Here is a 57,671-nt window from a genome sequence, read left to right as displayed (position 1 = left end):
CACGATCTTCATGCCGAAGGCGGACATCCGCTGGGCGACCAGCACGCCGATCCGGCCGAGGCCGACCACGCCGAGCACCTTCTCGGAGAGCTCGACGCCGGTGTACTTGTTGCGCTTCCACTCGCCGGCCTTGAGCGCGGTGCTGGCGGGCGCGATGTTGCGGGCCGAGGCGATCAGCAGGCCGCAGGCCAGCTCGGCGGCGGTGACGATGTTGGAGGTCGGCGCGTTCACGACCATCACGCCGGCCTTGGTGGAGGCGGCCACGTCCACGTTGTCCAGGCCGACGCCCGCACGGGCGACCACCTTGAGCTTCTTCGCGGCGGCCAGCGCCTCCGCGTCCACCTTGGTGGCGGAGCGGATCAGGATCGCGTCCACGTCGGCGATCGCGGTCAGCAGCTCGGTGCGGTCCGCACCGTTGCAGTGCCGGATCTCGAAGTCGGGACCCAGTGCGTCGACGGTGGCGGGCGACAGCTCTTCGGCGATCAGAACTACGGATTTGCTCACGACAGTGTGTCCTTAACTGTCCGGTTCCCCGCGCGCACGAAGGTGGCGTGGAAAGCGGGGGAAGGTGGCATGCCGCGTAGATAGACGCACGACGCTGTGGGCCTGACGCGCACTCGGAAGTGTATCGACGGGCGACAGGAGCGGCTGCTCCCGTCCGGCGAAATCACCCGGACGGGAACAGCCGTCTTGTACAAGCCGATCAGGCGCTCTGGTCGACCCAGCTCATCAGGCCGCGGAGCTTCTTGCCCGTGGTCTCCAGCAGGTGGTCGGCGTCGGCGTTCTTGTACTCGTTGTACTTCGGCAGACCGGCCTTGTACTCGGCGATCCAGGTGTTGGCGAAGGTGCCGTCCTGGATCTCGGTCAGGACCTGCTTCATCGCGGCCTTGGTGTCGGCCGTGATGATGCGCGGGCCGGTCACGTAGTCGCCCCACTCGGCGGTCTCCGAGATGGACCAGCGCATCTTCTCCAGGCCGCCCTCGTACATGAGGTCGACGATGAGCTTCAGCTCGTGCAGGCACTCGAAGTAGGCGATCTCCGGCTGGTAGCCGGCCTCGACCAGGGTCTCGAAACCGGCCTTGACCAGGGCGGCGGTGCCACCGCAGAGGACGGCCTGCTCACCGAACAGGTCGGTCTCGGTCTCCTCGGTGAAGGTGGTCTTGATCGCGCCGGCCTTGGTGGCGCCGATGCCCTTGGCGTACGAGAGCGCCAGGTCGAAGGCCTTGCCGGTGGCGTCCTGCTCGACGGCCACGATGGCGGGGACGCCGCGGCCCTCCTGGTACTGGCGGCGGACCAGGTGGCCCGGGCCCTTGGGGGCGACCATGCAGACGTCGACGTCGGCCGGGGGCTTGATGAAGCCGAAGCGGATGTTCAGGCCGTGGCCGAAGAACAGGGCGTCGCCCGCCTTCAGGTTCGGCGCGATGTCGGCCTCGTAGACGTCGGACTGGATCGGGTCCGGCACCAGGATCATGATGACGTCGGCCTCGGCGGCGGCCTCGGCGGCGGTGACGACGCGCAGGCCCTCCTCCTCGGCCTTGGCACGGGAGGACGAGCCCTCCTTGAGGCCGACCCGGACGTCCACGCCCGAGTCACGCAGCGACAGCGCGTGGGCGTGGCCCTGGCTGCCGTAGCCGATGACCGCGACCTTGCGGCCCTGGATGATGGACAGGTCAGCGTCGTCTTCGTAGAACAGCTCGGCCACGGGGGCACATCTCCTTGCGTGGTGGTGATGCCGGTGCGTACCTACCGTACGTGGACCCGGCGGTGGTGTGGGGCAGTGCTTCAGGGTGTGAGACAGGTCCTGGTCAGGGACTTGTTCAGGCGCTGCGGTCGAGGGCGCGCAGCGAGCGGTCGGTGATGGACCGGGCACCGCGCCCGATCGCCACCAGGCCGGACTGGACCAGCTCCTTGATGCCGTACGGCTCCAGCATCCGGAGCATCGCCTCCAGCTTGTCCGAGCTGCCGGTGGCCTCGATGGTCACCGCGTCGGGCGACACGTCGACGGTCTTGGCCCGGAACAGCTGGACGATCTCGACGATCTGCGAGCGCGACTCGGCGTCGGCCCGGACCTTGACCAGGACCAACTCGCGCTGGATCGCGGCGGACTGGTCGAGTTCGACGATCTTTATCACGTTGACCAGCTTGTTCAGCTGCTTGGTGACCTGCTCCAGCGGGAGGTCCTCCACGTTGACCACGATGGTCATCCGGGAGATGTCCGGGTGCTCGGTCGGGCCGACGGCCAACGAGTCGATGTTGAAGCCCCGACGGGAGAACAGCGCGGCGATGCGGGCGAGCACGCCGGGCTTGTTCTCGACCAGGACGGAGAGGGTGTGCTTGGACATAGTCATGACTCTCTATCGGTCTGTCTGGGGCTTCAGTCGAGGTCGTCGCCGAAGTCCGGGCGCACGTCCCGGGCGGCGAGGATCTCGTCGTTGCTGGTGCCTGCGGCCACCATCGGCCAGACCATGGCGTCCTGGTGGACGATGAAGTCGATCACGACCGGGCGGTCGTTGATCTCCATCGCCTGCTTGATCACCGCGTCCAGGTCCTCCGGGCGCTCGCAGCGCAGGCCGACGCAGCCCATCGCCTCGGAGAGCAGCACGAAGTCCGGGATCCGGGTGCCCTGGGCCGGGGCGGCGATGCCGTCGTGCTCGGGGCCGGCGTGCAGCACGGTGTTGGAGTAGCGCTGGTTGTAGAACAGGGTCTGCCACTGGCGGACCATGCCCAGCGAACCGTTGTTGATGACCGCGACCTTGATCGGGATGTTGTTCAGCGCGCAGGTGACCAGTTCCTGATTGGTCATCTGGAAGCAGCCGTCACCGTCGATCGCCCAGACCGCGAGGTCGGGCCGGCCCGCCTTGGCGCCCATCGCGGCCGGGACGGCGTAGCCCATGGTGCCCGCGCCGCCGGAGTTCAGCCAGGTGGCCGGCTTCTCGTAGTTGATGAACTGCGAGGCCCACATCTGGTGCTGGCCGACGCCCGCCGCGTAGATCGCGTCCGAGCCGACCAGCTGCCCGATCCGCTCGATCACCTGCTGCGGCGCCAACCCGCCGTCGGGAGCGGTCTCGTAGCCGAGCGGGTAGGTCTTCTTCCACTCGTTCAGCTTGACCCACCAGTCGGCGTAGTCGCCCTTGTGGCCGGCGTCGAACTCGGCCTGGACGGCGACGATCAGGTCCGCCAGCACCTCGCGGGCGTCACCGACGATCGGCACATCGGCCGGGCGGTTCTTGCCGATCTCGGCCGGGTCGATGTCGGCGTGCACGACCTTGGCGTACGGGGCGAAGCTGTCCAGCTTGCCGGTCACCCGGTCGTCGAAGCGGGCGCCGAGGGTGAACAGCAGGTCGGCCTTCTGCAGCGCGGTGACGGCCGGGACGGAGCCGTGCATGCCGGGCATGCCCAGGTGCTGCGGGTGGCTGTCCGGGAAGACGCCGAGCGCCATCAGGGTGGTGACCACCGGGGCGCCTGTCAGCTCGGCCAGGATCCGCAGCTCGGCGCTGGCCTGCGCCTTGAGCACGCCGCCGCCGACGTAGAGCACCGGCTTCTTCGCGGCGACCAGCATCTTCGCGGCCTCGCGGATCTGCTTGGCGTGCGGCTTGGTGACCGGGCGGTAGCCGGGCAGCGAGGTCTCCACCGGCCAGCGGAAGGTGGTGGTGGCCTGCAGCGCGTCCTTGGCGATGTCGACCAGGACCGGGCCGGGGCGGCCGGTGGCGGCGATGTGGAACGCCTCGGCGATCACCCGGGGGATCTCGGCCGGGTCGGTGACCAGGAAGTTGTGCTTGGTGATCGGCATCGTGATGCCGCAGATGTCCGCCTCCTGGAAGGCGTCGGTGCCGATCGCCTTGGAGGCGACCTGGCCGGTGATCGCCACCATCGCGACCGAGTCCATGTACGCGTCGGCGATCGGGGTGACCAGGTTGGTCGCGCCCGGGCCCGAGGTCGCCATGCAGACGCCCACCTTGCCGGTGGCCTGGGCGTATCCGGTGGCCGCGTGCCCCGCGCCCTGCTCGTGCCGGACCAGGATGTGCCGGACCTTCTGCGAGTCCATCAGCGGGTCGTAGGCCGGGAGGATGGCGCCGCCCGGGATACCGAAGACGGTGTCCGCGCCCACCGCCTCGAGCGAGCGGATGAGCGACTGCGCACCGGTCATCGTCTCGACGACGACGCTGGGCGCAGGAGCGTGGGTGGCCGGGGTGTCCCCGCGGCGGGGGGCGGCGTGCTCGGTCATCTGCCTGTCTCTTCTCGGGTTCTGCCGTCCCCGCCAGGTTGAGGGTCCTGGGGGCGGGGGTCGGTCGCCGGTCCTACCTCAATCGTCCACCCGGACGGGTTGTCACCGGGTCGAGCGGCCGATTCGGCTGGGGTCTTGCGTCTGTCCAACAGTTCCAGTGCAACAAAAAACCCCTCGTGCCAAGGGCATGCGAGGGGTGGCGCGTCGGTCTCTTCGTGCGGGTCGTGATGGCCCGCTCAGCCGACGCGCCCGCCAAGTACGAGAATTCGGGTGCGCATGGCACCGACCTTCCTCCCCGGCCGTGGGGCGTGTCAAGCAGGTGGGACGGCTGTCTCGGTATGCGGACCTCCATTCGGCCCCCACAACGGACCGTGCGCGTGCAGGTGTTCGGCCAGGTCGGGGCCGGTCTGGTGGTGCACCACCCGGCTGCCGCCGGGCTCGGCCCGGCCACCCGATCGGGCGTCTGCCGCCAGGTACGCCCGCCGGGCGGAGAGTCCGCCCGGCTGCTTCGGCAGCGGGTAGACCCGGCGCAGCAGGGCGCGGCGCAGCCGGTGCTCGTCCAGCGGCTGGGCGAAGGCGAGGCCCTGCGCCTGACGGCAGCCCAGCTCCTGCAGGGCGACCACCTGGCGGGGCTGGTCCACCCCCTCCGCCGCGGTCACCAGGCCCAGGTCGCGGGCCAGTCGGAGGGCGTGCCCGGCCAGCGCCCGGGTCAGCCGGGACTCGGCCACGTCCTGGACCAGGCTGCGGTCCAGCTTGAGCGCGTCGAACGGGAGCCGGGCCAGCGTGCCCAGCGAGCCGCCGCCCGCGCCGAAGCCCGCCACGGCGGTGGAGACGCCGTGCCGGCGGAGTGCGGCGAGCCGGCGCCCGAGCTCGTCGGCGTGCTCGTCCGGCCCGGTCCGGGCCAGCTCGATCACCAGCAGCTCGGCGGGCAGGCCGGTCTCCCGGAGCACCGCGACCACCGCCTCGTACATGCCGGGGGCGCACAGCCGGTGGGCCGACAGCCGGATCGAGACCGGGACGGGCACCAGCCGGGGGCCGCCCCGGAGGGCGGCCGCGGTGACCGTCTCCTGGAGCATCCAGCGGGCGAACCTGGTGGCCGCGTCGCCGTGGTCGGCGGTGCGCAGGAACTCCGCCGGGGTGAGCAGCAGCCCCTGCGCGGAACGCCACCGGGCCTGCGCCTCGACGCCGGTGACCGCACCGGTGGCCAGGTCGACCACGGGCTGGTGCAGCAGGGTGAAGGTGCCCTCCCGGACGGCCACCCGGAGCCGCTCCTCCAGCTCGGTGCGGCGCTCCAACTCGGCCCGCATCGCCGGGTGGTAGAGCACCACCCGGCCCTTGCCCTCGGACTTGGCCCGGTACATCGCCAGGTCGGCGTTGCGCATCAGCTCGTCCGCGGCGCCGGGCGGGTCGGTGCCGGGGTCGGGCTCGCAGGGGCCGAAGGCGATCCCGATGCTGGCGGCCACGCCGAGCTCGGCCCCGCCGATCCAGTACGGCTCGGAGAGCGCCGAGCGCAGCCGCTCGGCCAGCTCGTGCACCTGGGCCCGGCCGAGCCGGCCCCGGACCAGCGCGGCGAACTCGTCGCCGCCGAACCGGGCCACGGTGTCCCCGGACCGGACCGCGTGCTGGAGCCGGCGGGCCGCCTGCACCAGCAGCTCGTCGCCGACCTGGTGGCCCGCGCTGTCGTTGACGGCCTTGAAGCCGTCCAGGTCGAGGAAGAGCACCGCGACCGTGGCCTGCTCGCCCCCGCCCCCCTCGGGCGGGGTGAGCGAGGCGCGCAGCCGCTGGGTGAAGAGCGCCCGGTTGGGCAGGTCGGTGAGCGGGTCGTGGAACGCGTTGTGCTGCAACTGCGCCTGCAGTATGACCCGTTCGGTGACGTCGCGGCTGTTCAGGATCAGCCCGTCCCGGTACCGGTTGACGGTGGACTCGACGTGCAGCCACTCCTCGTTGCCCGAGCGGACCCGGCACTCCACCCGGGCCGAGGGCTCGGTGCCGCCGCCCTGCCGGCCCGGCCCGTCGGCCATCAGCCGCCGCACCTCGCCCAGCACCCGGTCGACGTCCTCGGGGTGCACCAGGTTGAGCAGGTTGCCGCCGACCAGCTCCTCCGGGTCCCGGCCGTAGACGCCGATCGCGGCCGGGCTGACGTAGGAGAGCACCCCGCTGCTGCCCGCGATCATGATCACGTCGCTGGAGCCCTGCACCAGCGAGCGGAAGTGCGCCTCCTTCTGCGCGAGTTCCTGGGCCAGCGACAGGTTGTCGAGCAGTATCACGCCCTGCCGGACGATCAGTGCCAGCCCGACGGTGCAGGCCGAGGCCACCACCACCCGGTCCAGCGCGTGCCCGCCGAGGGCGTTGTAGAGGATGCCCGCGGTGCAGACCGCCGCCGCGACGTAGGGGGTGAGGGCACTGAAGGTGGTGGAGACCCGGCGGCGGGGGGTGCCGCCGACCGAGGGGTGCTCCCGGCTGGGCCCGGACTGCCGGCGCGCGGCCCAGGGGGCCCAGGCGAGCAGCACGCTGCCGGCGAACCAGCCCGCGTCCAGCAGCTCGCCGGAGTGGTAACTGCTGCGCAGCGAGGGCGAGGTGAAGAGCGCGTCGCAGACCACCGTGACGGCCAGGCCGACCATCGCGGTGTGCACGGCGGCCCGGTTGCCGTCCCGGCTCCGGAAGCGCAGGCCGACCACCAGGCTGACCAGCAGGATGTCCAGCACTGGGTAGGCGAGACCGAGCGCCAGCCGGAGCGGGTCGTCGCCCTCCCCCGCCGCGACCCGGCCGAGCGCCAGGCTCCAGCTGAGCGTGAACAGCGAGCCCGCCACCAGCCAGCCGTCCAGCAGCAGGCAGAGCCAGCCGGCCGCCGTCCGGGGCCGCTGGGCCAGCACGGTCAGGCCGATGATGGCGAGCGGGGCGAAGAGCAGGAAGGCGTACTCGGCGGCCGAGTCCCGGGGCAGCTCGGTCTCGAGCACCACCTCGTACCAGCCCCAGGTGCCGTTGCCGAACGCCACCATCGAGGACGAGAGGCCGAACAGCAGCCAGGCCGGGCGGGCCGGGCCGCCGGTCGTGCAGGCGTGCAGCAGGCAGGAGAGCGCGGCCGCCAGCGCGGCCCCGGCGAGCCCGAAGTCGCCCATGAACAGCGCGAGTTCCGGCGAACCCCAGCCGACGGCGGCGCCCAGGGCGTACCCGAGGCAGAGCAGCACCAGCAGCAGGCCGGGGAGCCGGCTCGGGTGGAAGTTCACTCGACCTCTCCCCCACGCCGTGCCGGTGTTCCCTCTCGGGACCTTACACCACTTCCGTCACTCAATGACACGCACACTCAACTTAGAGTAATGGCCTCCGGGTGCCGTTGTGCCCCACTCTCGGCGGGATCGCCCCGGTTGGCCGCGGCGCACGACGGGGGCGCACGGGGCGCTGCCCGGCCGCGCGGGGCCCACCGGACCCTGGGAGCAGGGCAGTTGGAGCCGGTCAGGCGCCCAGCAGGTGCAGCCGGTGGGCCAGGGCCGCGGCCTCGCCCCGGCTGCCGACCGAGAGCTTGGCCAGGATGTTGGAGACGTGCACGCTGGCGGTCTTCGGGGAGATGTAGAGCTCCTCCGCGATCTGCCGGTTGGTCCGCCCCTCGGCCAACCGGTGCAGCACGTCCCGCTCGCGCGGGGTGAGGCCGAACTGGTCGGCGGGCTCGGTCGGTTGGGCCGCCCGGACCGGCCGGGCGGCCAGCGAGAGCCCGGCCCTGGCGGTCAACTGCCCGATGTCCTGGCGGAGGTAGAGCCCTGCGGTGGTGAGCGCCTCGACCTCGCGGAGCGGCTCGACCGCGGCCTCCCGCCGACCGGCCGCCAGCAGCGACTCAGCCTGCCGGTAGAGCGCCTGCCCGAGCGGGCAGCCGAGCCCGGTGCCCCGGAGCTGCCCGACCACCCCGGCCCACTGCTCGGAGGTGTCCACCCCGTCCGCCCGGGCCAGCTCGGCCGCCAGCAGCGCCGCCCAGCCCTGGTGCAGCGGCGTACGGGGCCGCAGCCGCGCGGCCACCTCGGCGATCCGGCGGAGCACCACCGGCCGCCCCAGGTCGGCCGCCGCAGAGCCGCGCGAGTCGGCCTCCCCGGCCGCACCCTCGACCAGCACCGGCAGCAGCCCGTACAGGCAGCCGTCCGAGAGGGTCTGGTCGGCCGGGCGGGCGTCCAGCCGGTCGAGTACGGCGAGCAGCTCGGCCCTGGCCTCCAGCGGGCGCCCGGCCCGCAGTGCGACCCGCATGCCCAGCCGGGCCATCGGCAGGTCGTGCTGCGCCTGCCTGACCTGCCGGCCGGCCGTCCTGGCCCGCTCCAGGGCGGCCTCGGCTCCGGCCAAGTCACCCTGGTCGAGCAGGAGTTCGGAGCGCAGCCGGTCCAGGAAGGGGTGGAAGGCCCGGGCCGCCGGATCGCCCTCCAGGTCGGCCAGCAGCTGCTCGGCCTCGCCGGGACGGCCGAGCGCGAGCAGGCACTCCACCAGGTTTCCGGTCAGCAGCGCACCGATGTTGGCGAGCAGCCCGTTGCCCCCGGCCACCGCGAGCCCCTCCCGGACCAGCGCCTCGGCCTCGGCCGGCCGGCCGAGTGAGAGCAGCAGGCTGGAGAGGTTGTTGAGCCCCCGGCACAGCACGTCCACCGGCCCGGTGCGGCGGCTCTGTCCGACCGCCTCGGTGAGCAGCGCGACCCCGGCCTCCGGATCGCCGAAGTACGCGGTCAGGTTGCCCAGCGTCATCCGGGCGTGCTGCTCGACCGCGTCGGCCCCGACCTCGCGGGCGATCGCGGCGGCGCGCTCGGCCAGCTCCCGGTCCGCCAGGGTCGGATCGCCGAGCATCGCGTGGCCGGCGGCCAGCGCGAGCACCTCGGCCTGCACCGGGGACGGCGGCAGGCCCGCCACCAGCCGCAGCGCCTGCTCGATCTCCTCGTCGCTGCCGCTGCGCCGCAGGTGGCCGAGCATCTGCGAGCGCTGGATCCGGAACCAGGCGGCGCGCTCCGGCTCGGTCTCCTCGTCCAGCAGCTTGAAGGCCCGCTTGGCCAGGCTGAGGCCGCGGTCCCGGTCGCCCGAGCGACGGGCCGCCAGCACCGCCTCGGCCATCACGTCGACCAGGTGCAGCAGCCGGCAGCCGCCCCCGTCGTGCCCGCACGGCGGGTAGGTGCCGGCCCAGTCGGCGGGCCGCAGGTTCTCCCGCCCGACCTCCTCGGACACTTCGTCCCAGAGCTCCAGCGCCCGCTCCAGCATCCCCAGCTGCTCGGCGAAGGCGTTCCGCCGCCGGGCCACCCGGGCGGCCTCCAGCGCGGTCGGCAGCGCCCGGCCCGGATCGTGCGCGTGGTACCAGTAGTTGGCCAGCCGGGCGGGCAGGCCGTTGCCGCAGACCAGCGCGCCGTTCTGCTCCAGCGCGGTGGCGTACCTGCGGTTGATCCGGTGCCGCTCGCCGGGCAGCAGGTCGTCCGAGATCGCCTCCCGGACCAATGCGTGCCGGAACCGGTAGCCCTCGCCGTCGCTGTCCCGCCGGAGCACGTTGACCCCGACGGCGTTGCGCAGGGCGTCGATCAGGACGTCCTCGCCCTCGTCGAGCACCGCCTCCAGCAGGCCGTGCTCGACCAGGGAGCCGCCCTCGGCGGCGATTCTGAGCACCCGTTGGGTCTGGTCCGGCAGGGCCTCGACCCGGACCAGCAGCAGGTCCCGGAGCGAGTCGGTGAGCCCGGTGTCGCAGCCGTCCTGGTGCGCGGCGGCCAGCTCCTCGACGAAGAACGGGTTGCCCTCGGAGCGGCGGTGGATCCGGTCCACCAGCTCCCGGGCGGGCGCCCCGGCGCCCAGGATGCCGGCCAGCTGGGCCGCCACCTCGCCCCGGCCGAAGCGGCGCAGCTCCAGCCGCTGCACGGTCCGCAGCCGGTCCAGCTCGGCCAGGAACGGCCGCAGCGGGTGCCGGCGGTGCAGGTCGTCGGTGCGGTAGGTGGCGACGATCAGGACCCGGGCCCGGTGCAGGGTGCGGATCAGGTAGGCGAGCAGCTCCCGGGTGGACCGGTCGGACCAGTGCAGGTCCTCGATCGCCAGCACGATGGTCTGCTCGGCGCTGAGCCGCTCGAACAGCCGGGCGGTGTGCTCGAACAGCTGGGCCCGGCCGAACTCGTCGTTGGGCTCGGCGTCGTCGGCGCCGAACTCCGGCAGCAGCCGGGTGAGATGGCCCTCCATCCCGACCGCGGCCCGCTCCAGCTCGGCGCCCAGGCCGCGGTGCAGTCGGCGCAGCGCGGTGGCCAGCGGTGCGTACGGCAGGCCCTCGGCGCCGACCTCCAGGCAGCTGCCGACGGTGGTCACCGCGCCGCTCGCGCAGGCGGTGGCCAGGAACTCCTCGATCACCCGGGTCTTGCCCACCCCGGCCTCACCGCCGACCAGGACCGCCTGCGGCTGGCCGGCGTCGGCCCGGCGGAGGGCGGCTTCGAGGGCGGTGATCTCGGTGCCGCGTCCGACGAAGACCGGGCTCACCGATATCTGCTCCATGGCGCTGAGCATGCCACAGGCCGCCGACACCGTCCGAGCGGATATCTCGCTGTTCGGACGGGCGGCGGCCGGGGTGTGACGGTCTGTCGGTATTCGTACCGTCAGCTCGTCACCGGTCAGCATTCGCGCAGCTGCGGGCGGGGACTCAGCGCCCCGACCCGGCGGTTTCGCAGCGCTCTCAGCAGGCCGCTCCGGGGGGTGTGGCCGGCTGACGCGGCCAGCGCCTCGCGGACCAGCGCGTCGTGCCGGGCCAGCCGCTGCAGCTCCTGGGCGCGGGACTGGATGAGCTCGTACTCCAACATGGGTGGTGCTCCTTCTCGCCGGACCGTCCCGGCCGCCGTTCGGCCGGTCCTTCGTCCTGCTAAGAGCTTCCTCCGCTGAGGAGGGCCGCCACATCGGGAGCATGCCGCATGTTCCGGGCCGTCAGGTCCTTAGAAGGTCCTCGGACGCGGACCGCCCGCCCCGTGAGTACGGGGCGGGCGGTCGTCGGCCGGGGCCTGAGGGTCTAGGTATGCCTAGGCCTCGACCCCGAGCTTCGCCAGGATCATGTCCTTCACCTTGGCGGCGTCGGCCTGGCCGCGGGTGGTCTTCATGACCGCCCCGACCAGTGCGCCGACCGCGGCCACCTTGCCGTCGCGGATCTTGTCGGCGATCGCGCCGTTCTCGGCGATCGCCTGGTCGACCGCCGCGCCGAGCGCGGAGTCGTCCGAGACCACGGCCAGGCCGCGGGCTTCGACCACGGCGTCCGGCTCGCCCTCGCCGGCCAGCACGGCCGCGACGACCTGCTTGGCCAGCTTGTCGTTGAGCTTGCCCTCCGCGACCAGTGCGGCGATCCGGGCGACCTGGGCCGGGGTGATCGGCTGCTCGCTCAGCTCGGTGCCGGTCTCGTTGGCGTTGCGCGCCACCTCGCCCATCCACCACTTGCGGGCCTGCTCGGCGGTGGCGCCGGCCGCGACGGTGTCCAGGATCGGCTGGACCGCACCGGCGTTGAGCACCGACTGCATGTCCTTGTCCGACAGGCCCCACTCGCCCTGCAGCCGGGCGCGGCGCACCCGGGGCAGCTCGGGCAGGCCGGCCCGCAGCTCCTCGACCCAGTCGCGCGCGGGCGCGATCGGGACCAGGTCGGGCTCCGGGAAGTACCGGTAGTCCTCGGCGTTGTCCTTGATCCGGCCGGCCGTGGTGGAGCCGTCCTCCTCGTGGAAGTGCCGGGTCTCCTGGACGATGGTGCCGCCGTCGGTGAGCACGGTGGCGTGCCGGCGGATCTCGAACCTCGCGGCCCGCTCCACGCTGCGCAGCGAGTTGACGTTCTTGGTCTCCGAGCGGGTGCCGAACTTCTCCCGGCCGTGCGGACGCAGCGACAGGTTGACGTCGCAGCGCATCTGGCCCTTGTCCATCCGGGCCTCGGAGACCTCGAGCGCCTTGATCAGCTCGCGCAGCTCGGCCACGTACGCCTTCGCCACCTCGGGAGCGCGGTCGCCCGCGCCCTCGATCGGCTTGGTGACGATCTCGATCAGCGGGATGCCGGCCCGGTTGTAGTCCAGCAGCGAGTGCGAGGCGCCGTGGATGCGGCCGGTCGCGCCGCCGATGTGGGAGGACTTGCCGGTGTCCTCCTCCATGTGGGCGCGCTCGATCTCGACCCGGAAGGTCGAGCCGTCCTCCAACTGCACGTCGAGGTAGCCGTTGAAGGCGATCGGCTCGTCGTACTGCGAGGTCTGGAAGTTCTTCGGCATGTCCGGGTAGAAGTAGTTCTTCCGGGCGAACCGGCACCACTCGGCGATCTCGCAGTTCAGCGCGAGGCCGATCTTGATCGCCGACTCCACGCCGATCGCGTTGACCACCGGCAGCGAGCCCGGCAGGCCGAGGCAGGTCGGGCAGGTCTGCGAGTTGGGCTCGGCGCCCAGCTCGGTCGAACAGCCGCAGAACATCTTGGTCTTGGTACCCAGCTCGACATGGACCTCAAGGCCCATCACCGGGTCGAACGAGGCAAGTGCGTCCTCGTACGAGACCAGGCTAATGACGCTCACAGCGTCCCCTTCATTTGAGTCTTGGAGGTCCGTCAGCCCAGCAGCACGTCGTCGTCCCCGAGCCGCTTGAGCTCACGGACGAGGAGCGCGGTGCCGGTGATCAGCGCGGCGGCGCCGACCAGGGCGTTGATCAGCTTGAGGGTGTCGTTCTCGCCCCGGGCCTTCTTGACGTCCTTGACGATCGCGACCGCGCCGAAGGCGCTCGTCCCGATGGACAGCCAGAGACCGGGCTTGGACTTCTTGAACCCCTTGGCCTTCGCGATGCTGCTCACAGTGCCGGTGCCTCCTCCAGCAGGGGGTGTCCCCACTTGTCGTTGAGTGCGGCCTCGACGGCGCCGCCCACGCGGTACAGGCGGTCGTCCGCCATCGCGGGGGCGATGATCTGCAGGCCGACCGGGAGATTGTCCTCCGGCGCGAGCCCGCAGGGCAGCGACATGGCCGCGTTGCCCGCGAGGTTCGACGGAATCGTGCACAGGTCGGCCAGGTACATCGCCATCGGGTCGTCGGCGCGCTCGCCGATCGGGAAGGCGGTGGTCGGCGTGGTCGGCGAGATCAGCACGTCGACACCGGCGAAGGCGGCGTCGAAGTCGCGCGAGATCAGGGTGCGGACCTTCTGGGCCGAGCCGTAGTAGGCGTCGTAGTAGCCCGAGGAGAGGGCGTAGGTGCCGAGGATGATCCGGCGCTTGACCTCGTCGCCGAAGCCGGCCTCGCGGGTGAGCGCGGTGACCTCCTCCGCCGAGCGGCTGCCGTCGTCGCCGACCCGCAGGCCGTAGCGCATCGCGTCGAAGCGGGCCAGGTTGGAGCTGGCCTCGCTGGGCGCGATCAGGTAGTAGGCGGGCAGCGCCAGGGTGAACGACGGGCAGGAGACCTCGACCACCTCGGCACCGAGCTCGCGGAGCAGCTCGACCGACTCGTTGAAGCGCTGCATCACGCCGGCCTGGTAGCCCTCGCCGGCGAACTCCTTGACCACGCCGATCCGCATGCCGCGGACGTCGCGCAGCTTCGCCGCCGCGACCACGGCCGGGACCGGCGCGTCGATCGAGGTGGAGTCCAGCGGGTCGTGGCCGGCGATCGCCTCGTGCAGCAGCGCCGCGTCCAGCACCGTACGGGCGCAGGGGCCGCCCTGGTCCAGCGAGGAGGAGAACGCGATCAGGCCGTAGCGGGAGACCGAGCCGTAGGTCGGCTTGACGCCGACCGTGCCGGTGACGGCACCGGGCTGACGGATCGAGCCGCCGGTGTCGGTGCCGATCGCCAGCGGGGCCTGGTACGCGGCCAGCGCCGCCGCCGAGCCGCCGCCGGAGCCGCCGGGGATCCGGGACAGGTCCCAGGGGTTGCCGGTCGGACCGTAGGCGGAGTTCTCGGTGGAGGAGCCCATCGCGAACTCGTCCATGTTGGTCTTGCCCAGGATGACCACGCCCGCGTCCTTCAGACGGGTCGTCAGGGTGGCGTCGTACGGCGGGACCCAGCCTTCGAGGATCTTGGAGCCGCAGGTGGTGGGCACGCCCTTGGTGGTGAAGACGTCCTTCAGCGCGAGCGGGACGCCGGCCAGCGGGCCGAGCTCCTCGCCCTTCGCGCGCTTGGCGTCCACCGCGCGGGCGGCGTTCAGCGCACCCTCGGTGTCCACGTGCAGGAAGGCGTTGACCTTCTTGTCCACGGCGTCGATCCGGTCCAGGTGCGCCTGGGCGACCTCGACGGCGGAGACCTCGCCGGAGGCGATGGCGGCGGCGGTCTCGGCGGCCGTCCGCTTGATCAGTTCGGTCATGGTGATCAGTCCTCCCCGAGAATCTGCGGCACGCGGAAACGCTGCTCCTCGGCGGCAGGGGCACCGGAGAGCGCCTGCTCGGGGGTGAGCGACGGCCGCACCACGTCCGCGCGCATGACGTTGGTCAGCGGCAGCGGGTGGGAGGTCGGCGGTACGTCCTGTCCGGCGACCTCGGAAACGCGGGCGACCGCGCCGATGATCACGTCGAGCTGCTCGGCGAAGTGGTCCAACTCTTCGGCCTGCAGCTCCAGACGCGACAGCCGGGCGAGGTGGGCGACCTCCTCGCGCGTGATGCCAGGCATGCAGCGATCCTCAAGGTGAGTTCTGGTCAGGCCGGGCGGTTGGTGACGTACCCGGCCTCTTTCTTGGGGCCATCCTATGGGCAAGCGCGCAGCCGCCAACGAGCCCCGCAGCGGCTCGGGGCTCCGCTCGGGCGCGGCTCCGCCGCGGGCGGCGCCGTCCCAGGGGCACGGCCCGGACCGAAACGGGTCGCGTCCGCGCGCGTCCTGACGGACGGACGTGCGCGGGCGCGACCCGGCGGCCGGCGGGCTACTGCGGGGTGGTCGGGGCCGCGACCGGCGGGAGGGCCGAACGCTTGGCGAAGAGTTCGACCGGCGGGGCGCCGGTGCGGTGGACCATCAGCCAGGCGGTGGCCTGGTCGGCCGGGAGGGCGGCCGAGACCAGCCAGCCCTGCACCGCGTCCACGCCCATGCTGTGCAGCTGCTCCCAGGTCTCGTCGTCCTCGACGCCCTCGGCGACCACGGTCAGGCCGAGCGAGTGCGCCAGCTCCACCGAGCAGCGGACCACCGCCGCGTCGTGGTCGTCGGCGACCATCCGGGAGACGAAGGACCGGTCGATCTTCAGCTCGCCCACCGGCAGCGAGCGCAGCCGCACCAGCGAGGAGTGCCCGGTGCCGAAGTCGTCCAGCGACATCCCGACCCCGTACCGCCGCAGCTCGGCCAGGGTGTCGGCGGCCAGCCGGGAGTCGTCCAGCAGCAGCCGCTCGGTGATCTCCAACTGGAGCGCGGCGGCCGGTACGTGGTGCCGGGTCAGGTGTCCGGCGACCCGGTCGGCGAAGCCGGGGTTGAGCACGTCCCGGGGCGAGACGTTCACCGCGACCTGCACCTCCAGGCCCTGGGCCCGCCAGATCGCCAGCTGGCCGACGGCCGACTCCAGCACGTAGTCGGTCAGCCGGGGCATCAGGCCGCTGGACTCGGCCAGCCCGATGAACTCGTCCGGGGGCACCCGCCCCTGGCCGGGCCGCTCCCAGCGGAGCAGCGCCTCCAGACCGACCACCCGCCCGTCGAAGGCGACCTTCGGCTGGTAATGCAGCTGGACCTCGTTGGTCTCCAGCGCCCGGCGCAGATCACCCAGCAGGCCGATCCGGTACGGCGTGTCGAGGTCCCTGGTCTCGTCGTACTGCTCGACCCCGGTCCGCCGCCGCTGGGCGTGCGCCATCGCCACGTCGGCGCGGCGGAGCAGCGCCTCGGCGTCCTGGGCGTGCGCCGGGTAGACGCAGACGCCGGCGCTGGCCTCCAGCACCAGCAGCAGCCCGTCCAGCCGGATCGGCGCGGCGAGTTCGGCGATCAGCGCCTTGGCGACCCGCTCCAGGGTGTCGGGACGGCCGACCCCGGGGAGCAGGACGGCGAACTCGTCGCCGCCCATCCGGGCCACCACCGGGCGCAGGCTCTGCTGCACCGGCGGCGGCAGGCTGGAGAACACGTCGTCCGGGTCGTCCCGGCCGGGGTTGTGGGTGCCCGCGCGCAGCGCCCGGTGCAGGCGGCGGGCGATGTGCACCAGCAGTCTGTCCCCGGCGGTGTGTCCGAGTGCGTCGTTGAGTGACCTGAACCGGTCGAGATCGAGCAGGATCAGCCCGACGTTCCAGTCCTGGTCGCCCCCGTGCTCGGCGATCGCCTCCTGGGCGGCCAGCAGCAGGGCATGCCGGTTCGGCAGGTCGGTCAGCGGGTCGGTGAGCTGATCCCGCGCCCGGTCCCTGGCGATCCGCCAGGCGGCCACCAGGACGGCGAGCGGCACCGCGAACAGCGGTAACAGCTCGGGCTCGTGCCGGTACACCAGGACGGCGAGCGGAATGAGCGGCGCCGCGCCGGCCAACAGCACGCCGAGCAGCAGGACCGCACCTGCCACCCCCTGCGGCGGGCGTGTGGGCGCGCCGCCGGTCGTACGATCCATAAGCCCTGTCCTCCGTCGGGCCCGCCCCGTTCAGGCCGCCTTTCGGTGCGACACCCGGAGGTGCCGGTGGGCGCCAGTGAGTGGGCGTCCCCTGCGGCACCGGCTGCAAACCCGGTGCCGACCACCCCTGCTGACACAGTGTCGCCCTAAGGGTAAGCCGGTGTCCGACCGGTAAGGCAGACTTTCGGACAACCCTGGACACACCACCGGCGGAACATCCTTTCGGAATGCCGCACCCTGACAGAATGCCCGGTTTCTTTCGGCCGGACCCCGCTGACGAGGCATCAGGAAGGTAACGGAGCCTCAGTCCTCGGCGGGGGCCTCCCCGACCGGCTCGATGCCCAGGTGGGCCCGGGCCGCCTCGGCCCCGTCGGCCAGCAGGACGGCGAATCCGGCGTCGTCCAGCACCGCCAGCCCGAGCTGGACCGCCTTGTCGTACTTCGACCCGGGGTTGTCACCGGCGACCACGAAGTCGGTCTTCTTCGACACCGAACCGGTCACCTTGGCCCCGCGCGAGGTCAGCGCCTCCTTGGCGCCGTCCCGGGTGTGGCCGGCCAGCGTGCCGGTGACCACCACGGTCAGACCCTCCAGCGGCCGGGGGCCGTCGTCCTCGGCGCTCTCCTCGGTGAAGCGGACGCCCGCGGCGCGCCACTTCTCCAGGATCTCCCGGTGCCACTCCTCCTCGTACCACTCCTTGATCGCCCGGGCGATGATCGGGCCGACCCCCTCGGTGGCGGCCAGCTCCTCCTCGCTGGCGGCGAAGATCGCGTCCAGGTCGCGGAACTCCCGGGCCAGCGCCTGGGCCGAGACCGGGCCGACGTGACGGATCGACAGGCCGTTGAGGTAGCGCCAGAGCGGCCGGTCCTTCGCCTTGTCGAGGTTCTCCAGCAGCACGGTGGCCGATTTCTTCGGCTCACCCTTGAGATTGGCGAAGAAGGTGACCACCTTCTCCTTGCCGGTCCGGTCGTCCGGCTTGGGCATGCCGGTCTTCGGGTCCAGCACCCTGGCCTTGATCGGCAGCAGCTGGTCGATCGTCAGGGCGAAGATGTCCCCCTCGTTGCCGACCGGCGGCTCGGCGGGCTCCAGCGGCTGGGTCAGCGCGGTGGCCGCCACGTAGCCGAGGCCCTCGACGTCCAGCGAGGACCGGCCGCCGAGGTAGGCGATCCGCTCCCGGATCTGGGCCGGGCAGTGCTGCGCGTTGGGGCAGCGCAGGTCGATGTCGCCCTCGCTCATCGGGCGCAGCCCGCTGCCGCACTCCGGGCACTCGGTTGGCATCTCGAACGGCCTGGCGTCCTCCGGCCGCAGCTCCATCACCGGGCCGAGGATCTCCGGGATCACGTCACCGGCCTTGCGCAGCACGATGGTGTCGCCGATCAGCACGCCCTTGGCCTTCACCACGTCCTGGTTGTGCAGGGTGGCGTACTGGACCATCGAGCCGGCCACCTTGACCGGCTGCTCCAGCACCGCGTACGGGGTGGCCCGGCCCGTCCGGCCGATGCCGATCCTGATCTCGGCGAGCCTGCCGTTGACCTCCTCCGGCGGGTACTTCCAGGCGATCGCCCAGCGCGGTGACTTGGAGGTTGCGCCGAGCCTGCCCTGCAGCGGGATCTCGTCGACCTTGACCACCACGCCGTCGATCTCGTGCTCGACCGAGTGGCGCTGCTCGCCGTACTGCTTGATGAAGGCGCGCACCTCGTCCAGGCTGCCGACCACCCGGTTGTGCTTCGCCGTGGGCAGGCCCCAGTCGTGCAGCAGCTGGTAGGCGTGCGACTGGCAGTCGATGTCGAAGCCCTCGCGGGCGCCGATGCCGTGCACCACCATGTGCAGCGGGCGGGAGGCGGTGACCAGCGGGTCCTTCTGCCGGAGCGAACCGGCCGCCGCGTTCCGCGGGTTGGCGAACAGCCTGACCAGGGCGCCGGGGCGCTTGCCCTCCCGGACGCGCTCCTCGTTCACCTTCTCCCGGCGCTCGTTCTCCGCCGCGAGCGAGGCGTTCAGCTCGGCGAAGGCCTCGGTCGGGAGGTAGACCTCGCCCCGGATCTCCACCAGCGCGGGGACGTGCTCGCCCTTGAGCCGGTGCGGGATCTCCTTGATAGTGCGGACGTTGGCGGTGATGTCCTCACCGACCCGGCCGTCGCCGCGGGTCGCGGCCTGGGTCAACTGCCCGTTCTCGTACGTGAGGTTGACGGCCAGGCCGTCCACCTTGAGCTCGCACAGGTAGTGGTAGTCGATGCCGTCCAGCTCGCGGGCGACCCGCTCGGCCCAGGCGGCCAGCTCCTCGTCGTCCATCGCGTTGTCCAGGCTGAGCAGGCGCTCACGGTGCTCGACCGCGGCGAACAGCTCGGTCGGCGCGCCGCCGACGGTGTGGGTCGGCGAGTCGGGGGTGTCCAGGACCGGGTGCTCGGCCTCGATCCGCTCCAACTCCCGCAGCAGCTGGTCGAACTCGGCGTCGGTGACGATCGGGGCGTCCTGCTCGTAGTACCGCACCCGGTGGCCGACGATCTCCGCCGCCAGCTCGGCGTGCCGCTCGCGAACCTCCGCCGGTACGTCCGCCCAGCCCTCGACCGCCACCCTGTCCTCCTCTACTCGGGGTTGTCCACCAGGCTCTGCGCGGCCCTCGCGCTGAGTGACAGCGCCGTACGGGCGTACGCGGGCGAAGCCCCCGCCAACCCGCAGGTCGGTGTCACCAGCACCCGGCGGCCCAGCAGCTCCGGGGACAGCCCCAACCTGCGCCACAACGTCCTGACACCCTGGACACTACCGGCCGGGTCCGTCATTCCCTGGTCGGTGGAGGGCACCACACCGGCGAGGAACACCGTCCCGGCCTCGACCGCCTCGCCGATCGCCTCGTCGTCACGCTCCGTCAGCAGGGCGAAGTCCAGCGAGATCCCGGCCGCCCCGGCCCGGCGCAGCAGCGGGATCGGCACCCCGGGCGCGCAACTGTGCACCAGCACCGGTGCGTCCAGCCCCGAGACCACGCTGCGCAGCACCTCCTCGGCGACCTGGCGGTCCACCGACCGCAGCCGCTGGAAGCCGCTGGCCGTCTTCACCGCACCGGCCAGCACCGCGGGCAGCGAGGGCTCGTCCAGCTGGAGCACCACCTCCGCACCGGGAATCCGCTTCCGGACGTCCTCCAAGTGCCGCCGCAGCCCCTCGGTGAGCGACTCGGCGATGCCCCGGCAGGCGCCCGGGTCGCGCAACGCCTTCTCGCCGCTGCGCAGTTCGATCGAGGCGGCCAGCGTCCACGGCCCGACCGCCTGCACCTTGAGCGCGCCCCGGTACCCCTGGGTGAACTCCTCCAGCGCGTCCAGGTCCTCGCCCAGCCAGGAGTGCGCCCGCCGGGTGTCCCGCCCCGGCCGGTCGGCGAACCGCCAGCCGCTCGGCTCGGTCTGCGCGAACAGCTCGACCAGCAGCCCGGCCCCGCGCCCGATCATGTCCGCCCCGGGCCCCCGGGCCGGCAGCTCGGGCAGGTGCGGCAGCAACTCCAGGGCGCCGACCGCGGTCCTCGCGGCCTCCCGCGCATCGGTGCCGGGCAGCGAACCGACCCCGGTCGCGGCGCCGGACAGGTCGGGGAAGCGAAGCTCAGTACTCACCCCGCGAGCCTATGGCACCCGGCGGGCCGAATCCTTTCCCGGCTCCTCCCCCTCTTGTGCACGGACCGGCCGCACGGGCCGGGGGACATCCGGAGGAACGAAGCATGATGATCGCCATCACTGCCGTGATCGGTGCGCTGCTGGTCTGCGTCTGCACCGTGACGCTGCTCAAGCGGAGGAGTCGCAACCGTGGCTGACCGGTACACCTGGCCGGACGAGCGGCTGATCAGGACCGCCCAGGACGGCGACCCGGGCTCACTGACCGCCGTGGTCCTGGAGTCGCAGCCGCACGTCCACCGGTTCGCCCGCTCGCTGTGCGCCGACCCGCAGGACGCCGAGGACGCGGCGCAGGAGGCGCTGATCATCCTCTACCGGAAGATCGGCACCCTGCGCGCCTCCGGTGCGCTGGCCTCCTGGATGTTCCGCATCGTCCGCAACGAGTGCCTGCGGCAGCTGCGGCAGCTCACCACCGGACCGGCCCCCGGCGACGCGGACGGCGAGCCGGCCCCCTCCGCCGAACACACGGTGCTGCGGCGGCTGGAGGCCGAGCGGATCGCCGCCGCGATCGGCGGCCTGCCCCGGGACCAGCGGCAGGTGCTGGTCCTGCGCGACCTCCAGGGCCTGCCCGGCCACCACGTGGCCCGGTCGCTCGGGCTCAGCAACGCCGCCATGAAGTCCAGGCTGCACCGGGCCAGGGCCGCCCTGCGGCAGGCCCTGGCCCCGACCGGGGACACCGTCGAAGGGCAGGAACGGCCATGACGAACCGCCAACCCGACCGGGCCGCAGCGGACTTCGCCAGCGCCTCGGTCCCCCGGCACCTGCTCCGCGGGCTGCTCGGCCTCGGCCTGGTCATCGGCCCGATCGCCCTGCTCCCCTACGCCGGTCCGGCCGTCCTGCTGGCCGCGCCGCTGGGCCTGGTCGCCTTCCGGGGCTGCCCGGCCTGCTGGCTGATCGGCCTGGCCCAGACCGTCTCCCGTGGCCGGCTGGAACGCACCTGCACGGACGGCGGCTGCACCCTGGCGAAGGCGGGGCCGCGCTGATGCCGCGTCAGTCCAGGCAGAACTCGTGGCCCTCGAGGTCCTGCATCGAGATGCAGGACTCGTTGACCCCGTCGGCCCGCAGCACCTGCACCACCACCGCGCCGAGCGCGACCAGCCGCGCGGCCTCGGCCTCCAGGACGGCGAGCCGCTCCTCGCCCACCAGCCCGGTGCCGACCCGCACGTCGAGGTGCGCCCGGTTCTTGGCCACCTTGCCCTCGGGCACGCGCTGGAAGAACAGGCGCGGGCCCACCCCGGAGGGGTCGCTGCAGGCGAACCAGGCGCCGCCCTGCTCCGGCGGCAGCGTGCGGTTGAACCCGTCCCAGTCGGCGAACCCGGCCGGCGGCGGCGCCGGGGTGTACCCGAGCACCTCGCACCAGAAGCGGCCGACGCGCTCGGGATCCGCACAGTCGAAGGTCACCTGGAACTGCCTGATCGATGCCATCGGGCCACCCTAGGGGTGGACCGGACCGGACCGCAGGCCTATTTTCCGGGACGGACGGTGATGTCGGTGATCTCCGCGTCCCGCGGCAGGTCGAGGGCGGTGAGCACGGCGGTGGCGACCGACTCCGGGGCGATCCAGCGGGACGGGTCGTACTCCTGGCCCTCCTGCTGGTGCACCTTCACCTGCATCGCGGTCGCCGTCCGCCCCGGGTACACCGAGGTGACCCGGACGCCGTGGCCGTGCTCCTCCGCCCGCAGCGAGTCGGCCAGCGCCCGCAGGCCGAACTTGCTCGCGGCGTACGCCCCCCAGGTGGCGTGCGCGGTCAGGCCCGCCCCCGAGTTGACGAACACCACGTGGCCCCGGGCCAGCCGCAGCGAGGGCAGCAGCAGCCGGGTGAGCTCGGCGGGCGCGACCAGGTTGACGTTCAGCTGCTCCTGCCAGGCCTTCACCGGGAGGTCGCCGACCTCGCCGAGCTGGACCACTCCCGCGATGTGCAGGATCGAGTCCAGCTCGACCGGCTGCTCCTGGTGGCCGAGGGCCCAGGACAGCTTGGCCGGGTCACCCAGGTCGCCCACCAGGGTCCGGGCGCCGGGGAAGCGGGCCCGCAGCTCGGCGCCGCGCTTGGCGTCCCGGGCCAGCAGCCAGAGCTGCTCGCCACGTTCGGCCAGCCGCTCGGCGACGACCGCGCCGATGCCGGAACCGGCCCCGGTGATCAGGTGAGCACCCATCAGTTCTTCTCCTTCAGCCGGGCCAGCGCCTCGGCGGGTTCGGCGGCGAAGCTGATCAGCTCGGCCAGCGGACGCGGCAGGAAGCCCTCGGCGTCCATCCGCTCCAACTGGGTGCGCAGCCCGCCGTAGAAGCCCTCGGTGTCGAGCACCACCACCGGCTTGTCGTGCAGCGCGTGCTTCTTCAGCTCCAGCACCTCGGTGATCTCGTCCAGCGTCCCCAGCCCGCCGACCAGCACCACCACGGCCTCGGCCCGGGCCAGCAGCTGCGCCTTGCGCTCCGCCAGGTCCCGGGTCATCACCAGCTCGTCGGCACCCTGGTACGTCTTGTGGGCCAGGAACTCCACCGAGATCCCGACCAGCCGCCCGCCGGCCTCCTTGACCCCGTCGGCCAGCAGCCCCATCAGCCCGGCGTCGGACCCGCCCCAGACCAGGGTGTGCCCGCCCTCCCCGAGCAGGCGGGCGAACTCGGCGGCGGGGGCGGTGTACTTCTCGTCCAGCGAGTACGCGGAACAGAAAACAGTGATGTCCATAGTGCCCCCAGGTCTATCAGGTCCCCCGCCGCTCACGGCACCCGTTATCGCCCGGGCCGGTGGACCTGCCGGCACTCCTGCAGGGCCTGGAGCATCCGCTCGGCGCCCTCGTTCCGGTCCCACCAGCTGCCGAGCAGCTGGGGCAGCCGGACCGTACCGCCGTCCTGGCGGACCACCTCGACCAGCAGGTGGTCCTCGCCTCGGGGGTTGAACCGGCGGCACATCCGCAGATCGGCGACCTCGTCCCAGCGGAGCGTCCGCCGCCGGATCAGGTTCCAGCTGCGGATGCCGTCCCGGTCGGCCCGGACCGAGGCGGTCAGGGCCATCACCGCGCCGACCCCCATCAGGCTCAGCACCCACGCGACCAGGGCCAGCCGGGAGGCTCCGGGGCCGAGCGACCAGTGGTCGGCCAGGAGCAGGCCACCGACCGGGCCGCAGGCGAGGAAGCACCACATCAGACCGCGCTGCTCAGCCCGGAAAATCAGTTCGTTCACAGACGCAATCGTGCCAGGCCGTCCTCCGGAACCACGTACCGGAGATCAGACCGTGACCGCGCGCCGCTCCGTACTGGCGATGGTGGCCGAGCCGAGCACCCGGGTGCCGTCGTAGAGCACGACGGCCTGGCCGGGGGCGATCCCCCGGGCGGGGGTGGCCAGTCGGACCTTCAGCTCGCCGTCGGTCAGCACCGCCGTGACCGGGACCTCCTCGCCGTGGGCCCGCAGCTGGGCGGTGTACGCGCCCTCGCCGGCCGGGGGCTCGCCGCACCAGCGGGGGCGGATCGCGGTCAGGCCGAGCACGTCGAGGCCCTCCACCGGGCCGACCGTGACGGTGTTGTTCACCGGCGAGATGTCGAGCACGTAGCGGGGCTTGCCGTCGGCGGCGGGGTGGCCGATCCGCAGGCCCTTGCGCTGGCCGATGGTGAAGCCGTACGCACCCTCGTGCTCGCCGAGCTTGGTGCCGTCGGCGTCCACGATGTCGCCGGTGGCGGTGCCGAGGTGCTTGGCCAGGAAGCCCTGGGTGTCGCCGTCGGCGATGAAGCAGATGTCGTGGCTGTCCGGCTTCTTGGCGACGGCGAGGCCGCGGCTCTCGGCCTCCACCCGGATCAGGTCCTTGGTGGTGTCGCCGAGCGGGAAGAGCGAGTGCGCGAGCTGGTCCGCGTCGAGCACCCCGAGCACGTAGGACTGGTCCTTGGCCATGTCCACCGCACGGTGCAACTGCCGCTCCCCGGACGGGAGGTCGACGATCCGGGCGTAGTGCCCGGTGCAGACCGCGTCGAAGCCGAGGGCGATCGCCTTGTCCAGCAGCGCGGCGAACTTGATCTTCTCGTTGCAGCGCAGGCAGGGGTTCGGGGTCCGGCCGGCCGCGTACTCGGCGACGAAGTCGTCGATCACGTCCTCGCGGAACCGCTCCGCGAGGTCCCAGACGTAGAACGGGATGCCGATCACGTCCGCGGCCCGGCGGGCATCCCGGGAGTCCTCGATGGTGCAGCAGCCCCGGGCCCCGGTCCGGAACGACTGCGGGTTCGAGGACAGCGCCAGATGGACCCCGGTCACCTCGTGCCCGGCCTCGACCGCCCGGGCGGCGGCCACGGCGGAGTCGACCCCGCCGGACATCGCCGCGAGCACGCGGAGTCGGCCGTTGCCGGGGGACGCGGGAGCACCAGGAAAGTCAGTCATGATGCCCACCAGGGTACGTGCTGAGCCCTAGCGGCGGGCGGCGGCGGCCAGTCCGGCGTTGCGGGCGCGCAGGACGGCGGGCCCGATCGCGGCGGCCAGGGCGGCCACGTCGTCCCGGGTGGAGGTGTGGCCGAGGGAGAACCGGAGCGAGGCGCGGGCCAGCAGCGGGTCGGCGCCCAGCGCCAGCAGCACGTGGCTGGGCTGCGGCACCCCGGCGGAGCAGGCGGAGCCGGTGGAGCACTCGATGCCCTGGGCGTCCAGCAGCATCAGCAGGGCGTCGCCCTCGCAGCCGGGGAAGGAGAAGTGCGCGTTGGCGGGCAGCCGCCCGGCCGTCGCGGGGTCGCCGTTGAGCACCGCGTCGGGCACCACCCGCAGCACCTCGGCGACCAGCTCGTCCCGGAGCGCGCCGACCGCCAGGGCGTGCTCGGCCCGGCGCTGCACCGCGAGTTCGGCGGCGGCGGCGAACCCGGCGGCGGCGGGCACGTCCAGCGTCCCGGAGCGGACGTCCCGCTCCTGGCCGCCGCCGTGCAGCAGCGGCACCGGGGTGACGCCCCGGCCGAGCAGCAGCGCGCCGATCCCGTACGGACCGCCGACCTTGTGACCGGTGACGGTCAGCGCGTCCAGGCCGGACTCGGCGAAGGAGACCGGCACCTGGCCCAGCGCCTGCACCGCGTCGGCGTGCATCGGGATGCCGAACTCCCGGGCGACCGCCACCAGTTCGTGGATCGGCTGGAGCGTGCCGACCTCGTTGTTGGCCCACATCACGGTGACCAGTGCGACCGAGGCGGGGTCGCGCTCGATCGCCTCCCGGAGCGCGGCCGGGTGCACCCGGCCGTACCCGTCCACCGGCAGGTACTCGACCTGGGCGTCCTCGTGCTCGGAGAGCCAGTGCACCGCGTCCAGCACCGCATGGTGCTCGACCGGGCTGCACAGCACCCGGCGGCGGGCCGGATCGGCGTCCCGGCGGGCCCAGTACAGGCCCTTCACCGCGAGGTTGTCGGATTCGGTGCCGCCACCGGTGAGCACGATCTCGCTGGGGCGCGCACCGAGCGACTGGGCCAGCGACTCGCGCGACTCCTCGACCACCCGGCGGGCCCGGCGGCCGGCCGCGTGCAGGGAGGAGGCGTTGCCGACCACCCCGAGGTGCGCGCTCATGGCGGCGATCGCCTCGGGCAGCATCGGAGTGGTGGCCGCGTGGTCGAGATAAGGCATAGCGGCACAAGTGTAGGGGCCCGGCTGGTCACGATTTGGCCATTGCACCCTCTGCAACGCGCCGTTAGCCTCCTGCCTCGGCCCAACAGGCGAGAGCCGACAGGCGAGAGGCGGGGCGGAATGTCACAGACAGTGGACCGGGCGCTGACGATCCTCACCTCCCTGGGCGACGGTCCCGCCTCGCTCGAACAGGCCGCCGCCCGGATCGGCGTGCACAAGTCGACCGCCCTGCGGCTGCTCCGCACGCTCCAGGAACACGGCCTGGTGCACCGCCAGTCCGACCAGCGCTACCGGCTCGGCGGCAAGCTCTTCTCGCTGGCCCAGCAGGCCCTGGAGGCGATCGACGTCCGGCAGGTCGCCGCCCCGTTCCTGGCCTCGCTGAACGAGCGGTACGGCCACACCGTGCAGCTCGCGGTGCTGGACATGGGCGAGGTGCTCTACCTGGACAAGGTGGAGAGCCGCTACCCGGACCGGCCCGGCACCTGGTCCGACCCGGCGGCCCGGATCGGGCTGCGGGTCCCGGCGGTCGCCACCGCCGTCGGCAAGGTGCTGCTGGCCGATCTGCCGGAGGATCAGCTGACGGCCTTTCTGGACGTGCAGGACTTCCCGGCCAGGACCAGCACCAGCATCCGCACCGCCGAGGAGTTCCGGGCCGAGCTGACCGGGGTCCAGCGCCAGGGCTGGGCGGTCGACCAGGCCGAGTACCAGGAGACGGTGAACTGCATCGCCGCCCCGGTGGTCGGCCCCGGGGGCGCCGCGATCGCCGCCTGCTCGATCTCCGCCCCGGTCGGGGTGGCCCCGATCGCCGAGCTCAGCCGGCTGCTGCCGGAGCTGCTCTGCACGGTCGAGGCGATCTCGCTCGCGTACGGCGGCTCGCCTACTCCTCGCTGGTGCGAGAACCGTTGCGGTGCCAAGCACGTGGCGCCCGCCAGCCATATCTGAGCGCCAGCATCCGCAGCACGAACGCGGTCAGCGCCGCGGCCGTACCGGTCGCCGTGGTGAGGCGGCCCGCTCCGATCAGCAGCACCACCATGGCCGAGCCGACCAGCGCGGGCACCGCGTAGATCTCCCGGTCCCAGCGCAGCAGCGAGGGCATCTCGTGCGCCAGCACGTCCCGGATCACGCCGCCGCCGGCCGCCGTCAGCATGCCCAGCGCCATCGAGGAGACCGCGCCGAGGCCGTAGTCGTGCGCCTTGGCCGTGCCGGTGACGCAGAACAGGCCGAGGCCGAGCGCGTCCAGGGTCTGCACCGCCCGGTTGATCCGCTCCACCTCGGGGTGCAGGAAGAACACCACCAGGGCGGCCAGCAGCGGGGTGACGAAGTACCCGAGATTGGTGAACGCGACCACCGGGGTGGCCCCGATCACCAGGTCGCGCATCACCCCGCCACCCAGCGCGGTCGCCTCGGCGAGGACTGAGATGCCGAAGATGTCCATGTTCTTGCGGACGGCCAGCAGGCCCCCGGACAGGGCGAACACGAAGATGCCGATCAGGTCCAGGGTCTGCTGCACGTCAGGGGCGAAGAGCTGCGAAGTCACCGTCAATTCTTATCCTGCCGGTCACCCGGACGGGGACAGCCGCCCCGGGGCTCCGCCGGTCAGCCCACCGCCCGGCCCACTGCGACCAGCGCGGCCACCGGCAGTGCGACGGTGCCGTCCGGCTCGGCCCAGCGGGCCACCAGGGCGTCGTACCCGGCCCTGATCCGGCCGGTGGTGGCCGCGTCCTGACCCTCGATCAGCGAGGAGGTGAGCACCGTGCCGGTGAGCACCGCCCGCCACCAGTCACCGGGGGCGACCCGGTGGGTCCAGCCGACCCGGTGCACCTCGACCCCGGTCAGACCGCCGGTCTCCAGCAGCCCGGCGAACCGCTCGGGCGTCGCGTACGGCGCGAACGGCGAGCTGCTCGGCAGGCCGGCCGGACGGGCCGCACCGGCCTCGGTGACGGCGTCGAAGAAGACGCCCTGGGCCCGGTTCGCCGCCAGGGTGTCCCAGCAGGACAGCACCACCCGGCCACCGGGGGCCACCACCCGGGCCAGGTCCTGCACCGCTGCCACCGGGTCGGGGACGTGGTTGATCACGAACGCGCCCACCGCCCCCTCGAACTCCCCCGCCCCGAAGGGCAGTCCGGGCAGCCCGGCCCGGAGCACCCGCACCCCGGGCAGGGCCCGGGCCGCCTCCAGCACCATCGGCCCGACCGCGTCGGTGGCCACCACCTCGGCCCCGAGCCGTACCGCCGCAGCGGCCAACCGGCCCGTCCCGCAGCCCACTTCGAGCAGCCGCAGCCCCGGGGCCGCACCGGCCTCGGCCAGCAGCCGGTCGTGCAGCCCGGCCGTCATCGCACCGAACCCGTCGTCGTACGTACCGCTGCGGCGCGCCCACCCACTGCGCTCGAACTCCGCGAACTCCACCGTGCTGCCCCTCGATCGACCGTTGCCGGTCGTGCCGGGGCCAGCATGCCCTACCCGGAGGCCCGGGGGCCCGGAGGTGCCTCAGCTGCTCTCGGGGAAGCTGTTCTCGGGGAAGTGGCAGGCCACCTGGTGGCCGGCCCGGGCCGCGACCAGCGGGGGCTCCTGGTTGGCGCAGATGTCCTGGGCCTTCCAGCAGCGGGTCCGGAAGCGGCACCCGCTGGGCGGGTTGATCGGCGACGGCACGTCCCCGGTGAGCAGGATCCGCTCCCGCTGCTGCTTGCGGCGCGGGTCCGGCACCGGCACGGCCGACATCAGCGCGTTGGTGTACGGGTGCATCGGCACCGAGTACAGCGAGTCCCGGTCGGCGATCTCCACCACCTTGCCGAGGTACATCACCGCGACCCGGTCGGAGACGTGCCGGACCACCGAGAGGTCGTGCGCGATGATCAGGTAGGTCAGGCCGAGCTCGTTCTGCAGGTCGTCGAGCAGGTTGACCACCTGGGCCTGGATCGACACGTCGAGCGCGGAGACCGGCTCGTCGGCGACGATCATCTTCGGCTTGAGCGCCAGTGCCCGGGCGATCCCGATCCGCTGCCGCTGCCCGCCGGAGAACTCGTGCGGGTAGCGGTTGTAGTGCTCGGGGCTGAGGCCGCACAGCTCCAGCAGGTCCTGCACCGCGCGCTTGACGCCGTGCTCGGTGGCGACCTTCTGCAGCCGGAACGGCGCCCCGACGATGGTGCCGACGGTGTGCCGGGGGTTCAGCGAGGAGTACGGGTCCTGGAAGATCATCTGGATGTCCCGGCGGAGCGGCCGCATCGCCGAGACGCCGAGGTGGGTGATGTCCCGGCCGTCGAACTCGATCTTCCCGCCGGTCGGCTCGTCCAGCCGGGTGACCAGCCGGCCCATGGTCGACTTGCCGCAGCCGGACTCGCCCACCACGCCGAGCGTCTCGCCGGCCCGGACCTCGAAGTCGATCCCGTCCACCGCGTGGACCGCACCGACCTGACGCCGCAGCAGCCCCTTGGTGATCGGGAAGTGCCGGCTCAGCCCGGACACCCGGAGCAGCGGCTCACGGTCGGAGGCCGGGGCGGGCGACGGGATGGTCGCCGTCTGACTGTCCGTCATGGGGTTGTCTCCTGAGGGGTGGTACGTGCTCACAGCCGGGGCGCGATCTCTTCGGTGAAGATCCGGTGCCGCTCGGCGATCGGCAGATGGCAGGCGGCGTGGTGCCCGGGAGCGGCCTCGGCCAGGGTCGGCACGTCGGTGGTCGAGCGGCCGTGGGTCAGCGAGGCGTACGGGCAGCGCGGGTGGAAGGCGCAGCCGGACGGCACGTTGATCAGGCTGGGCGGGGTGCCCTTGACCGGGACCAGACGGTCCTGGAGCGGCCGGTCGAGCCGCGGCATCGAGCCCAGCAGGCCCCAGGTGTAGGGGTGTTCGGGCGAGTCGAAGAGCGTCTCGGCCGGCCCGCGCTCGATGCACTTGCCGCCGTACATCACCAGGATGTCGTCGGCCAGCTCGGCCACCACGCCCAGGTCGTGGGTGATGATGATGACCGCCGAGCCGAACTCCTTCTGCAGGTCCCGGATCAGGTCCAGGATCTGCGCCTGGACGGTGACGTCCAGGGCGGTGGTGGGCTCGTCGGCGATCAGCAGCGAGGGGTCGTTGACCAGGGCCATCGCGATCATCGCGCGCTGGCGCATGCCGCCGGAGAACTCGTGCGGGTAGCCGTCGATCCGCTTGTCCGGCTGCGGGATGCCGACCCGGTCGAGCATCTCGATCGCGCGGGTGCGGGCCTCCTTCTTCGAGGCGCCCGGGTGGTGGGCCCGGTAGCCCTCGATGATCTGGGCGCCGACCGAGTAGTACGGGTGCATCGCAGTCAGCGGGTCCTGGAAGATCATGGCCATCTTCTGGCCCCGCAGCTGCCGCACCCGGTCGGGGTCGGCGCGGACCAACTCCTCGCCGTCCAGCCACACTTCGCCGGTGATCTGCGGCGCACCGCGCTTGGTGCCGGTGCGGTGCAGGCCCATCACCGAGAGCGAGGTGACGGACTTCCCGGAGCCGGACTCGCCGACGATGCCGAGCGTCTTGCCCTTCTCCAGCGCGAAGCTGAGGCCGTCCACCGACTTCACCAGACCGTCCTCGGTCGGGAAGTGCACCTTCAGGTTCTCCACCGAGAGGAACGGCTTGCCGACGCCGGCCGGGTCGGGCCGGTCGATCTGGATCTTGCTCATGCCAGCCTCACCCGAGGGTCGACAACTGCGTAAAGGACATCGACCACGAGGTTGGCCAGGATGATGAAGAAACCGGCGAAGAGCGTCACACCCATGATCACCGGGAGGTCACTGGAGGCGATCGAGGAGACCGCCTCATAGCCGAGACCGCGGAAGTTGAAGGTGGACTCGGTCAGCACCGCACCACCGATCAGCGCGCCGAGGTCCATCCCGAAGACGGTCAGGATCGGGGTGAGGGTGGAGCGCATGGCGTGCTTGCCGATCACCGTCCGCTCGCCCAGGCCCTTGGCGCGGGCGGTGCGGATGTAGTCCTCGCCGAGCACCTCCAGCAGGGTGGCGCGGGTGAGCCGGGCGTACGTCGCCGCGTACAGGAAGGCGAGCGTGATCCAGGGCAGCAGCATGTTCTGGAACCAGGCCACCGGATCGGTGCCGAGCTCGACGTAGTCGTGCGGGAACCAGCCGAGCTGGTAGACGAAGACCGCGCTGGCCAGCATGCCGGTGAAGTAGATCGGCAGCGAGACGCCGGCCAGGGCCGTGGTCATCGTGACCCGGTCCAGCAGGGTCCGGCGCTTGAGCGCGGAGACCACACCGGTCGCGGTGCCGAAGGTCAGCCAGAGCACCGAGGCGCCGGCCGCCAGCGAGGCGGTGACGCCCAGCCGGTCGAGCAGGACCGGCCAGACCTCGCGCTCGGTCTTGAACGAGTAACCGAAGCACGGGGCGGCGCAGTTGGTGACGTCCACGCCGGTGCTGTAGTCGCGCCCGACCACCAGCCCCTTCAGGAACAGGTAGTACTGCTCGGGGATCGACTTGTCGAGGCCCATCTTGTGCCGGATGCCCTCGATGGCCGCCGGGTCGGTGATCTTCCCGACGTAGTACGTCGCCGGGTCGGTTCCGGTGAGCTTCGGCACCATAAAGAAGATGCCGAAGGTGACGGCGGAGACCACCAGCAGCATGGCGACGACGTTGACGAGCCGTCGGATGAAATACACGAGCATTGCGGTCGACCCCGCCGGGGGCCGGCCGGAACCCCTGTGGGAGTTCCGGCCGGCCCCGGCGGAGCCTTCACCTGCCCTTCGGACTAGCAGAGCGAACCAGGGAGCGGGGGCGGGTCAGGTCACTTGCCGTCGGAGACGCCCAGGGCCTGGAAGTCCACCTCGCCGAAGGCGTCGTTGACGAAGACGTTGGTCAGGCGCGGGTTGCGGTAGTTGAGCGCCTTGTCGGCCACGATCGGCAGCCACACCGCGGAGTCCACGACCTTGTGGTTGATCTTCTTGTAGAAGTCCGCGGCCTTCGCCGGGTCCTTCTCGGCCGCGGCCTGGTCGAACCAGCCGTTGACCTCGGGGTCGTTGGTCTCGGGGTAGTTGCTGTTACCGGTCTTGGTGATGAAGCGACCGTCCATCAGCGGCTGCATGTAGCCGGCGCCGGTCGGGTAGTCGGCACCCCAGCCCGCCACGACCAGGCCGTAGCCCTTGGTCTTCACGACGTCCGGCGAACCGGCGACCGAGGCGAGCAGCTTGCCGTCGTACTGGTCGACGTTGACGGTGACGTTGATGGCCTTCAGCGCGGTCTGCAGGGCGACGGCGGAGTTGACCTCCTTCGCCTTGTTGCCACGGACGGCGATGGTGGTGCTGAAGCCCTCGGGCTTGCCGCACTCCTTCAGCTCCGCCTTGGCCTTCTCCAGGTCCGGCTTGCCCTTGGTCAGACCGAACGGGTCGTAGTCGTCCGAGCCGAGGATGTTCGGGGGCAGCATGCTGCCGAACGGCGAGCCGGCCACCGAGCCGCCGCGGGCGGTCTGCAGCGCGGTGGTGTCGGCCGCGTACAGCACCGCCTTGCGGCAGTGGATGTTGTCGAACGGCGCGACCGCCGGAATGATCGAGATGAAGCGGATGAAGCCGTTGTACGGGTCGTCCGTGTTGGCCTTGAGCTTCGGGTCCTGCAGCACCTTGACCTGGGCGGCCTGGGAGAGACCGGTCTGGCCCCAGTCGAGGTCCGCGGTGCCGTCGAGCTGACGGGCGTCCATGTCGTCGGCGTTGGTGGTGATGGTCAGCTTGACCACGTCCGGCAGCGCCTTGCGCAGGGTGTCGGTGGCCGGGTCCCAGTTCTCGTTGCGGACCAGCTCGTAGCCCTTGCCCGGCTCGGCCGACTTGAACTTGTAGGGGCCGGAGGAGACCGGCTTGTCACCGTACTTCGAGCCGGTGTCCAGCTTCTGCGGGATCGGCGAGGCCGAGCCCATCGCGAGCAGGTACGGGAAGGACGAGTCCGGCGCCTTCAGCTTGAAGATGATGGTGGTGTCGTCCGGGGTCTCGACCGACTTCAGGCCCAGCTTGTTCGGGTCCGGGTCGGTGTAGGGGCCCTTGTAGTCCTGGCCCTGGTCGAGCAGGTTCACCAGGTAGTTCGGGCCACCCGCGATGACGTCCGTGGCGAAGGTGCGCTCGATGCCGTACTTGATGTCCTTGGTGGTGATGGTCGAGCCGTCCTCGAACTTCACCCCGGGCTTCAGCTTGAAGGTGTAGGTCTTGCCGTCGGCGGCGATCTCCGGCTGCGCGGCGGCGAGGTCCGGGACCAGCTTCAGGCCCTCCTTGCCCGGCTTCGCGTCGTACGCGAGCAGGGTACGGGCGTAGAAGCGCTCGTAGTTCCACACCGACGCGTAGTAGGCACGGCCCGGGTCGAGCGAGTCGACGTCCGTGGCGGACCACAGGTTGAGGGTGCCGCCCTTCTTGTCGGACGGGTTCACCACCTTGTCGACGGCGGCGTTGAAGCCGGCCGCCGCCGCGGTGCCCTTGGAGGCGCCGTCGCCGGCGCCACCGCTCTTCGAACCGCCGCAGGCGGAAACGGTGAGGGCCAGCGTGGCCACCAGGGCGGCGGCAGCGAGCGTCCTGTTACGCGTCATGGGTACGGATCCTCCTGATGATGTGCGGGCCTGAGCGGTCCGCCGGGGGGTTGTGCTCCCCCAAGTGGATGGGCCGCTGCTGGACAGGCCGCCGATGGGGGTCGGCCGCCTTGCGGGGTGGGGCAGTTGCGGGGTGCGGTGGGGAAGTTGCGGGCTCGGTGGGGCCGTGCGGGCTCAGTTGCCCTTGGGGTCGAGCGCGTCGCGCAGACCGTCACCGAACAGGTTGAAGGCGAGCACCGTGACGAAGATCGCCAGGCCGGGGATCACCATGTAGGTCGGATCCACCTGGTAGATCTTGGTGGCGTCGGAGAGCATCTGGCCCCAGGAGGGCGTCGGGGGCTTCACACCGGCACCGAGGAAGCTGAGCGCAGCCTCACTGAGGATGTTGGTGGGGATGATCAGGGTCGCGTAGACCAGGATCGGCGCCACCAGGTTGGGGAGCAGCTCGCGCAGCAGGATGTGCACGTTGCCGGCGCCCAGGCTGCGGGCCGCGTCGACGAACTCGCGTTCTCGCATCGACAGGGCCTGGCCTCTGACGATCCGCCCGATGTAGGGCCAGCCGAAGAAGCCGATCACCAGGATCAGGATCGCCATCCGGACGCCCGACCCCTCCAGTCCCAGCAGGGAGTTGGGGATGACCGAGACCAGCGCGATGCTGAACAGCAGCTGCGGGAAGGCGAGCAGGACGTCCATCACCCGGCTGATCACCGCGTCGACCCAGCCGCCGAAGAAGCCCGCCGCGATGCCCATCAGCACGCCGATGACCACCGAGACGCCGGCCGCGCAGAAGGCGACCAGCAGCGAGATCCGGGCGCCGTAGACGATCCGGCTGAACACGTCCCGGCCGAAGGTCGGGTCGACCCCGAGCAGGAAGTCGCCGCTGATGCCGCCGTAGGGGCCCTTGGGCAGACCCAGGTCCGGGTTGATCTGGTCCGGGTGCGGCTCGTCGACCGGGTGGCCCAGCAGCGAGGTGAGCACCGGTGCGAAGACCGCCGCCAGGATCAACAGCAGCACCACGACGCCGCCGGTCAGCGCGACCTTGTCCCGCTTGAGCCGGTCCCAGGCGATCCGGCCCGGCGAACGGCCCTCGATCCGCTTGGCCGGTACGGCCGTCGGCGCCGGAGCGTCGGTGGTGCTCTCAGTGGAAGTGCTCATGTCTCAGTTCGTTCCCCTCGCCGACGGTGGCCGGCCCACGGTCCGGCCGTGCGCGGGCGCCGGGCCCGGTAGGGCCCGGGGTCCATGGACGATCCGGTTGTCGCGTACTGGTGCGGGTGTGGTGCTGGTGCGTCGGTGCGGTGCTGCCATCCGCAGGTGCGGCGGTGCGTCAGTATGCGAAAGATGCTGAAAAGCAAGGGAGTTGCAGGTCGGGCCGATCGAACGTCCGAACTGCACTTGCGCAGACTCTCTGGCATTCGGGTCGCGTTACGCCAGACCTGACAACCGAAGGATGCCCAACTGTGATCTGTCCGCATGCACAGGCGATCTTGCCGAATAACGCTCTTCACACGGCTGTTACATGCCTGTCAAGATGCGTGCGGAGGAATTAGCGCTCCGTACCCCAACTGACCCGGGCGAGCAGCCGGTTCACTGCCAGGGCTGGTGCGGCCAGTACCCCTGGGCCGGGTGGGGGCGGGCCTCACGGTCGAAGAACGGGCGGGCCTGGGCCCGCATCCACATCGCGACCGGATCCCATTCGTCCGCCAGCACCACGGTGGAGACCGGCAGGCCCGCCGGGGCGTGCGCCACCGCGCGCTGCACCAGCGCCCTGGCCGCCTCGACGGCGGGCGGCGAGAGGTCGTACAGGTCCAGGCCGATCGCCAGGTAGGGCTCACCGAGGGCGGGCCGCACCCAGGCCTGCCGGAGCGCCCGGACCGGCCGCACCTCGGCCGCCTCGCGCTGCAGCTGGGCGTAGAACTGCGGAGCCTGGACCACCGGTTCGGACAGCTGGAGCGGGCCGGCCGGGAGCCGGTCCAGGCCCGCCGCGATCCGCCGCAGGTCGGCCCAGGGCACGCCGACACCGCCACCGGGCACATGCGGGTTGAGCCACAGGCCCCAGCGGGTCCGGTACAGCGCGTTGGCGATCTCCGGGCCCGAGATCGACTCGTGGCTCCGGGCCCAGCCGCTCGCGGCCAGCTGCTCGGGCGAGGTGACGGCGGGGGCGTAGCCGTGCCCGCCGATCTCCATGTTCCCGTACTGGGCGTCGGGGCTGCCCGGCCTGCCGTGCCACAGCAGCATCAGCACCCGGCCCTCGGCCAGCGCGTACAGCAGCCGCTCGTACGCATCGAAACGGTCGGGCGCGACCTCGCCGAGGGCGCGCTCGATCGCGCCGCCTGCCGCCGCTGCCGCGCTCATGCCTCGCTCCGCCCGTTCCGCCCGCCCGTCCCGGGCTCCCCCCGAAGCCTATTGGCCCGGCCCGACAGCCGTCATACCGCCGCCCCGTACCGGTGGGTCAGCCCTCGGGTCAGCCCGGGACCGTCCCGGACCTGACGTAGAAGGGACGTACCCGGGTGAGCATCCACTCCACCACCGGATCCGTCACCAGATCGAGCAGCACCAGGTGGACGCCCCACGGCGGCGGCGTGGTTCCGAGTGCCCGGCCGAGCGCCTCGTTCACCTGGGCCGGGTCGGCCGGCCAGCCGGCGTCCAGCTGCACCCCGATGAACAGCACCGGAGCGTCCCGCTCCACCCCGGCCAGCGCCCGACGGGCCGTCAGCACCCCCGGCAGCTCGGCCAGTTCGGTGATCGCCGCGCCGAGGAAGGAGTACGGCTCCTCGGCCGGCTCCGGCTCTCGCAGCGCCACCCTGGCACCGTCCGGCTGCTGCTCCCAGCGCTCCCCCTGCGGGCCCCGGCGCAGCTCGCCGACCCCCTCCGGCGGCACCGGGATGCCCACCGGCGCCTCGGGGTTGACCGCGATCCCGACCCCGAGCGGCAGGCCCCGGGCGAACTCCCAGGCCGGGGCGATCGCGAAGGCCAGGCCGGGGGCGTGCTGGAGGAAGGTCTCCTGCGAGGAGAACACCGGCACGTAGGGAGAGCCGGCCAGTTCGATCGTGGGCAGGTCGAGCCCCGCACCCGCCGGGTCCGCCCCGGCCGGCAGCGGGACCCAGATCGGGCTCCGCGCCAGCACCTCGATCACCCGCGGCGTCGCCCCGGGATCGCCGAGCGCGGCGGTCAGCACCTGCTCCAGCTCGTTCACCGGCCAGCTGCCGCCGGGCGGCGCCGTGCCCGGCTCGGCCCACGCCTGCGCCCCTGTGTCGCCCGCCGGATAGCCCATCGCCCTCTGGTACCGCCCCTCTAGGTCGCTGCTGCGAAGAGCCTAGCGGTCGGGCCCCTCTCCCCCTGGGGGTACGACTCGTGCCATGATGACCCCGCCCACAACTTCACACTGGCCGCTCGAACCCGCGCGGGAGAGTCCGGACTGCCTTCAACGGCACAGGCCGGCGCCGAAGGAGCAAGTCCTCCCCGGAATCTCTCAGGCACCCCTACCGCCCGGGCGAGGCAGATCTGGAAAGTGGACACGGCCGCGCCGTGCGCCCACCCACGGTGCAAGCCGCCATCCTTGGATGTGCGGTGAAGCTCTCAGGTTGTGACGACAGACGGGGAGACTCCACCCCTGCATGCCCGTTTGCTGCCAAGGAGTCCAGTCACCATGTCCCCTCGCCTCACCGCGCTCGACGCCCTGCACCGTTCGCTCGGCGCGACCATGACCGACTTCGCGGGCTGGGACATGCCGCTGCGCTACGGCAGCGAGCGCGAGGAGCACCTCGCGGTCCGCACCAAGGCCGGCCTCTTCGACCTCTCCCACATGGGCGAGATCACCGTGACGGGCCCTCAGGCCGGCGAGCTGCTGGACCACGCGCTGGTCGGCTTCATCTCCGCGCTCGGTGTGCTGCGCGCCCGCTACACCATGATCTGCCGTGAGGACGGCGGCATCCTGGACGACCTGATCGTCTACCGGACCGCCGAGACCGAGTACATGGTGGTCGCCAACGCCTCCAACGCCCAGGTCGTGCTGGACGCGCTGACCGAGCGCGCGGCCGGCTTCGACGCCGAGGTCCGGGACGACCGGGACGCGTACGCGCTGATCGCCGTCCAGGGCCCGGAGGCCAACGGCATCCTGGCCTCGGTCACCGACGCCGACCTGCCCGGCCTCAAGTACTACGCCCTGCTGCCCGCCACCGTCGCGGGCAAGGAGGTCTGGCTGGCCCGGACCGGCTACACCGGCGAGGACGGCTTCGAGGTCTTCTGCGCCCCGGCCGACGCCGAGCACCTGTGGACCGCGCTCACCGAGGCCGGCGCGCCGGTCGGCCTGGTCCCGGCCGGCCTGTCCTGCCGTGACACCCTCCGCCTCGAAGCGGGCATGCCGCTCTACGGGCACGAGCTCTCCACCGACCTGACCCCGTTCGACGCCGGCCTCGGCCGGGTGGTCCGCTTCGACAAGACCACCAACGAGGGCGAGTTCGTCGGCCGCAAGGCGCTGGAGGCCGCCGCCGCCCAGGCCGAGGCCAACCCGCCGCGCAAGCTGGTCGGCCTGGTCTCCGAGGGCAAGCGCGTCCCGCGCGCCGAGTACGCCGTGGTCAGCACCGACGGCACCCCGATCGGACGGATCACCTCCGGTGCGCCGTCCCCCACCCTGGGCAAGCCGATCGCCATCGCGTACGTGGACGCGGCGCACGCCGCCCCGGGTACCGCCGTGGCCGTCGACGTGCGCGGCAAGCACGAGCCGGTCGAGGTCGTCGCGCTGCCGTTCTACAAGCGCGCCCGCTGAGTCACACCCCCCTTCCCGCCCGGTCCGCTCAGCGGACGGCTTCGCCCTACCCTCTTGCGATCCTGGAGAATGACGCCATGAGCAACCCCACGCACCTGCAGTACACCGAGGAGCACGAGTGGCTGACGGCCGCCGAGGACGGTGTCTCGACGGTCGGCATCACCGCCCACGCCGCCGACGCCCTCGGTGACATCGTCTACGTGCAGCTCCCCGAGGTCGGTGAGACCGTGACCGCCGGTGAGACCTGTGGTGAGCTCGAGTCCACCAAGTCGGTCAGCGACCTGTACTCCCCCGCCACCGGCGAGATCACCGAGATCAACCAGGCCGTCATCGACGACCCGGCCTCGGTCAACAGCGACCCGTTCGGCGACGCCTGGCTGTTCAAGGTCCGCGTCGAGGCGACGGACAAGCTGCTCACCGCCGACGAGTACGACGCCTTCATCAAGGCCTGAACCACTGGTTGACGGGGGGTCGGCCGCAGCGCGGCGGCCAACCCCCTCCCTTGGTCCACTGCCAGCACCGCCCCACGGGAAGACCCTGACATGACGGTTCTTAACCAGTCCCTGCACGCGCTCGACCCCGAGATCGCCGCCGCGGTCGACGCCGAGCTGCACCGCCAGCAGACCACCCTCGAGATGATCGCCTCCGAGAACTTCGCGCCCGTCGCGGTGATGGAGGCCCAGGGTTCGGTCCTCACCAACAAGTACGCCGAGGGCTACCCCGGCCGCCGCTACTACGGTGGCTGCGAGCACGTCGACGTGGCCGAGCAGATCGCCATCGACCGGGTCAAGGAGCTGTTCGGCGCCGAGTACGCCAACGTGCAGCCGCACTCCGGTGCCTCCGCCAACCAGGCCGCGCTGTTCGCGATCGCCCAGCCCGGCGACACCATCCTGGGCCTGGACCTGGCGCACGGCGGCCACCTGACCCACGGCATGCGGCTGAACTTCTCCGGCAAGCAGTTCAACGTGGTCGCGTACCACGTCGACTCGGCCGGCCTGGTCGACATGGCCGAGGTCGAGCGGCTCGCCAAGGAGCACCGCCCCAAGGTGATCATCGCGGGCTGGTCCGCCTACCCGCGCCAGCTCGACTTCGCCGAGTTCCGCCGGATCGCGGACGAGGTCGAGGCCTACCTCTGGGTCGACATGGCCCACTTCGCCGGCCTGGTCGCCGCCGGTCTGCACCCGAACCCGGTCGAGTACGCGGACGTGGTCACCTCCACCACGCACAAGACGCTCGGCGGCCCGCGCGGCGGCATCATCCTGGCGAAGCAGGAGTTCGCCAAGAAGCTGAACTCCTCGGTCTTCCCCGGCTTCCAGGGCGGCCCGCTGGAGCACGTGATCGCGGCCAAGGCCGTCTCGTTCAAGGTCGCGGCCTCCGAGGACTTCAAGGAGCGCCAGCAGCGCACCCTGGAGGGCGCCGCCATCCTGGCCGAGCGCCTGCTCAAGGACGACACCGCGGCGGCCGGCGTCTCGGTCCTCTCCGGCGGCACCGACGTCCACCTGGTCCTGGTCGACCTGCGCAACAGCCAGCTCGACGGCCAGCAGGCCGAGGACCGGCTGCACGAGGTCGGCATCACGGTGAACCGCAACGCCGTCCCGAACGACCCGCGCCCGCCGATGACCACCTCCGGCCTGCGGATCGGCACCCCGGCCCTCGCCACCCGCGGCTTCCAGGCCGAGGACTTCCGCGAGGTCGCCGACGTCATCGCCGAGGCCCTGCTGCCCACCTTCGACGAGGCCAAGGCCGAGTCGCTGAAGGCCCGGGTCAGCGCGCTGGCCGCGAAGTACCCGCTCTACCCCGAGCTCTAGACAGCTCTTCGCCGGGAGATGTGACCAGGTACACCCGTCGTATCTCCCGGCTTCCCGGGGCACCGCGCACACTGGACAGTGAGGCGGTGCCCCGTCCCATGCTCAGCGCGCGTCCGTCCACAAGACGGGCCGCCACCCTCCACGAGACCAGACAAGGACGTCCTCCGTGGCCATCAGCGTCTTCGACCTCTTCTCCATCGGTATCGGCCCCTCCAGCTCGCACACCGTCGGACCGATGCGCGCGGCCAGGATGTTCGCCCGCCGCCTGAAGTCCGAGAGTCTGCTGGCCCAGACGACCGGCATCCGGGCCGAGCTGTTCGGCTCGCTCGGCGCCACCGGCCACGGCCACGGCACCCCGAAGGCCGTCCTGCTCGGCCTGGAGGGCAACTCCCCCCGCACGGTCGACGTCGACCAGGCGGACCTGGACGTGGACCGGATCAAGGCCGAGAAGCGGATCCACCTGCTCGGCGTCCAGGACATCGCCTTCGACCCCGACACCCAGCTGATCTTGCACCGCCGCCGCTCGCTGCCATACCACGCCAACGGCATGACCCTGTGGGCCTTCGACGCCGACGGCGCCACCCTGCTGGAGAAGACCTACTACTCCGTCGGCGGCGGCTTCGTGGTCGACGAGGACGCGATCGGCGCCGACCGGGTGGTCCCGGACGACACCGCGCTGCGCTACCCCTTCCGCACCGGCGAGGAGCTGCTCCGGCTCACCCGGGAGACCGGCCTGTCCATCTCCGGCCTGATGCTGGAGAACGAGAAGGCCTGGCGCAGCGAGGCCGAGATCCGCACCGGGCTGCTGCAGATCTGGAAGGTCATGCAGGAGTGCGTCGCGGCCGGCATGAGCCGCGAGGGCATCCTGCCGGGCGGCCTGAAGGTCCGCCGCCGGGCCGCCTCCGGCGCCCGTGCGCTGCGCGCCGAGGGGATCGGCCCGGCCAACGCGATGGAGTGGGTCACCCTCTACGCGATGGCCGTGAACGAGGAGAACGCCTCCGGCCAGCGGGTCGTCACCGCCCCGACCAACGGCGCGGCCGGCATCATCCCGGCCGTCCTGCACTACTTCACCAACTTCATCCCCGGCGCCGACGAGGACGGCATCGTCCGCTTCCTGCTGGCCGCCGGTGCGATCGGCATGCTGTTCAAGGAGAACGCCTCCATCTCCGGCGCCGAGGTCGGCTGCCAGGGCGAGGTCGGCTCCGCCTGCTCGATGGCCGCCGGCGGTCTCGCCGAGGTCCTCGGCGGCTCCCCCGAGCAGGTCGAGAACGCCGCCGAGATCGGCATCGAGCACAACCTCGGCCTCACCTGCGACCCGGTCGGCGGCCTGGTCCAGATCCCCTGCATCGAGCGCAACGGGATGGCGTCGGTCAAGGCGATCACCGCCGCCCGGATGGCGCTGCGCGGCGACGGCCGCCACCACGTCTCCCTCGACAAGGCCATCAAGACCATGAAGGAGACCGGCGCCGACATGAAGGTCAAGTACAAGGAGACCTCGCGCGGCGGCCTCGCGGTCAACGTCATCGAGTGCTGAGCAGCGCCTCCAGCGCCGACGCGATCGCGGCCCGGACGGACTGATCGGTGATCAGTCCGTCCGGGCCGATCGCGTCTGGGGGCACCGGGACGGCGCGGCAGGCGGCCTCGACCACGGTGGCGCCGGTGTAGCCGAGGACGGTGGCGAGGGTGGCGGCGGCGCCGGTGCCCCGGCCGGGGGCGGCGGCGGTGATCCAGGCGGTGGGCTTGCCGGTGGTCTCGGTGCCGCCGACGGTCCAGTCGAGCAGGTTCTTGAACGAGCCGGGCAGGGTGCCGGCGTACTCGGGAGTGCAGATCAGCAGGGCGTCGGCCCGGTCGATCGCGGCCCGCAGCTCGGCGACCGGGGCGGGCAGCGGGTCGGTGTCGTGGTCCGGGTTGAAGTGCGGCAGGGCGGCCAGACCCTCGTACCGGGTGGCCGTGACGCCCTCGGAGGCGAGCGCGGCGGCGGTCCGCAGCACCGCCTCGTTGGAGGACCCGGCCCGCAGGCTTCCGGACAGCAGCAGGACCCGGCGCGTCGTCGACATGCGGTCAACCTACGCTGGCCGCATGATCCCTGACACCCGGCCCGTCGACTTCACGCCGATCGCGCCGCGCCCGCTGGACGTGCGCTGGATCCACGGCTCGGTCTCGGCCAAGCACAACACCGACCCGGACATCCAGGTCCACCACTACGACCCGCACACCGTGGTCCTGCGGCAGAACATGTCGGTCCACTACGAGGCGCCGTTCCTGTTCCTGCTGTTCGGCAACGAGCGGGCGGTGCTGGTCGACACCGGGGCGACCGCGTCCGCCGAGTACTTCCCGCTCCGCCGGGTGGTCGACCGGCTGGTCGAGCAGTGGCTGGAGCAGAACCCGCGCAGCGACTACGAGTTGGTGGTCCTGCACAGCCACGGGCACGGCGACCACGTCGCGGGTGACGCCCAGTTCGCCGACCGGCCCCGCACCACCGTGGTGCCCGCCGCGCTGGAGTCGGTCACCGGCTTCCTGGGCCTGAGCGGGGGCCGGGCCGAACTCGACCTGGGCGGGCGGGCGCTGGACTGCATCGCCAGCCCCGGTCACCACGCCGCCGCCGTCACCTACTACGACCGGTACACCGGTGTGCTGCTCACCGGCGACACGGTCTACCCGGGGCGGCTCTACATCGCCGACTGGGACGCGTACGTGGCGACCGTCGACCGGCTGCTCGCGTTCGCCGCCGACCACCCGGTCAGCCATCTGCTCGGCTGCCACATCGAGATGACCGACCAGGCCGGGACGGACTACCCGATCGGTACGATCCACCAACCCGCCGAGCCGCCGCTGGAGATGACGGTGCGCCAGCTCCGGGACGTCCGGGACGCGCTGGAGCAGGTGGCGGGCGAGCCCGGGCCGCACCCGTTCCCCGACTTCGTGGTCTACCGCCTGCCGGACTGACCCGTCACACCCCGGTGCTGCCGTCCGCGAGTTCGCGCAGCAGGTCGAGGTGGCCGTTGTGGCGGGCGGTCTCCTCGATCAGGTGCAGCAGGATCCAGCGCAGGTTGACCGGCCGCCCGTCCTTGACCGCCCGGACGGCCACCGCGTCCAGGTCGGCGCCGGCGACCAGCTCGCGGTAGCGGTCGGTCACGGCCCGGTAGTCGGCCAGCAGCTCGGCCGGCGGGATGTCGACCGCGATCCGCATCTCGCGGTCCGGGTCCTCGTCGGTCCACGGCCCCTCGTCCTGCCCGCCGAGGAACACCACCTCGAACCAGTAGTACTCGACCCAGCGCAGATGGCTGATCAGCCCGGACAGGGTCATCAGCGGCGAGCCGGGCAGCGGGGCCTTGCGGGCGTCCTCTGCGGCAAGGTCCTCGCACTTGGCGATCGCGGTGGCACGGACGTAGTCGAGGAAGGTGGCGAGCAAGGCGCGCTCGTCGAGGCTGGGTGGCAGATCAGTGCGGGTCATGGCCTGGATGATGGCCGGTCCGGGACGCTCTGTCGACCGATAAAACTCCCCGGCCGACCGCCCGGACCAGGGGTCACTTGTCGCCGGCGTGCAGGGGCGCCTTGCCTGCGGCACGGACGGCGTCGCAGTTCTTGTAGTACGCCGCCGGGCCGCCGCCGTCGGCGGTCGTCTCCGGGGCCGGGGGCGGCAGCGGCTTGCCCGCCTTCGGCTCGGCCGGGTCGGCCGGCACCAGGGCCAGCCAGATCAGCGTCCAGACGCCGGTGGCCACCAGCGCGGCCGTCCTCTTCGGCCTGGCCAGGGACGGGCGGCCGCAGGGGGGTTGGGGTAGGGGTATGCCATCGAGCCATCACATCAGCCGGCTACCGCACCGGAACAGACCGTCATGATCACGAATGGGGCACATGATCACCACAACTGGACATTCAAGGGCCCGAAGTCGGATTCATGCGATTAGCGAGGGTGAAGTGGCTTACAAACCTTTCATTCGATTTTGCCCACATCCTGAGACCGTGCGATAGTCGAGACATCGAGAGCTACGGCCACCCCCGACCCGGTTCGGCCGTCACCCACTGCGCGGCACGCACCCCCATGGCCTGCGCGGTGACTTGCAGGGGCCCCCACACCGCATCACGGTGGACGGGGGCCCCGCACTGTTTTCCGGGCCTGCCAAGCATGGGCGCGGGGCTCAACCCAGGGCGCGCTCACGGACCTTGAGCTCGAACCAGACGCCTTTGCCGCGCGGCAGCAGGTCCGCGCCCCAGCGCTCCGAGATGGTGTTGATCAGCAGCATGCCGTGGCCGGTCTCGTTGCCCGGCTCGGCCACGATCAGACAGGGCAGCGCCCGGGAGGAGTCCCGGACCTCGACCCGGAGCCAGCCGGGCCTGCGGGTGAGGCGGAGGCCGACGGTGCGGCCGCCGGTGTGCCGGACGGCGTTGGCCATGAGTTCGCCGGTGAGGAGTTCGCCCGCTTCGAGTAACTGGTGCATCCGCCAGCCCTGGAGTACTGCGAGCACCACCCGCCTTGCCATGCCGACGAGTTCGGGCCGGGACGGCAGGAACACCTCCTGCTCGGCGGCCACCTGCTCGCAGAGCCGGCCGAAGCACTCGCGCTCGACCTCCTGCGGGCTGAGTCGTTCCAGAGTCTCCAGGGCGAGCACCCCACCTTCCGACAGGTCGTCAGCGGCCGGACCGGCCCATGGAAGTGATGCCCACTCTGCCTCGCCCCATCCCGCCATGGGCCAATCATTGCGGAACGCAAGCGGCCGCGTACGGACAATGAGCAAACGATCACTATTCAGTTGGCATATGCCATCAGCATCCCGAACACCGGCCGAACAAGGGCTCGCACAACAGCTCGGCCCGGGTGCCAGAAGGGCACCCGGGCCGAACAGTTGAGCAGGAGTCAGCTCGCTCCGGGGTCTACCAGGAAGCCCACGGCAGCGTCCAGCCGCTGAGGCCGTTGTCCGGCGACACGGTCTTGCCCTTGGAGTTCTGGATCTTCACCACGTCGCCGACGATCGAGTCGGCGAAGTACTTGCCCGCGACCGAGGCGTCGTCGCCGCCCTTGGTGTCCTGCATCGAGACGCAGCCGTGGCTGGCGTTGTACTTGCCGAAGGCGTTGCCCCAGTAGTTGCCGTGCACGTAGGTGCCGGAGGCGGTCAGCCGCATCGCGTGCGGGACGTCCGAGATGTCGTACTCGGAGCCCTGGATGTTGGAGACGGTGGCCGAGTTCATCCGGGTCACCTTCTCCTTGCTGGAGATGACCATGGTGCCGTTCCAGGAGGCGTTCTGGTCGTCGCCGGCGGTGATCGGGATGGTCTTGGAGCTGCCGTCCCGGGTGACCGTCATCTGGTGGGTGGCGGCGTCCGCGACGCTGATCTGGGAGCGCCCGATGGTGAACGGCTCGTCCCGGTCCACGTCGCCGTAGACGCCCGGTGACACCTCGACGTTCTTCAGGCGGTACTTGATGGTGACCTTGGTGCCGGCCGGCCAGTACTTCTCCGGACGGAAGTCCAGCCGCTGGTTGCCGAACCAGTGGCCCTTCACCACGGTGCCGTTGCTGGCCTCGAAGGTGATGCCGCCGAGCACCGCCTCCTTGTTCTTCACCGCCTTGCCGAACGAGACCGAGACGATCATGCCGACGCCGTAGGTGCCGTTGTCGGTGATGTTGTCGTTCACGGCGGCCGTCTTGGCCGGGGTGAGGGTGGTGAAACTGCTGGTCACGGCGGAGACCAGGCCGTCGGCGTCGGTCGCCTGGGCGCTGACCTTGTAGACCATGCCGACGGTGAGCGGGGCGCTGGGCTTCCAGCTCAGGCTGTCGGCGGCCAGCGCACCGGCCACCGCCTTGCCGTTCTTGTCCGTCACCTCGACGGTGGTCAGCTTGCCGCCGGCCACCGCGACGTTGAGGGCACCGTTGGGGCTGACGTCCTCGGCGCCGTCCTTGGGCGTCACGGTGAGCACGGCGGCCGAGTTCTTCGGCGCGGCCGGGCTGGCGGGCGCGGAGGCCGCGTTGTCGCCGCCACCGCCAGAGCCGGAGCCCGAGCCCTTGTCGTCCGAGCCGGAGCAGGCGGCGGTCAGCAACAGCACGCCGCCCATCACCGCGGCTACTCCGGCCAGCCGGGTGCGCTTGGCACGGCGCGCGGCCGCGCCCTGGGTCCTGACTATCGCGGCATCGGCCGCCTGTACCGGCTTCACTCGGTCTGCTCCCCTCCGGGTATCCACGCTCAGTACACGCTCCGGCGCCCGGTTAGGTTTCACTCCGGGCGGGGGTCGTGCCGAGTTGTTATCTCCGCCGGCCCGCTCCGGGGGTTCCGGGACGGCGCGGCAGGTCAGGATAACCGGCCCGGATCGGTGATCCTTCCGAGGGAGGCGTGTGCAGGCTCAGTGCACGCCGAGCGCGCTGCCGCGCAGCCACTGCGCCCAGGACAGGTTCCAGCCGTTCAGGCCGTTCTCCGGCGGCACCGGGTCGCCGGTCCGGCCGCGGACCTCGATCACGTCGCCGACGGTGGACCGGTCGAAGAACCAGCCCGCCGGGGAGGAGTCCGAGCCGCCCTTGTCGTCGGCCAGGCCGAGGCAGCCGTGGCTGGTGTTGGCGCTGCCGAAGACCGAGCGGGCGGCCCAGTAGTTGCCGTGCACGAAGGTGCCGGAGCTGGTCAGCCGCATCGCGTGCGGGACGTCCTTGATGTCGTACTCGTCACCCAGGCCGACGGTCTGCGAGTTCATCCGGGTGACCGGGAACTTCTCCGAGATCACCATGGCGCCCAGGTAGGTGGAGAACTCGGGGCTGCCGCCGGAGATCTTGAGGGTGCGCAGCACCTGGCCGTCCTGCCGCACCGTCATGGTGTGGGCGTCCAGGTCGGCGGTGCTGACCATCGAGCGGCCGACAGTGAAGTGCATGTCCTTCGACTGGGTGCCGTAGTCGCCCGGGGCGCCCTGGACGTCCTTGAGCCGCAGCGCCAGGGTCACCTTGGTGCCGGCCGCCCAGTACTTCTCCGGCCGCAGGTCCAGCCGGCGGTTGCCGAACCAGTGCGCGGCCACCGGCACCGGCGGGTCCGCGGTCACCGTGACGGCCTTCTCGACCGCGGCCCGGTCGGTGATCGCCCGGCTGAACCGGAGCGAGACCGGCATCCCGACGCCGACCGTGGAGCCGTCCTCCGGGGTGAAGAAGGCCGCGAAGGTGTGCTCGGGGGTCAGGGTGGCGAAGGCCACGTGCTGGGCCGCCTTGAGCCCGGCCGCGTCCTCGGCCACCGAGTCCAGGGTGTACGGGGTGGACAGGGCGAGCCGGGCGTCGGGCGTCCAGCTGCCGTCCGGGGCGATCCGCCCGGGCACCTCGGCGCCCTTGCTGTCGGCCAGCCGGACCGAGAGCAGCCTGCCCTGCGCCACCGTCACCTTGACCGGGCCCTCGGCCGGGACCTCCTGGGTGCCGTCACCGGGTGTACTGGTGATCACGGCCCGCGAGACCGCCGGGCTGGGCGCGACCGCCGCATCGGCGCTCGGGGCCCCCTGCCGTTCACTGGTGCAGCCCGTGAGCAGGCAGAGCCCGACCACCACCGCGACCGCCACCCGGGAGCGCATCCCGTTCCTCCGCCCGTACGTGCCAACCACCGTGGGGGATAACGACCATGGGCCCGGTCGGACACGTGGGACCGAATTCACGCAGGAGACTCCAGAAGGTCTCAACAGGGGACAGAATCGTTCACGGTCCGTCACAGGACGTTCCACGACGTGACAGTGACGGTCGATCAGGGAACAACCAACTGAGCAGGGCCCGGGACGTCCTGCGCTGGGAGGGTGCGGCCGATGACGGCTTGGCAGCAGGAACGGGCAGAACACGGCGTGATCGATCCGGCCGTCCCCTGGCCCGGCAGCTGGCAACCGCTCGGCGCCCGCTTCCGCACCGACCACAGCGGCGGCCACGGCACCAACTTCGCGCTCTGGGCCCCGGACGCGGAGGCGGTCGAGCTCTGCCTGTTCGCCGAGGACGGCACCGAGAGCCGGCACCCGCTCTCCGAGCGGACCTTCCAGACCTGGCACGGCTACCTGCCCGGGGTCCTCCCCGGAGCCAGGTACGGCTACCGGGTGCACGGCCGCTGGGACCCGTGGACCGGGGCCCGGTGGAATCCGGCCAAACTCCTCCTCGACCCCTACGCCCGTGCGGTGGACGGGAGTTACACCGCCCACGACGCCACCTGCGCCGCCGTCAGGAACTGGCCCGAGCGCGAGGTCGCCGACACCGTCCGGGACAACCGGGACTCCGCCCCGTACGTGCCCAAGGCGGTGGTGGTGCACGACGACGACGACTGGTACGACGACCAGCGCCCGAAGACCCCCTGGGCCGAGACGGTGCTGTACGAGCTGCACGTGCGCGGCTTCACCATGCGCCACCCCGGCATCCCGCCCGAGCTGCGCGGCACCTACGCCGGGCTGGCCCACCCGGCGGCGATCGAGCACCTGGTCGGGCTCGGCGTCACCGCGGTCGAACTGCTGCCGGTGCACCAGTACGCCGACGAGGACCACCTGCAGCAGCGCGGGCTGACCAACCACTGGGGGTACAACACCCTCGCGTTCTTCGCCCCGCACGCCGGCTACTCCGCCTCCGGCAGCCGGGGCCAGCAGGTCGGCGAGTTCAAGCGGATGGTCCGGGCGCTGCACGCGGCCGGGATCGAGGTGATCCTCGACGTGGTCTACAACCACACCGCCGAGAGCGGCGTGATGGGCCCCTCGCTCAGCCTGCGCGGGATCGACAACGCCGGCTACTACCGGCTGGACCGCAGCCGCCGCGGCTACGCCGACTACACCGGCTGCGGCAACACCCTGGACACCCGGCAGCCGCACACCATCAAGCTGGTCACCGACTCGCTCCGGTACTGGGTGGCCGAGATGGGCGTGGACGGCTTCCGGTTCGACCTGGCCGCCGCGCTGGCCCGGGGCTCGGACGGGATCGAGATGCACCACCCCTTCCTGGCCGCCGTCTCGCAGGACCCGGTGCTCAGCCGGGTCAAGCTGATCGCCGAGCCCTGGGACGTCGGCCCGGGCGGCTACCAGGTCGGCGGCTTCCCCCCGCTCTGGGCCGAGTGGAACGACAAGTACCGGGACACCGTCCGGGACTTCTGGCGCGGCGCCCGCCCGGACGTCCGGGAGCTCGGCTACCGGCTCTCCGGCTCCTCCGACCTCTACCAGCGCGGCGGCCGGCGGCCGTACGCCTCGGTCAACTTCGTCACCGCGCACGACGGCTTCACCCTGCGCGACCTGGTCTCCTACGACCGCAAGCACAACGAGGCGAACGGCGAGCAGAACCGGGACGGCACCGACGACAACCGGTCCTGGAACTGCGGCGCCGAGGGCGAGACCGACGACCCCTCGGTCACCGCGCTGCGGCAGCGCCAGGTCCGCAACCTGATGGCCACCCTGCTGCTCTCCACCGGCGTGCCGATGCTCACCGCGGGGGACGAGCTCGGGCGCACCCAGCTCGGCAACAACAACGCCTACTGCCAGGACAACGAGACCAGCTGGCTGGACTGGTCGCTGCTGGAGGACCCCCGCTGGCGCGGCCTGTACGAGCTGACCGCCCGGCTGGTGGCGCTGCGCCGCGCGCACCCGGTGCTGCGCCAGCGGGCCTTCTTCTCCGGCCGGGCCGCGGTGCCCGGCGGCCAGAGCGACCTGGCCTGGTTCTCCGCCCGGGGCGAGGAGATGACCGAGGCCGACTGGTTCGCCCCGACCGCCGTGCTCGGCATGCTGCTCTCCGGCCGGGCGATGTCCGAGCGGGACCAGCACGGCTGTCCGCTGACCGACGACAGCTTCCTGCTGCTGCTCAACGCGGGCCACCTGCCGGTCGGTTTCACCCTGCCGGGCGAGCCCTGGGCGAAGCGGTACGAGACCCTGGTCGACACCGGCCGCGACCAGCCCGCCGCCGGGTCCGGCGCCCCGGTCGTGCTGGCCGCCCGGTCCCTGCAGCTGCTGCGCGCCCTCGACGACTGACCCGGTGGCCGGTTCTCGCCGACCGGGCCGGTCAGGGGCGTAAAACCAGATGAGAAATGTCAGGTCCTCTGCCTACCCTCTCGGCGATGGCCGAGAACGAGCAGCTGAGCGCACCAGACCTTCCGTCAGCGACCCCGCCCGAACCGCCGCCGCGGTCCACGGTGCGGTCGCTGCTGCGGCTGTGGCCGTACGCGCGCACCGCCCGCTGGCGGATCGCCGGGTCGGTGACCGCCGCCCTGCTCGCCTCCGGCAGCGTGCTGCTGGTGCCCCTGGTGCTGCGCGCCATCGTGGACGGGCCGATCGCCCACCACGACCTCGACGCGCTCTGGCCGCTGGCCGGGCTGCTCCTGCTGCTCGGCCTGGCCGAGGCCGGGCTGTTCGGCATCCGCCGGGTGATCGTGGCCCGCCCGCTGGCCAAGGTCGAGAGCGCCATGCGCGGCGACCTCTACGCCAAGCTCCAGCGGCTGCCGGTCTCCTTCCACGACCGCTGGCCGTCCGGGCAGCTGCTCTCCCGGGCCACCTCGGACATGTTCACCATGCGGCTCTTCCTGGCCTTCCCGCTGGTCTTCCTGATCGTCAACTCGCTGGTCTTCCTGACCGGTTCGGTGCTGATGTTCACACTGGACTGGCGGCTCGGCCTGATCACCCTGCTGCCCGCGTTCCCGCTGGTGCTGCTCACCCGGCACTTCGAGTCCCACTACTCGCTGGCCGCCCGGAAGGCCCAGGACCAGACCGGCGACCTGGCCACCGTGATCGAGGAGTCGGTGCTCGGCATCCGCATCCTCAAGGCCTTCGGCCGGCACCGCACGATGGCCGAGCGGTTCAAGCGGCAGGCCGCCGAGCTGCGCTCCACCGAGCTGCACAAGGCCAATATGCTGGCCAACCTCTGGGCGGTGATCGTCGGCCTGCCCGAGGTCGCGCTCGGCATCGCGCTCGCGGTCGGCGCCGTCCGGGTCGCCGACGGCGACCTCTCCACCGGCACCCTGGTCGCCTTCCTCTCCACCGCGCTGGCCCTGCGCTGGCCGGTCGAGTCGCTCGGCTGGCTGCTCGCGTACGCCAACGAGGCGGCCACCGCGACCGACCGCTACTTCGAGGTGATGGACGAGCCGGAGGAGCAGCCCCCCGTCGGCCGCTCCCGCACCGAGGACGAGGGCATCCGCTTCACCGGCGTCCGGTTCCGCTACCACGACGCCCCCGCCGGCACCCCCGACCTGCTGACCGGCATCGACCTGCACATCCGCCGCGGCGAGACGATGGCGCTGGTCGGCGCGACCGGCAGCGGCAAGACCACCCTGACCGCGCTGCTCCCCCGGCTGTACGAGTCCACCGGCGGCACCATCACGCTGGACGGCCGGGACATCCGCTCGATCCCGCTGCCCCGGCTGCGCGAGCTGGTCAGCATCGCCTTCGAGGAGCCGACGCTGTTCTCCGCCTCGGTCCGGGAGAACGTGCTGATGGGCCGTCCGGAGGCGACCGAGCAGGAGCTCGCCACCGCACTGGACACCGCCCAGGCCGGCTTCGTCGACAAGCTGCCCGAGGGTGCGGGGACGGAGGTCGGCGAGCAGGGCCTGAGCCTGTCCGGCGGCCAGCGCCAGCGCCTGGCGCTGGCCCGCGCCGTGGTCGGCCGCCCCGAGTTCCTGGTGCTGGACGACCCGCTCTCCGCGCTCGACGTGCACACCGAGGCGCTGGTCGAGCGGGCGCTGCGCCGGGTGCTGGCCGACACCACCGCCCTGGTGGTCGCGCACCGGCCGAGCACCGTGCTGCTGGCCGACCGGGTCGCCGTGCTGGACCGGGGCCGGATCACCGCCGTCGGCACCCACCAGGAGCTGCTGCACAGCTCCGCCGCCTACCGCGAGCTGATGACCGGTCAGACCACCACCGAACGGAGCCTGGTCCGATGACCGCCACCACCGTGCAGAGCACCCCGGTCGAGGAGGAGCTGCCGCCCCGCCCCGCCGAGGACGAGGACATCCCCGTCCCCGAAGGTGCCGCCCGCCGCCTGCTCGGCGAGCTGCTCGGCCCGCACCGCCGCCGGATCGCGGTGGCGATGCTGGTGATCCTGGTCCAGCAGGCCGCCCTGCAGTCCGGGCCGCTGCTGGTCGCGATCGCGATGGACCGGGGCATCCCGGCGCTGCGCGAGCACGACGCGGGCCCGCTGGTCGCGGTGATCGCCGCGTACCTGGGCTGCGCCGGGATCTCCACCCTGCTGCAGCGCGCCTTCATCCGGCTGAGCGGCCGGATCAACCAGGACATCCTGCTCACCCTGCGCGGCCGGATCTTCCGGCACGCCCAGCGGCTCAGCCTGGACTTCCACGAGCGCTACACCTCGGGCCGGATCATCTCCCGGGCCACCAGCGACGTGGACGCGCTGCGCGAGCTGCTCTCCGAGGGCCTGCAGGAGCTGCTCTCGGTCGTCCTCTCGGTCTTCTACATCTCGGTCCTGCTGATGGTGATGGACTGGCGGCTCGGCCTGGCCGCGCTGCTCTCCTTCCTGCCGATGTACCTGACGGTCCGTTCGTTCCGGCGCCGCTCGCTCAAGGTCTACCGGCGCTCCCGGACGGCGGTCGCCTCGGTGATCATCCGCTTCACCGAGACCATGAACGGCATCCGCCCGGTCCAGGCCTTCCGCCGGGAGGCCGCCAACGAGGCCGCCTTCGGCACGGTGAACCGGCAGTCCGCCGACGCCACCGCCGACGGCCTGCTGGAGATGGCCCGCTACGTCGGCTCCTCCCGGGCGATCGCCAACACCTGGATCACCGGGGTGGTGGTGCTCGGCGCCGTGCTGGTCACCGACGGCAGCCTCGAACTCGGCGTGCTGACCGCCTTCGTGCTCTACCTGCGCCGCCTGTACGACCCGATCGACCAGCTGGCGATGTTCCTGAACAGCTACCAGTCGGCCGCCGCCGCGCTGGAGAAGATCGCCGGCCTGCTGGCCCACGAGCCCTCCGTCGCCGAGCCCGCCGCCCCGGCCTCGCTCCCGGCCGCCGACCGCGCGGGCAGCGGGGGCAAGGGCCGCGAGGTGGTCTTCGACGGCGTCCGGTTCGCCTACCGCACCGGCAAGGAGGTGCTGCCCAGCTTCGACCTGGCCCTCGCCGCCGGGGAGACCACCGCCGTGGTCGGCGCCACCGGCGCGGGCAAGTCCACCCTGGCCAAGCTGCTCGCCCGGTTCTACGACCCGACCGAGGGCTCGGTCCGGCTGGACGGCGTCGACCTGCGCTCGCTCTCCTCCGAGGAGCTCCGGCGCGGCGTGGTGATGGTGACCCAGGAGTCGTTCCTGTTCTCCGGCACGGTGGCCGAGAACATCGCCATCGGCCGCCCCGGCGCCACCCGGGCCGAGGTCGAGCAGGCCGCCCGGGAGATCGGCGCGTACGAGTTCATCGCCGAGCTGCCCGACGGCTTCGACACCGACGTCCGCAAGCGCGGCGGCCGGATCTCGGCCGGACAGCGCCAACTGGTCGCCTTCGCCCGGGCCCTGCTCGCCGACCCGGCGGTGCTCATCCTGGACGAGGCCACCTCCTCGCTGGACGTCCCCGGCGAGCAGGCCGTCCAGCGCGCCATGCGGACCGTGCTGGCCGGCCGGACGGCGGTGATCATCGCCCACCGCCTCTCCACCGTGGAGATCGCCGACCGGGTCCTGGTGATGGACCAGGGCCGGATCGTCGAGGACGGCGCCCCCGCCGGGCTGATCTCCGGCGAGGGCCGCTTCGCCGACCTGCACCAGGCCTGGCGGGACAGCCTGGTCTGACTATCCGTCAGGGCACCCGGGGGACGGCCGCGTTCGGGTCGAACCCGGCGAACGCCAGTCCGATGACGTAGCCCGCCACCTCCTCCAGCTGGCGGGCCCGGTCCAGCGTCCCGAGCACCGCCGGCGTCCCGCCGAGGTCCCGCACCAGCGTGCCGACCACACCCAGGGCGGCCGGATCGTCGCCGCACACCGCCACGGTCACCCCGGCCGGACGGCCGCCGGCCGCGGCCGTCCACTGGGCGGCGGGAAAGAGGTGGAACGCCTTGACCACCTGCGCGCCCGGGGCGAATCCGGCGATCCGCCGCGCCATCGACTCGCCGGGCCCGGTGAGCAGCACGCCGACACCGTGCGCGACCGCGTTCGTGGGATCGATCAACGGCGTCCCGGCGAGCAGGCCCTCGGGCCCGCCCGCCAGTGCCAGCATCTCCTCGACACCGTCCCAGGCCACCGCGAGCAGCACCGCATCGCGCCCGGTGACCGCCTCGCGCGGCGCGACGGCGAGCACGCCGCGGCCCAGCCGCGCGGCGAGTTCCGCCGCCCTGGCCCGCGACCGCCCACCGATCGCCACCTCGTGCCCCGCGTGCGACCAGCCCTCGCCCAGGGCCGCCGCCAGTGTCCCTGTCCCCAGGATTCCGATCCGCATCGTCGCTCCCTCTCACCTGACTGTCCGTCGGGCAGTCACGCTAGGGAAGCCGTTGCGCACCGATCGGTGCGCAACGGGCGGGCGATGATGGGTGACGAGATGACCGAACACGAGTACCACCGCGACGAGTTGGTCGCCGACTGCCGGCTGCGCGCGGCCACCGATCTGTTCACCCACAGCTGGGACCCGGTCGTGCTGGCGGCGCTCCGCACCGGCCCGCGCCGACGCCGCGAACTGCGCGCCGCGGTCGGCGGCATCAGCGACAAGGTCCTGACCGACACCCTGCGCCGGCTGCTCGCCACCGGCCTGGTCGACCGCCGCGCCCATGCCGAGGCGCCGCCCCGGGTCGAGTACGGCCTGACCGGCCTGGGGCGGAGCCTGGTCGAGGGCCCGATGGCGGCGCTCGGCCGCTGGGCGGTCGAGCACGGTGACGAACTCCTGGACGCCCAGGGGCCGGACGTTCCGGCGTGACCCCGGCCCGGAACGTGACCGGTCCTCCCGCCTGACCACAGGCGGGAGGACCGGTGCCCGGCGGGGCCTACCGCAGCAGGCCCGCGTCCATCCCCGGGGTCTCCGCGGGCAGCGCGGCCAGCCCGAGCTCGGCCGGCGAGGCCAGCAGGTGGTGCGCGGGCAGCACCCGGACGGTGTAGCCGAACGGGCCGGTGCGGCAGAGCTCCAGCGAACCCTCGTACCGGTACCGGCCGTCCAGATCGGGGCCGCCGGTCGGCTTCAGGGCGAGCGCGACCGCGTCGGAGATGCCGTCCGTCTCGTCCACCCGGCCCGAGACCACCTGGACGTCGACGTCACCGGGCTCCAGCGCACCGAGCGAGACCTGCACCCGCAGGGTCAGGGTCGAGCCCAGCTCCTGCGCCTCGGCCAGGCCCTCGGCCTCGACGTGCTCGACCCGGACGGCCGGCCAGCCGGCCCGGACCCGGGTCTTCCAGTCCGCCAGCGAACGGGCGCCGAGGTGCCCGGAACCGGCCAGCTCGCGCTGCGCCAGCGCCGCCGGGGCGTACAGCCGCTCGACGTACTCCCGCACCATCCGCCCGGCCAGCACCTTGGGCCCGAGCGTCACCAGGGTGTGCCGGACCATCGCGATCCAGCCATGTGGCAGCCCGTCCGAGGCCCGGTCGTAGAACTTCGCCGCGACCTGGTGCTCGATCAGGTCGTACAGTGCGGCCGACTCGATGTCGTCCCGCCGCTCCGCCTCCGGGCTCTCCGGGTCGAGGGTGGAGGAGATGCCGTCGGCGGTCGGGATTGCCCAGCCGTTCTGGCCGTCGTACCACTCGTCCCACCAGCCGTCCAGGACGGACAGGTTGAGGCAGCCGTTCAGCGCGGCCTTCATCCCGGAGGTGCCGCACGCCTCCAGCGGGCGGAGCGGGTTGTTCAGCCAGACGTCGCAGCCGGGGTAGAGGTGCTTGGCCATCGCCATGTCGTAGTCGGGCAGGAAGACGATCCGGTGCCTGATCTCCGGGTCGTCGGCGAACCTGACCAGCTGCTGGATCAGCCGCTTGCCGCCGTCGTCGGCGGGGTGCGCCTTGCCCGCCACCACGATCTGCACCGGCCGGGTCGGGTGCAGCAGCAGCGAACGCAGCCGCACCGGGTCGCGGAGCATCAGGGTGAGCCGCTTGTACGAGGGCACCCGGCGGGCGAAGCCGATGGTCAGCACGTCCGGGTCGAGCACCGCGTCGACCCAGCCCAGCTCGGCGTCGCCGGCACCGCGCTGGCGCCAGGAGGCGCGCAGCCGGCGCCGGGCCTCGTCCACCAGCTGGCTGCGCAGGGCCCGCCGCAGGTCCCAGATCTCGCCGTTGCCGATCCGCTCCACGCCGGTCCAGCGGCGGGCCTCGCCGGTGGCCATGGCGTCCTCGGCCCGCTCCAGGCCGAGCTCGCCGGCGGCGAGCCGGACCACGGCCGGGTCGATCCAGGTCGGCGCGTGCACCCCGTTGGTGACCGAGGTGATCGGCACCTCGGCGGCGTCGAACCCCGGCCAGAGACCGCTGAACATGCCCCGGCTGACCTCGCCGTGCAGGGTGGACACGCCGTTCGCCCGCTGGGCCAGCCGCAGGCCCATCGCGGCCATGTTGAACAGCTTGCTGTCACCGCCCGGCCAGCTCTCCACGCCGAGCGCGAGCACCTGGTCGGTCGGCACGCCGGGGAGCGCGGCGTCGCCGCCGAAGTGACGGGCCACCAGCTCCCGGTCGAACCGGTCGATCCCGGCGGGCACCGGGGTGTGGGTGGTGAACAGCGTCCCGGCCCGGACCGCCTCCAGCGCGGCGGCGAAGCCGAGCCCCGCGCCGACCAGCTCGCTGATCCGCTCCACCCCGAGGAAGCCCGCGTGGCCCTCGTTGGTGTGGAAGACCTCGGGCTCGGGGTGGCCGGTCAGCCGGCAGTACGTCCGGACGGCCCGGACGCCGCCGATGCCGAGCAGCATCTCCTGGAGCAGCCGGTGCTCGCTGCCGCCGCCGTAGAGCCGGTCGGTGACCTCGCGCAGGTCGGCGGTGTTGGCCTCGATGTCGGAGTCGAGCAGCAGCAGCGGGACGCGACCGACCTGGGCCTTCCAGATCTGCGCGGCCAGCGTGCGGCCGCCCGGCAGCGCGAGGTCGATCCGGCAGGGGGTGCCGTCGGCCTCGCGGAGCAGGGTGACGGCCAGCTCGTCCGGGTCGAGCAGCGGGTAGCGCTCCTGCTGCCAGCCGTCCCGGGAGAGCGACTGCCGGAAGTAGCCGTGCCGGTAGAACAGGCCGACGCCGACCAGCGGCACGCCGAGGTCGCTGGCGGCCTTCAGGTGGTCGCCGGCCAGGATGCCCAGGCCGCCGGAGTACTGGGGCAGCGCGGCGGCGATGCCGTACTCGGGCGAGAAGTAGGCGATCGCGGCGGGCAGCGGGCCGGAGCCGTCGCCGGTCGGCGGCGCGGACTGGTACCAGCGCGGGCCGGCCAGGTAGTCGCGCAGGTCGTCGGAGAGGTCGCCCAGTCGGCGTAGGAAGCGGCGGTCGGTGGCCAGCGCGGCCAGCCGGGCGGCCGGCACCTCGCCGAGCAGCCGGACCGGGTCCTCGCCGACCGCCGCCCAGACCTCCGGGTCGACGGAGCGGAACAGCTCCCTCGTCTCGGGATGCCAGGACCAGCGGAGATTGAGCGCGAGCTCGTGCAACGGCTGGAGTTGTTCGGGCAGGACGGTGCGCACGGTGAATCTGCGGATTGCCTTCACGGCGTGCAGCCTAGACCCCGGGATCGGGCTGACGGCTCGTCAACTGACGTATTCCCCACCCTTTTGGACCATTGATGAGATCGCAATCGGCGCACTTCGCAGCACGGGGGCGCGCGGGGGCGCATTCAAACGAGAGCGCACCCGAGTGACACGTG

Annotated in this window: 48 protein-coding genes, 1 pseudogene and 1 riboswitch (1 of these 50 cut by a window edge); of the genes and pseudogenes, 12 read left to right on the top strand and 37 right to left on the bottom strand. The window is 72.1% G+C overall.

Features of this window, described 5'->3' with window-relative positions:
- From serA to ABT118_RS13000, 14 genes and pseudogenes are all read right to left on the bottom strand, one after another.
- Positions 1-504: the beginning of a phosphoglycerate dehydrogenase gene (gene serA, locus ABT118_RS13065; protein WP_350664867.1), read on the bottom strand. 1,077 nt of this gene lie to the left of the window's left edge; 504 of the gene's 1,581 nt are visible here — the first part of the coding sequence; the start codon lies at positions 502-504; the stop codon falls past the left edge of the window.
- A 199-nt stretch (positions 505-703) separates the two neighbouring features.
- Positions 704-1,702, bottom strand: coding sequence for a ketol-acid reductoisomerase (ilvC, locus tag ABT118_RS13060; protein WP_350664856.1), 999 nt, complete (start codon positions 1,700-1,702; stop codon positions 704-706).
- Between the two features lie 115 nt (positions 1,703-1,817).
- A complete protein-coding gene (ilvN, locus tag ABT118_RS13055; RefSeq protein WP_350664846.1) occupies positions 1,818-2,342 on the bottom strand; it encodes an acetolactate synthase small subunit in 525 nt (174 codons plus the stop codon).
- Positions 2,343-2,374: 32 nt separating this feature from the next.
- Complete coding sequence (locus ABT118_RS13050) at positions 2,375-4,225, bottom strand: acetolactate synthase large subunit (protein ID WP_350664826.1); 1,851 nt, start codon at positions 4,223-4,225, stop codon at positions 2,375-2,377.
- 311 nt (positions 4,226-4,536) lie between these two features.
- Complete coding sequence (locus ABT118_RS13045; RefSeq protein ID WP_350664816.1) at positions 4,537-7,452, bottom strand: putative bifunctional diguanylate cyclase/phosphodiesterase; 2,916 nt, start codon at positions 7,450-7,452, stop codon at positions 4,537-4,539.
- A gap of 226 nt (positions 7,453-7,678) precedes the next feature.
- Complete coding sequence (locus ABT118_RS13040) at positions 7,679-10,702, bottom strand: helix-turn-helix transcriptional regulator (RefSeq protein WP_350664799.1); 3,024 nt, start codon at positions 10,700-10,702, stop codon at positions 7,679-7,681.
- Positions 10,703-10,818: 116 nt separating this feature from the next.
- Positions 10,819-11,004, bottom strand: a complete 186-nt coding sequence (locus ABT118_RS13035) for a hypothetical protein (RefSeq protein WP_350664789.1) — start codon at positions 11,002-11,004, stop codon at positions 10,819-10,821.
- A gap of 213 nt (positions 11,005-11,217) precedes the next feature.
- The gene (gatB, locus tag ABT118_RS13030; RefSeq protein ID WP_350664779.1) at positions 11,218-12,726 is read right to left on the bottom strand and encodes an Asp-tRNA(Asn)/Glu-tRNA(Gln) amidotransferase subunit GatB; all 1,509 of its coding nucleotides are present in this window, start codon (positions 12,724-12,726) and stop codon (positions 11,218-11,220) included.
- Positions 12,727-12,758: 32 nt separating this feature from the next.
- Positions 12,759-12,998 carry a hypothetical protein gene (locus tag ABT118_RS13025; RefSeq protein ID WP_350664770.1) on the bottom strand — a complete coding sequence of 80 codons (240 nt, stop codon included), beginning with the start codon at positions 12,996-12,998 and terminating at the stop codon, positions 12,759-12,761.
- Complete coding sequence (gene gatA / locus ABT118_RS13020) at positions 12,995-14,488, bottom strand: Asp-tRNA(Asn)/Glu-tRNA(Gln) amidotransferase subunit GatA (RefSeq protein ID WP_350664760.1); 1,494 nt, start codon at positions 14,486-14,488, stop codon at positions 12,995-12,997. The genes ABT118_RS13025 and gatA overlap by 4 nt, the downstream gene beginning before the upstream one ends.
- A 5-nt stretch (positions 14,489-14,493) precedes the next feature.
- Positions 14,494-14,790, bottom strand: a complete 297-nt coding sequence (gene gatC / locus ABT118_RS13015; protein WP_280719380.1) for an Asp-tRNA(Asn)/Glu-tRNA(Gln) amidotransferase subunit GatC — start codon at positions 14,788-14,790, stop codon at positions 14,494-14,496.
- A 247-nt stretch (positions 14,791-15,037) separates the two neighbouring features.
- Positions 15,038-16,615, bottom strand: a pseudogene (locus tag ABT118_RS13010) (putative bifunctional diguanylate cyclase/phosphodiesterase); the annotation flags it as partial.
- Positions 16,616-16,981: 366 nt separating this feature from the next.
- Positions 16,982-19,246 carry an NAD-dependent DNA ligase LigA gene (gene ligA / locus ABT118_RS13005; protein ID WP_350664701.1) on the bottom strand — a complete coding sequence of 755 codons (2,265 nt, stop codon included), beginning with the start codon at positions 19,244-19,246 and terminating at the stop codon, positions 16,982-16,984.
- Between the two features lie 11 nt (positions 19,247-19,257).
- Entirely contained in the window at positions 19,258-20,268 is a 1,011-nt protein-coding gene (locus tag ABT118_RS13000) for a methionine synthase (RefSeq protein WP_502884532.1), read from the bottom strand.
- A 189-nt stretch (positions 20,269-20,457) separates the two neighbouring features.
- Here ABT118_RS13000 and ABT118_RS12995 point away from each other — a divergent pair, with 189 nt between their 5' ends.
- Positions 20,458-21,027 carry an RNA polymerase sigma factor gene (locus ABT118_RS12995; protein WP_350664685.1) on the top strand — a complete coding sequence of 190 codons (570 nt, stop codon included), beginning with the start codon at positions 20,458-20,460 and terminating at the stop codon, positions 21,025-21,027.
- Positions 21,024-21,308, top strand: coding sequence for a hypothetical protein (locus tag ABT118_RS12990; protein ID WP_350664670.1), 285 nt, complete (start codon positions 21,024-21,026; stop codon positions 21,306-21,308). Before ABT118_RS12995 ends, ABT118_RS12990 begins: the two co-directional genes overlap by 4 nt.
- A gap of 7 nt (positions 21,309-21,315) precedes the next feature.
- On the opposite strand, the gene ABT118_RS12985 is transcribed toward ABT118_RS12990, so the two are convergent.
- Genes ABT118_RS12985 through ABT118_RS12960 form a run of 6 tightly spaced genes read right to left on the bottom strand, consistent with a single transcriptional unit; the run spans position 21,316 to position 25,896 of the window.
- The gene (locus tag ABT118_RS12985) at positions 21,316-21,750 is read right to left on the bottom strand and encodes a VOC family protein (protein ID WP_350664659.1); all 435 of its coding nucleotides are present in this window, start codon (positions 21,748-21,750) and stop codon (positions 21,316-21,318) included.
- Positions 21,751-21,788: 38 nt separating this feature from the next.
- A complete protein-coding gene (locus ABT118_RS12980; protein WP_350664646.1) occupies positions 21,789-22,478 on the bottom strand; it encodes an SDR family oxidoreductase in 690 nt (229 codons plus the stop codon).
- A complete protein-coding gene (locus ABT118_RS12975) occupies positions 22,478-23,008 on the bottom strand; it encodes an LOG family protein (RefSeq protein ID WP_350664634.1) in 531 nt (176 codons plus the stop codon). The genes ABT118_RS12980 and ABT118_RS12975 overlap by 1 nt, the downstream gene beginning before the upstream one ends.
- Before the next feature lie 44 nt (positions 23,009-23,052).
- Positions 23,053-23,502: a PH domain-containing protein gene (locus ABT118_RS12970; protein WP_350664621.1), complete on the bottom strand. Its 450-nt coding sequence runs from the start codon at positions 23,500-23,502 to the stop codon at positions 23,053-23,055.
- A 45-nt stretch (positions 23,503-23,547) separates the two neighbouring features.
- Positions 23,548-24,684: a tRNA 2-thiouridine(34) synthase MnmA gene (mnmA, locus tag ABT118_RS12965; RefSeq protein WP_350664614.1), complete on the bottom strand. Its 1,137-nt coding sequence runs from the start codon at positions 24,682-24,684 to the stop codon at positions 23,548-23,550.
- Positions 24,685-24,711: 27 nt separating this feature from the next.
- On the bottom strand, positions 24,712-25,896 hold the full coding sequence (locus tag ABT118_RS12960) for a cysteine desulfurase family protein (RefSeq protein ID WP_350664599.1): 1,185 nt from the start codon (positions 25,894-25,896) through the stop codon (positions 24,712-24,714).
- Positions 25,897-26,016: 120 nt separating this feature from the next.
- Between ABT118_RS12960 and ABT118_RS12955 the strand changes: the two genes are divergently transcribed.
- Positions 26,017-26,838, top strand: coding sequence for an IclR family transcriptional regulator (locus ABT118_RS12955; RefSeq protein WP_350664588.1), 822 nt, complete (start codon positions 26,017-26,019; stop codon positions 26,836-26,838).
- Here the strand turns inward: ABT118_RS12955 and ABT118_RS12950 are convergent.
- The 9 genes from ABT118_RS12950 to ABT118_RS12910 all read right to left on the bottom strand — a co-directional run bounded on the left by ABT118_RS12950 (position 26,774) and on the right by ABT118_RS12910 (position 36,694).
- A complete protein-coding gene (locus ABT118_RS12950) occupies positions 26,774-27,433 on the bottom strand; it encodes a trimeric intracellular cation channel family protein (protein ID WP_350664578.1) in 660 nt (219 codons plus the stop codon). The genes ABT118_RS12955 and ABT118_RS12950 overlap by 65 nt on opposite strands.
- A gap of 59 nt (positions 27,434-27,492) precedes the next feature.
- Entirely contained in the window at positions 27,493-28,302 is an 810-nt protein-coding gene (locus tag ABT118_RS12945; protein ID WP_350664555.1) for a methyltransferase domain-containing protein, read from the bottom strand.
- An 81-nt stretch (positions 28,303-28,383) separates the two neighbouring features.
- Positions 28,384-29,427, bottom strand: a complete 1,044-nt coding sequence (locus ABT118_RS12940) for an ABC transporter ATP-binding protein (RefSeq protein ID WP_350664543.1) — start codon at positions 29,425-29,427, stop codon at positions 28,384-28,386.
- A 29-nt stretch (positions 29,428-29,456) separates the two neighbouring features.
- Positions 29,457-30,533 (bottom strand): ABC transporter ATP-binding protein, encoded by a 1,077-nt coding sequence (locus ABT118_RS12935; protein ID WP_350664530.1) that lies wholly within the window; start codon positions 30,531-30,533, stop codon positions 29,457-29,459.
- Positions 30,530-31,528 (bottom strand): ABC transporter permease, encoded by a 999-nt coding sequence (locus ABT118_RS12930; RefSeq protein WP_350664513.1) that lies wholly within the window; start codon positions 31,526-31,528, stop codon positions 30,530-30,532. The genes ABT118_RS12935 and ABT118_RS12930 overlap by 4 nt, the downstream gene beginning before the upstream one ends.
- Before the next feature lie 119 nt (positions 31,529-31,647).
- Positions 31,648-33,423 carry an ABC transporter substrate-binding protein gene (locus ABT118_RS12925; RefSeq protein ID WP_350664496.1) on the bottom strand — a complete coding sequence of 592 codons (1,776 nt, stop codon included), beginning with the start codon at positions 33,421-33,423 and terminating at the stop codon, positions 31,648-31,650.
- A 174-nt stretch (positions 33,424-33,597) separates the two neighbouring features.
- Positions 33,598-34,578: an ABC transporter permease gene (locus ABT118_RS12920; protein ID WP_350664487.1), complete on the bottom strand. Its 981-nt coding sequence runs from the start codon at positions 34,576-34,578 to the stop codon at positions 33,598-33,600.
- 429 nt (positions 34,579-35,007) lie between these two features.
- Positions 35,008-35,775 carry an enhanced serine sensitivity protein SseB C-terminal domain-containing protein gene (locus ABT118_RS12915; protein ID WP_350664474.1) on the bottom strand — a complete coding sequence of 256 codons (768 nt, stop codon included), beginning with the start codon at positions 35,773-35,775 and terminating at the stop codon, positions 35,008-35,010.
- Between the two features lie 109 nt (positions 35,776-35,884).
- Complete coding sequence (locus ABT118_RS12910) at positions 35,885-36,694, bottom strand: enhanced serine sensitivity protein SseB (protein ID WP_350664467.1); 810 nt, start codon at positions 36,692-36,694, stop codon at positions 35,885-35,887.
- A gap of 120 nt (positions 36,695-36,814) precedes the next feature.
- A riboswitch (glycine riboswitch) is annotated at positions 36,815-36,918 on the top strand.
- 151 nt (positions 36,919-37,069) lie between these two features.
- Here ABT118_RS12910 and gcvT point away from each other — a divergent pair.
- From gcvT to ABT118_RS12890, 4 genes are all read left to right on the top strand, one after another.
- The gene (gcvT, locus tag ABT118_RS12905) at positions 37,070-38,188 is read left to right on the top strand and encodes a glycine cleavage system aminomethyltransferase GcvT (RefSeq protein ID WP_350664452.1); all 1,119 of its coding nucleotides are present in this window, start codon (positions 37,070-37,072) and stop codon (positions 38,186-38,188) included.
- Between the two features lie 77 nt (positions 38,189-38,265).
- Positions 38,266-38,640: a glycine cleavage system protein GcvH gene (gcvH, locus tag ABT118_RS12900; RefSeq protein WP_350664440.1), complete on the top strand. Its 375-nt coding sequence runs from the start codon at positions 38,266-38,268 to the stop codon at positions 38,638-38,640.
- A 90-nt stretch (positions 38,641-38,730) separates the two neighbouring features.
- Positions 38,731-39,996, top strand: coding sequence for a serine hydroxymethyltransferase (glyA, locus tag ABT118_RS12895; RefSeq protein ID WP_350664429.1), 1,266 nt, complete (start codon positions 38,731-38,733; stop codon positions 39,994-39,996).
- A 166-nt stretch (positions 39,997-40,162) separates the two neighbouring features.
- Complete coding sequence (locus tag ABT118_RS12890) at positions 40,163-41,530, top strand: L-serine ammonia-lyase (protein ID WP_350664408.1); 1,368 nt, start codon at positions 40,163-40,165, stop codon at positions 41,528-41,530.
- Here ABT118_RS12890 and ABT118_RS12885 read toward each other — a convergent pair.
- Positions 41,517-42,053, bottom strand: a complete 537-nt coding sequence (locus ABT118_RS12885) for an NADPH-dependent FMN reductase (RefSeq protein ID WP_350664391.1) — start codon at positions 42,051-42,053, stop codon at positions 41,517-41,519. The genes ABT118_RS12890 and ABT118_RS12885 overlap by 14 nt on opposite strands.
- Before the next feature lie 22 nt (positions 42,054-42,075).
- On the opposite strand from ABT118_RS12885, the gene ABT118_RS12880 reads away from it, so the two are divergent.
- Entirely contained in the window at positions 42,076-42,942 is an 867-nt protein-coding gene (locus ABT118_RS12880) for an MBL fold metallo-hydrolase (protein WP_350664382.1), read from the top strand.
- 4 nt (positions 42,943-42,946) lie between these two features.
- Here ABT118_RS12880 and ABT118_RS12875 read toward each other — a convergent pair whose 3' ends face one another.
- The 5 genes from ABT118_RS12875 to ABT118_RS12855 all read right to left on the bottom strand — a co-directional run bounded on the left by ABT118_RS12875 (position 42,947) and on the right by ABT118_RS12855 (position 47,523).
- Entirely contained in the window at positions 42,947-43,450 is a 504-nt protein-coding gene (locus tag ABT118_RS12875) for a DinB family protein (protein WP_350664369.1), read from the bottom strand.
- A 73-nt stretch (positions 43,451-43,523) separates the two neighbouring features.
- Positions 43,524-43,718, bottom strand: coding sequence for an excalibur calcium-binding domain-containing protein (locus ABT118_RS12870; protein WP_350664360.1), 195 nt, complete (start codon positions 43,716-43,718; stop codon positions 43,524-43,526).
- A 417-nt stretch (positions 43,719-44,135) separates the two neighbouring features.
- Positions 44,136-44,606 (bottom strand): ATP-binding protein, encoded by a 471-nt coding sequence (locus ABT118_RS12865; RefSeq protein ID WP_350664350.1) that lies wholly within the window; start codon positions 44,604-44,606, stop codon positions 44,136-44,138.
- Positions 44,607-44,868: 262 nt separating this feature from the next.
- On the bottom strand, positions 44,869-46,143 hold the full coding sequence (locus ABT118_RS12860) for a L,D-transpeptidase (RefSeq protein WP_350664344.1): 1,275 nt from the start codon (positions 46,141-46,143) through the stop codon (positions 44,869-44,871).
- A 186-nt stretch (positions 46,144-46,329) separates the two neighbouring features.
- The gene (locus tag ABT118_RS12855; protein ID WP_350664334.1) at positions 46,330-47,523 is read right to left on the bottom strand and encodes a L,D-transpeptidase; all 1,194 of its coding nucleotides are present in this window, start codon (positions 47,521-47,523) and stop codon (positions 46,330-46,332) included.
- Between the two features lie 225 nt (positions 47,524-47,748).
- On the opposite strand from ABT118_RS12855, the gene glgX reads away from it, so the two are divergent.
- The 3 genes from glgX (at position 47,749) to ABT118_RS12840 (ending at position 53,671) form a co-directional block, all read left to right on the top strand.
- Positions 47,749-49,926, top strand: a complete 2,178-nt coding sequence (gene glgX / locus ABT118_RS12850; RefSeq protein WP_350664323.1) for a glycogen debranching protein GlgX — start codon at positions 47,749-47,751, stop codon at positions 49,924-49,926.
- 86 nt (positions 49,927-50,012) lie between these two features.
- Positions 50,013-51,827 carry an ABC transporter ATP-binding protein gene (locus ABT118_RS12845; protein ID WP_350664305.1) on the top strand — a complete coding sequence of 605 codons (1,815 nt, stop codon included), beginning with the start codon at positions 50,013-50,015 and terminating at the stop codon, positions 51,825-51,827.
- Entirely contained in the window at positions 51,824-53,671 is a 1,848-nt protein-coding gene (locus tag ABT118_RS12840; RefSeq protein ID WP_350664297.1) for an ABC transporter ATP-binding protein, read from the top strand. Before ABT118_RS12845 ends, ABT118_RS12840 begins: the two co-directional genes overlap by 4 nt.
- Positions 53,672-53,678: 7 nt before the next feature.
- Here ABT118_RS12840 and ABT118_RS12835 read toward each other — a convergent pair whose 3' ends face one another.
- On the bottom strand, positions 53,679-54,314 hold the full coding sequence (locus tag ABT118_RS12835) for an NADPH-dependent F420 reductase (RefSeq protein ID WP_350664285.1): 636 nt from the start codon (positions 54,312-54,314) through the stop codon (positions 53,679-53,681).
- A 99-nt stretch (positions 54,315-54,413) separates the two neighbouring features.
- Between ABT118_RS12835 and ABT118_RS12830 the strand changes: the two genes are divergently transcribed.
- Complete coding sequence (locus tag ABT118_RS12830) at positions 54,414-54,785, top strand: winged helix-turn-helix transcriptional regulator (RefSeq protein WP_350664274.1); 372 nt, start codon at positions 54,414-54,416, stop codon at positions 54,783-54,785.
- 67 nt (positions 54,786-54,852) lie between these two features.
- Here the strand turns inward: ABT118_RS12830 and glgP are convergent, their stop codons facing one another.
- Entirely contained in the window at positions 54,853-57,516 is a 2,664-nt protein-coding gene (gene glgP, locus ABT118_RS12825) for an alpha-glucan family phosphorylase (protein ID WP_350664252.1), read from the bottom strand.
- Positions 57,517-57,671: the final 155 nt, after the last annotated feature.

The sequence above is a fragment of the Kitasatospora sp. NPDC002040 genome (genome assembly GCF_040296785.1).
Lineage (GTDB): Bacteria > Actinomycetota > Actinomycetes > Streptomycetales > Streptomycetaceae > Kitasatospora.
This window is presented reverse-complemented; position numbering and strand designations above follow the sequence as displayed.

Bases quoted from the DNA above. Each gene is read 5' to 3' on its own strand.
- ABT118_RS12830 (WP_350664274.1), top strand. From the start codon at position 54,414: ATGACCGAACACGAGTACCACCGCGACGAGTTGGTCGCCGACTGCCGG.
- glgX (WP_350664323.1), top strand. From the start codon at position 47,749: ATGACGGCTTGGCAGCAGGAACGGGCAGAACACGGCGTGATCGATCCG.
- glyA (WP_350664429.1), top strand. From the start codon at position 38,731: ATGACGGTTCTTAACCAGTCCCTGCACGCGCTCGACCCCGAGATCGCC.
- ABT118_RS12960 (WP_350664599.1), bottom strand. From the start codon at position 25,896: ATGCCTTATCTCGACCACGCGGCCACCACTCCGATGCTGCCCGAGGCG.
- ABT118_RS12840 (WP_350664297.1), top strand. From the start codon at position 51,824: ATGACCGCCACCACCGTGCAGAGCACCCCGGTCGAGGAGGAGCTGCCG.
- ABT118_RS13040 (WP_350664799.1), bottom strand. From the start codon at position 10,702: ATGGAGCAGATATCGGTGAGCCCGGTCTTCGTCGGACGCGGCACCGAG.
- ABT118_RS12875 (WP_350664369.1), bottom strand. From the start codon at position 43,450: ATGACCCGCACTGATCTGCCACCCAGCCTCGACGAGCGCGCCTTGCTC.
- ABT118_RS12940 (WP_350664543.1), bottom strand. From the start codon at position 29,427: ATGACGGACAGTCAGACGGCGACCATCCCGTCGCCCGCCCCGGCCTCC.
- ABT118_RS13050 (WP_350664826.1), bottom strand. From the start codon at position 4,225: ATGACCGAGCACGCCGCCCCCCGCCGCGGGGACACCCCGGCCACCCAC.
- ABT118_RS12920 (WP_350664487.1), bottom strand. From the start codon at position 34,578: ATGAGCACTTCCACTGAGAGCACCACCGACGCTCCGGCGCCGACGGCC.
- ABT118_RS12835 (WP_350664285.1), bottom strand. From the start codon at position 54,314: ATGCGGATCGGAATCCTGGGGACAGGGACACTGGCGGCGGCCCTGGGC.
- ABT118_RS12910 (WP_350664467.1), bottom strand. From the start codon at position 36,694: ATGGGCTATCCGGCGGGCGACACAGGGGCGCAGGCGTGGGCCGAGCCG.
- ABT118_RS12880 (WP_350664382.1), top strand. From the start codon at position 42,076: ATGATCCCTGACACCCGGCCCGTCGACTTCACGCCGATCGCGCCGCGC.
- ABT118_RS12855 (WP_350664334.1), bottom strand. From the start codon at position 47,523: ATGCGCTCCCGGGTGGCGGTCGCGGTGGTGGTCGGGCTCTGCCTGCTC.
- ABT118_RS13035 (WP_350664789.1), bottom strand. From the start codon at position 11,004: ATGTTGGAGTACGAGCTCATCCAGTCCCGCGCCCAGGAGCTGCAGCGG.
- gatC (WP_280719380.1), bottom strand. From the start codon at position 14,790: ATGCCTGGCATCACGCGCGAGGAGGTCGCCCACCTCGCCCGGCTGTCG.
- gcvT (WP_350664452.1), top strand. From the start codon at position 37,070: ATGTCCCCTCGCCTCACCGCGCTCGACGCCCTGCACCGTTCGCTCGGC.
- gcvH (WP_350664440.1), top strand. From the start codon at position 38,266: ATGAGCAACCCCACGCACCTGCAGTACACCGAGGAGCACGAGTGGCTG.
- ABT118_RS12935 (WP_350664530.1), bottom strand. From the start codon at position 30,533: ATGAGCAAGATCCAGATCGACCGGCCCGACCCGGCCGGCGTCGGCAAG.
- ABT118_RS12990 (WP_350664670.1), top strand. From the start codon at position 21,024: ATGACGAACCGCCAACCCGACCGGGCCGCAGCGGACTTCGCCAGCGCC.
- mnmA (WP_350664614.1), bottom strand. From the start codon at position 24,684: ATGACTGACTTTCCTGGTGCTCCCGCGTCCCCCGGCAACGGCCGACTC.
- ABT118_RS12925 (WP_350664496.1), bottom strand. From the start codon at position 33,423: ATGACGCGTAACAGGACGCTCGCTGCCGCCGCCCTGGTGGCCACGCTG.
- ABT118_RS12930 (WP_350664513.1), bottom strand. From the start codon at position 31,528: ATGCTCGTGTATTTCATCCGACGGCTCGTCAACGTCGTCGCCATGCTG.
- ilvN (WP_350664846.1), bottom strand. From the start codon at position 2,342: ATGTCCAAGCACACCCTCTCCGTCCTGGTCGAGAACAAGCCCGGCGTG.
- ABT118_RS12980 (WP_350664646.1), bottom strand. From the start codon at position 22,478: ATGGGTGCTCACCTGATCACCGGGGCCGGTTCCGGCATCGGCGCGGTC.
- ABT118_RS12885 (WP_350664391.1), bottom strand. From the start codon at position 42,053: ATGTCGACGACGCGCCGGGTCCTGCTGCTGTCCGGAAGCCTGCGGGCC.
- gatA (WP_350664760.1), bottom strand. From the start codon at position 14,488: ATGACCGAACTGATCAAGCGGACGGCCGCCGAGACCGCCGCCGCCATC.
- ABT118_RS12975 (WP_350664634.1), bottom strand. From the start codon at position 23,008: ATGGACATCACTGTTTTCTGTTCCGCGTACTCGCTGGACGAGAAGTAC.
- ABT118_RS12985 (WP_350664659.1), bottom strand. From the start codon at position 21,750: ATGGCATCGATCAGGCAGTTCCAGGTGACCTTCGACTGTGCGGATCCC.
- ABT118_RS12955 (WP_350664588.1), top strand. From the start codon at position 26,017: ATGTCACAGACAGTGGACCGGGCGCTGACGATCCTCACCTCCCTGGGC.
- ABT118_RS12915 (WP_350664474.1), bottom strand. From the start codon at position 35,775: ATGAGCGCGGCAGCGGCGGCAGGCGGCGCGATCGAGCGCGCCCTCGGC.
- ABT118_RS12845 (WP_350664305.1), top strand. From the start codon at position 50,013: ATGGCCGAGAACGAGCAGCTGAGCGCACCAGACCTTCCGTCAGCGACC.